The organism is Marinomonas sp. S3726, from assembly GCF_000967665.1.
In the GTDB taxonomy this organism is placed as follows: Bacteria; Pseudomonadota; Gammaproteobacteria; order Pseudomonadales; family Marinomonadaceae; genus Marinomonas.
In genome coordinates this window covers 1-57,671 of the sequence record NZ_JXYC01000011.1, presented here as the reverse complement: position 1 = coordinate 57,671, position 57,671 = coordinate 1, and the positions used below count along the sequence as shown (strand labels likewise).

Below are 57,671 nucleotides of genomic sequence, written 5' to 3'. Positions count from 1 at the left end.
ATCACTAATTGACTGGCATTAAACATGGCATCACCAATGCCGGACTTAGTAAGTAGCTGCCCCATATAAATATAAAGAGGAATGGCAAGTAGGATAAAACTAAAGTAAGTTGCCTCTAAAGTAGTAGGAATGACATTAAAGATGCCTTCTCCCCATGTCATATAGCCTATTCCCATGGCAATACCGCCCAAAGCTAATCCCACAGGCGCACCTAATGCAAAAAACACTAAAATGCATAAAAGCAGAATGCCGGTTAACATCTCAATAGCCATCTGTTTCTGCCTCTTTTAATTCGATTAATATATTTCCAGTAATTAACTCATAAAGATTTAGCAAGATATCTCTTATGAACTGCGCAATAAAAAGACCACAGGCAAGCATGACCATAAGCCAAAAATGATACATAGGCGGAGCCCACTCACTTTGACGACGGTAATCAAATTCAATGGCTTCTAGATATTTTTCATAACCCGTATCTAGCATCACAAGTAAAAAGATAATACCTAGCGAAAATGAGCAAATGTTAAAAATGCATTTTGTTTTTTGTGATACCTGTATGTACAAGATATCGACATTAATATGTGACTTTTGTTGTTGAGCATAGGCTCCACCAAGTGCAGCCATATAACCAAACATAAAAAGAGATAAATCGTAGGCCCAAATAGTAGGCGCCCCAAGGAAGTAACGAGAAAACACTTCAAATGCCACAATGACAGCAATCAAAGGCATTAGAAAAGACGCTGTTTTACCAAATAGCATGACAATAAGATCGATACTAAGACACAGCCTTTTTATTAGAATAATAAACATTGGCATTACCCAAGGATTTTAAGACATAAAAAAAGTCAGAGATGCCTTTAACACCTCTGACTAAATACCCTGTTAAAGATCTTGTTTAAGAATATCGATTAACTGCTTACTATATTTATCTTTCGCAGCATACTCATCCCATAAACCAGAGCCAGCTTGCGCCCACGCTTGTTTATCTTGATCACTAGCAGCAGGGCTCCATTTTAGCCCTTGAGAAATCATCTTCTCTAAGGCTTCTGATTCCCATTGTCTTGATTTTTCTAGTTGTTTTTGTGCATGAATCTCAGTCGCCTCTCTAACCGCAGCTTTTAGATCATCAGGTAACTTTCTCCATGCACCACGATTCACCACAATGGGTAAAACTTGCGCTCCCGCAAGTGGTAGTGGATACATATACTTTGCAACTTCCACATGATTACCATCTCTATGATCAATCAAGTTACTGCCAATCGAGCCATCAATTACCCCTGTTGCCAAACTGGTATAGATCTCGCTCCATGCCAAAGAAACAGGTGAAGCCCCAAGGTTTCTCAAAAATTTACCGTAAGCACCTGGAGCCCTAATCTTCATACCTTTAAAATCTTCTACAGACTGAATTGGTTCTTTCGTAATGATATAAACAGGTGGCTGAATATAAGGCTCTAACCACACCATACCCTGTGATCCATAAGCTTTTTCAAGCACTTCACCCCAACCTTTTTTATGGAATAAAGCATACAGTTCACCAGCATCCTCAGTACCACCAGGCAAACCTATTTCAACAACGCCAGCAGGTAGCTCTCCTGCATGCATAGACTGAAAAGGGGCTCCCATCGTAATTAATCCTGATTTTACTGCCCCCAATAAACCCGAGGTTCCCACGCCTTCACCAGAATAAAGTGTTTGTACCTTAATCTTTCCTTCAGATAAGCGCTCGATATCTTTGCCTAATCCTTCATAAAGCTCACCAAAAGCAGTACCACGGCTATATAAATTACTAAAACGCCAATTATGATCGGCAGCAGCAAGGTCAGTGGCAATAACACTCAATCCCAAAGTAAGGGCTAAAGTAGAAGTAGCTAGTTTTGATTTGATTTTTTTCACATTGTCTAACATTTGTTTTTATCCTCATGTGATGCGTTTGTCATGATCTGTTTCAAGAGGATGATCCCATAAGAAATTTCAAGGATAAATTTGACCAAATGCACGTAAAGGTTTAGTTTTCAATACCTATTAAGGGACATTTTATATAACCTTTTCATCTATTCTAAAACCTTATAATTACTTATATATCAAATCACTTAGACCTTACCTGATAAAAATTTCTCACTTAGGTAGAGATGTAAAAAGGTATATTTATATCGATCAAAGAGAAGAAAATGACTTCAAAGAATGCAACACTAGGGCAAATTAGTGACATTGAGTTAAAGCAGCTACGTGTTTTTAAAGCTGTAGTTGATTGCGGAGGTTTTGCCGCAGCTGAAACAACGTTAAATATTAGCCGTCCAAACATCAGCAATCATATTGCTAACCTTGAAACACGAATAAACTTAGTGCTTTGTAAAAGAGGACGTGCAGGGTTCGCACTAACAGAAGAAGGGGCTGTGGTTTATCAACAAACTAAGAAGTTACTGGAATCATTTGAAGACTTACGCAATACCATTAACAATCTCAGCCACACACCAACAGGACAATTAAACATTGCTCTAAGTGACACCTTAAGCCTTGATAGCCGGTGTAAACTGCCGCAAATCATTGATCAATTTTGCCATGACGCCCCTAGTGTCGAACTGTCTACTTTTGTCGAAAGCATGAACGATATAGAGCGTAAAGTGCTTAATGATGAAATGGACATTGGCTTTATTCCCTACCATAGACACCTTGAAGGTTTGGCATACACTCATCTTTTTACTGATTTCAACTACCTTTATTGTGGCCGATCTCATCCACTCTATTCAATACAGGATGAAGATCTCACTGAGTTAATGATCAATGATGCAAGAGCAATACATGCAGGTCTTAAACCACACCAAGAAGTTTATAAGAACCTTAGTAAAATGAGCTTGGCAGGAACCTCTTACAATTATGAATCACGTATAGCCATGGTGCTATCTGGCCATTACATCTGTTTCTTGCCTGAAGCTGTTGCAGCACCTCACCTAGCAACAGGAGAACTAAGAGCCTTAAGAAAAGATATCAAAAGCTTTCCTCTTGGTGTTGCTGTAATTTGTAAGAAAGAGGTAAATAAAAACCGAGCTAAAGAGCTCTTTTTAAAAGCAATTTCAGAGGTCTTTGAAGACATAGACCTTCAAAAACCATACTAAAAACGTCTAACCAGTCACCTAACTCCCATATTAAGAGAAAAGGTTAATTTTTTAACCTATTGAGACGATGAAACGGACAGGACCAATTTCCCCATGTAGGTTTTATTTAAAAAATCGGTTTGCGCTTCTTTAATCTGCTTTAATTCATACACCTTGGAAACCAGAGGTTTGATCTCACCATCGTTGATATAACGTACCAAGTTTTCAAACACTGAGGCAGGCTGAAAGGTACAGCCGTAATAGGTTAAATCTTTTAAATAGAGTGTCCGTACATCCATCTCGACGATAGGCCCAGCAATGGCACCTGCAACCGCATAACGACCACGCACTTTAAGTACATCAATCAATTCAGACCAGCTATCTCCAGCAACAAGATCTATCACTACATCAACAGATTCCTGGGCTTGGTGTAATAAGATGCTTTCTTCCCTTGCTAGCACTTTATCTGCCCCCACGGCTAAAACGCTTTCTGCTTTAGATTTAGCACAAACGGCAATCACCTTAGCGCCTCGGCGTTTTGCTAATTGAATCGCTGCTGAACCGACACCGCCAGACGCCCCGGTTATTAAGACGGTATCTGTTTCATTTACTTGTACCCTATCTATCATGTTTTCGGCAGTTGAATAAGCACAAGGGAAAGAAGCCAACTCAGTACAACTAAGGCTTGAATTAACTGGGTAACACTCATGTGCTAACGCTTTAGTATATTGAGCAAAGCTACCGTTGCATTCAGAGCCCATGGTAATGCTTTTAAGTTCACCATTCTGATTTAGATTTTGCTGCATAGGTCTAATAAGAATGCGCTCACCAATACGGCTTGTATCAACCCCGGAGCCCACTGCAATAATTTCACCACAGCAATCTGCCCCTTGTATAAGAGGAAATTTTAAAGGCTCTCCAGACCAACTGCCATCATCCGCGTTATCCGTTAAGCCGTCTTCCGCTACCTGATTCGTATCGCCTGTCACCGTTTTTGAATACCAACCAATGCGAGTATTGATGTCTGTATTGTTAATTCCTGCGGCATGCACTTTAACTAAGACTTCATTTTCAGCAGGCACAGGCAAAGGGAGCTTGTCTCTATATTCCAATTTGTCTAAACCGCCGTGGCCTGTCAAAACGACCCCTTCCATAAACCCTTTTGCTAAATCAGACATACATCACCTCAAAATTTAATTGCTTTATTAATAGAGAATATAAAGGCAGAATAATTAAGACAAACTAATATTTTTAATTAACTAGTTCAGAAATATTGAACTAGGTTTATTTTGATAAAACTAGAGAAACCTATGTCCCCTATTTTAGATTTAGACCTACTTAGAACCTTTGTGGCCATAGTCAAAACAGGCCAGTTAAAGTTAGCAGCCGAAACCGTTTCTCGCTCTCAAGGTGCTGTGAGTATGCAGCTTAAACGTTTGGAAGAAGTCACTGGCAAACAATTATTAATTCGTAGCAACCAAGACTTAAAACTCACCCAAGCAGGCATAAAACTATTAAGTTACAGCGAGCAACTGCTTAGCCTTAATCATCAAGCTGTGCAGGCGCTTACCGTAAAAGAGGAAAAAAGCCATCTCACCTTTGGCATCCCAAGTGATTACGCTCAAGACTTTATTCATCATTTCATGCCCCTGCTAAAAAGCGAACTCCCCTTGTTAGATGCCAAGGTAATCTGTGATTCAAGCCGCAATTTGCGTAAACGAATAAAAAATGAAGAAATTGATATTGCGATAGTGACAGGAGAAGGCGCCAAAACAAGCGCAAGCTCCCTTTGGATTGAGCCCTTGATTTGGGCAGCACCCCACGGCTTTGATTTAAAGGCTTATGAAGAGATACCTTTAGCAAGTTTCGAGCAAGACTGCATGATTAAAGACATTGCCAAGCAAAGCATGAAAGAAAGCAAACGAGTCTTTAAAACCAGTTTTGAAAGCCTTGTATTAGAAAACCTCGTGGCTGCGGCTGAAGCAGGATTAGGCATCGCCCTTCTGCCCGCTTCCCTAGTGAATGAAAACCGCCTGCAATCCCTAGAGACTTTATCCCTGACTCAGAAGGTAATCTCGACAGAGATAATCCACTCAACCAACCTCGCCAGTGAATTAGTGCAAAGCATTTCATCTGCATTTAAAAAGGCCGAAAAAAAGCGCACATCAATGCAATAACATTGAGTGCGCTTTGTTCTTTATAACGCCTTTTAAGCCACGGCTTCTTCAGCCTCAGTCACAGGTACCGATGTTCTAATTAAGTGATCAAAAGCCCCTAATGCTGCGGTAGCGCCGGCGCCCATAGCAATAATGATTTGCTTATAAGGTGTGGTTGTCACATCCCCAGCAGCAAAGACACCTGGCATAGACGTCTGGCCTCTCGCATCTATTTCGATCTCACCTCGATCAGATAAATCAACACGGCCTTTTAAGAAGTCAGTATTCGGCAACAAGCCTATCTGAACAAAGATACCCGCAAGCACTACCTTGTGAGAGTCGCCTGTTAGCCTATCTGTGTAAGTTAGGCCATTAACTCTTGCACCATCACCTAGCACCTCAGTTGTTGCTGCATTTTTGATGATGGTCACATTGCTTAAAGAGCGTGCTTTTTGTAACAAGACTTCATCGGCACGCAACACATCAGAGAATTCCAGCACAGTCACGTGGTCTACAATACCTGCAAGGTCAATCGCGGCTTCTATTCCAGAGTTACCGCCACCAATGACAGCCACTTTTTTGCCTTTGAATAATGGCCCATCACAGTGTGGGCAGTAAGCTACGCCTTTCCCCTTGTATTCGGCTTCTCCTGGCACGTTCATTTCACGCCAGCGCGCCCCTGTCGCTAAGATAACTGATCGGCTTTTTAACACAGCCCCACTTTCTAGCGTCACTTCAACTAAACCAGAATCACTCTCTTGAGCACTCACTATATTGGCTGCTCTTTGGGTTTTAAGCAGGTCAACATCGTAATCTAAAACGTGCTGCTCAAGGTTTGCGACAAGCTTAGGGCCGTCGGTTGCTTTCACCGAAATAAAGTTCTCTATTGCCATGGTATCACTGACTTGTCCGCCAAAACGCTCTGCCACCACGCCGGTACGAATCCCTTTACGAGCAGCATAAATAGCTGCTGCAGAACCCGCTGGACCACCACCCACAACAAGCACTTCATAAGCTTCTTTTTTCGATAGTGCCTCTGCTTGTTTCTTCTCTGCTCCTGTGTCTAATTTGTTCACGATTTCTGCCAAGGTCATACGTCCTTGACCGAATAATTCACCGTTAGCGAAGACAGCTGGTACCGCTAAAATGTTGCGCTCTTCCACCTCTTTCGGGAACAAGGCACCATCTATCATGGTGTGGCTAATATTTGGATTTAGCACAGACATCAAGTTAAGCGCTTGAACCACTTCAGGACAGTTCTGGCAAGAGAGAGAAATATAAGTTTCCAGCTTAATCTCACCTTCTAGTAAAAGAATCTGATCTAGAATCGCTTGTTCTTCTTTTGCTGGGTGTCCACCCGCTTGCAACAAGGCCAATACTAAAGAGGTAAACTCATGACCCATTGGAATGCCCGCAAAAGCAACCCTTGCCGCTTCTTCATTGGCAGGTTGAATGGACATTAAAGGCGCGCGCTCTGTGTCTAGTTGCGTTTCATGCAAACTAATCTGGTCAGACATTCCTGCAATTTCTCTCGCTAGCTCAACCAGTTCTGTCGATTTATCAGAGTTATCTAGATTGACACGAATGCTCACCGGGCGAATGATTTTTGTTAAGTAAGCTGATAACTGAGTTTTAATTGATTGATCCAACATGCTTATTTCCTCTTATCTTCTGTTACATAATTTGTTTGTTTCAAAGTGACTCTCTATTAAGTTCGCTCAACAAAGAGATACACTTAAGTCATGCAGTTAGATTAATAAAAGCAATCAAAACAGTGAAATTGATAGATTAAATACCATCAATAGGAAAATGCTATTTGGGAAGATTTAGAGTGATTTTTGACCCTAAATTTAAGCCCCTAAGAAACTAAAAAGCCCCGCTAAATAGCGAGGCCAATTAATAAAAGTAACGCCTATGAAAAGCTTTGATAGGTAATGAGTTTATTGTTTAACGATACACATACCTTCACTTTCTGGTCGGCTCAATTCAAAGCCAAACTTTTTATATAGCTCGGGAACATCTGCCATAAGGGTGATATACGCGCCTTTTGGGGCATCTCTGTCCAAATAGTCCATGATACTTTGCATGATTAGACGACCTAATCCTTTACCCTGAAAATCAGGTTGAACAGCAATATCGACTACCTCAAAGTTAAGTGCTCCATCACCTACAACACGGCCCATACCAACAACCTTGTTATCAATACGTATGTGCACACCAAAAAGGCTATTAGGTAAAGCACGTTTAGCAGCTTCATAAGGTCTAGGAGTTAAACCAGACACTTCTCTTAATCTCAGAAAATCATCAACCGAAACGACTTTTCTACTACTTGATACAAACGCCTCTCTCCATTTAAAGCTTTTTCCAAACTTGCGACTCTACTATAAACATCTTATTAACATGGAAGCTTTTTTTTGATATTAAAAATAAACACCTGCCTTTCCACAGATCTTATTCAGGAAAAGTCATCACAAGTCGAGAAAACAAAAAAGCCCGCCTAGTCTCCTAGGCGGGCTTTTATTTATCAGATACTAGTCTTAGATTTTGCCAACTAGATCCAAAGATGGCGCTAGTGTTTCTTCACCTTCTTTCCATTTCGCTGGGCAAACTTCACCTGGGTGAGCTGCTACGTATTGAGCGGCTTTTACTTTACGAAGTAGATCTTGTGCATCACGACCAATACCTTCTGCGGTAATTTCCATTGATTGGATGATGCCATTTGGATCTACCAAGAAAGTACCACGGTCAGCGAGACCTTGCTCTTCACGCATTACTTGGAAGTTACGAGTGATGGCACCTGTTGGATCGCCAATCATGGTGTATTGAATTTTACCGATAGTATCGGAAGAATCGTGCCAAGCTTTGTGAGTGAAGTGAGTATCAGTCGATACTGAGTAAACCTCTACACCACGCTTTTCAAACTCAGCATAGTTATCAGCAATGTCACCTAGTTCTGTTGGGCAGACAAAAGTGAAGTCAGCTGGGTAGAAGAAGAAAACGGACCATTTACCTTCTAGGTCTTTATCAGATACTTCGATGAAATCACCCGCTTTAAAAGCAGATGCGTTAAAAGGTTTAATTTGTGTATTGATCAAAGATGTTGTCATTTCTTGCTCCAAAAATAATTATCGTTTCTATTCAGTTTTTGTTGATTTCATAACAAGCTAGCTTTAAAAGACGCTTGCGGTATCTGTTTCGATCGCCTTAATTGGCGTTGTGTTTCGACAAGGAATAGATTAATAAATATTATTGAAAATAAGAAATTGATAGTCTAAATCAGGCCAATAAGAAATTCCTATTGGCCTATTTTGCTTCTCTAATAATTAAAATGCATACAGCATAGGGCTAAGGTCTGGTTTTGTATCACTTAACAAGATGGCATTCAGAATACGATTTTCTGCTCGCTTAAAATCATCCTCATTATTGGAATGAACGAAGCATACTGGGGTTTTAGAATCTAGCTTTTGCCCTAGTTGAGCGATTTGATTTAAGCCTACGCTATAATCTAAAACATCACTTGCTCGCTTTCTACCACCACCTAAATCCACAACAGCCATGCCAATTGCTCTGGTATCCATACTTGAGAGATAGCCAGACTCGGGCATAAATACAGGCTTCACAACCTCAGCTTTAGGCAAGTATTTATCTGGTTGCTCTACAATATCAGCTGGCCCACCAAGGAAGGCAACCATCTGCGCGAACTTTTGTGCAGCGGCACCTGAGTCTAAAGCTGCCATACGTTTTTTAGCTGCCTCTTCTTTAGAGCTTGCTAGGCCTGAAATAAGCAGCATTTCATCGGCCAAGGCATAAATCACTTCTGCCAAACGCCCAGCTCTTTTTTCTCCTGTTAAAAAAGCAATGGTCTCAGCTATCTCAAGCGCATTACCTGCACTTGTTGCCAATACTTGGGACATGTCAGTGATCAAGCAGCTGGTTTTAACACCTGCACCATTAGCAACAGCCGAAATACTCTTAGCTAACTCAATCGAGCTTTCAAGGTCCTTCATAACAGCACCACTACCCGTTTTCACATCCATGACAAGGGCATCTAAACCACAGGCTAATTTTTTAGATAGGATGGAAGCCGTTACTAGGTCGAGTGATTCAACCGTTGCCGTAATATCTCGGGTGGCATAAAGACGCTTATCTGCTGGTGCTAAATTGGCAGATTGACCTATGATGGCCAACCCAATTTCCTTAACACCGTCTCGAAATACTTGATTTGAAACCTGAGTTTGATAACCAGGAATAGCATCTAATTTGTCTAGGGTACCACCTGTGTGTCCCAAACCTCGGCCAGATATCATGGGCACATAACCACCGCAAGCCGCAATAATGGGCCCTAGCACAAGAGAAACTAAGTCCCCCACGCCACCCGTGCTGTGCTTATCTAAAATAGGGCCATCCAGAGCAAGATCTTGCCAATTTAGTACATCTCCCGAATCACGCATTGCACAGGTTAAGGCAATGCGCTCTTCTATACTCATTCCTTGAAAGTAAGTTGCCATTGCAAAAGCGGCAACCTGCCCTTCGCTGATAGACTCATTCGCAATTGCATCAACAAAGTAGGCAACTTCAGCTTGGCTTAAAGCCAGACCATCACGCTTTTTACGAATGACTTCTTGAGGTAGAAAATGGACGTTATTATTGTGTTCAATCCCGCTCATGGATACTCCTTATATTGTTATTATTTAATAGGCGCCTTCAGTTAATTCATGCTCAACATCCAATTGACTCAATAGGTTTCCTAACAAGCTGGAAGCACCAAAGCGAAAGCTTGATGCTTGAATCCAGTCTTTACCTAAAATATCTTGGGCTAAACTCAAATAAGCTGCGGCATCTTGCGCTGTTTTAACACCACCAGCCGCTTTAAAACCAACCTGAAGATTCTTCTCTTTAATCACATCAAGCATGGTTTTGGCTGCATCTAACGTGGCATTAACGGCAACTTTACCCGTGCTGGTTTTAATAAAATCAGCACCGGCATCAATTGAAATTTCACTGGCTTTACGGATGAGTTCTGGGCTCTTAAGCTCACCAGATTCAATAATGACTTTTAGTGTTACTTGGTCTGAACAAGCCTCTTTACAGGCTTTGACTAACTCATATCCGATCGATTCATCACCTTGAATCAGAGCGCGATAAGGAAAAACAACATCAACTTCATCTGCACCTAGCTTAATCGCTTGTTGAGTTTGTTTAACGGCTAACGCAACATCCGCTGCCCCCATAGGGAAGTTAGTCACTGTTGCTACCTTGATGTGTGACAAGCCAAGTTCAGCCAAGGTTTTTTTAGCGAGAATAATAAATTGTGGGTAAATACAAATAGCGGCTGTATGGCCAACTGGCGTGTTTGCCTGATGGCACAAATCAATGATGGTTTGATTGTTATCAGAATCATTTAAACTGGTTAAATCCATTAACGTCAGTGAAGTCAGTGCGGCTTGCTTTAATGCAGACATAGTTATTTCCTTCCCATAATAAAAAAAGCCAAGTCATCCATACTAGACAAACCTGACCATTCGTACAAGATTAACAAATTAATTAAAGATAAAAACAATTAATCTTATCTAAACAGAGGCAATTGTCTTTTTATTGATCAAGATCTAATTTTCTGCACTTTGCTTAAACTTAAGTGAGACGCTGAGTTTTCCTATCCACACTATCTGCACAATCATGCTTCTAAAATTCACGAAAACTGCAAATTTTGCGGCCTTATTCACTCAAATGGGTAGTTTGTGTGGAGATTAAAGATTTTCCGATAAGTTTGTTTGAAAAGCCCAAAATCACATGGTTAACTGAAAACACTTAGCAGGAATTAAGACTTTTAAAACCTGTCAGAAAGAAACTTAAATTGTATTTAATATCAACAAGTTAACAGGAATAAAAATTATGTCTGATGATATCGCTTTTAAAATCCAACTGGGAATTATCCTACCTAAATTAAAAGATACTGTAGGTGACAACCTATCTAACATTATCGAAGAGCTTGTCTCAATATTGTCTTACGGCACCCTTGAAGGTGAAGACAAAGTCGAGCTTTCAGCAGTGAAAGAAATCATTATGAAAGATATCGAAATCTTCCTTGATAATGATGTTCTACCCGCACTGGATGCAAAGTTAAACCCACCAGAACCAGAGCCAGAAGCTGAAGTAGATGAAGAAAGCGCTGAAGAGGCAGAAGCCGAAGAAGTCGCAGAGTAACCCTTACCCCTTGAGTAGTTTTTTATTATTGAACATAGTAGCAAGACAGTTTTCTATCTTACTTGCAGCCAGTTAAAGCCCTTTAGCTGGCTTTTTTATGCCTAAGCTCTTCTTAAACTTTAACCTCTAATACACTGTTACCTCTTCATTCCATGCATATGTGTTATCCATGTATTTACCTTAAACTAAACCCATAAAAAGATTATCCTAATCAAAAATAAGCCAACTTGATCAAGGATATGCATATCTCTTCCGTTTCCCTCAACTTTGATAAAAAACCCAGTTTAGCCAGCCCTTTAATCAAGGCATTATGCTTACCTAGAAAAGGCTTTAAACCTGAAATAGGCATTCCTGCTATCAAAGCCAGTTGGCCGCGCATCAAGATAGACACTCAAGCACACAAGGCTTATTGCCAAACCTTAGGTCTAAAAGAAGGGAAACACCTTCCCTTGCTTTATCCTCATGTACTCGCAGGTGGCATGCATATGCACATGCTAACTCACAAAGACTTCCCTATTGGGTTATTAGGGGCGGTGCATTTAAAGAATAAAATCAGACAAATTCGCCCCATTAAAATTAACGAAGTAATCAGAATTGATAGCGAGTTAGGAGAATGGCGCATCACAGAGAAAGGCTTAGAGTTCGACTTCAGCACCTTTGTCTCTGTCAATAATCAGGTGGTTTGGTCTGAAATCAGCACCTACTTTAAGAAAGGAAAATTTCCACCCGCTAACAAAACCACTGAACCAGACTCAAACACAGAATTAAACAACTTTGAGCTAAATACTTTAGAAGACACACACTCTGGTGCTAACTGGCTGATTCCTAAAAATCGCGGTAAAGTCTACGCTAAGATTTCAGGGGACTATAACCCTATTCACATTTCTAAAACCCTTGCAAAACTCTTTGGTTTAAAACGCGATATCGCTCACGGCTTTGGCGTTTTAGCACAAGCATTAGCAAGCAATGGCATTGACGAAATTACCCAAGGTCATACTCAACTTGCTCTAGACACTGTCTTTAAAGGTCCATTATTTTTAGAAGAAACCGCCAGTGTAAAACTCGCTATTTCTGATGATAATGGCCTAGAACAAGGCTTTGATATTTATTGTGGGAAGAACCCCAAGCCTAGCATCTGTGCTCATTTACAAGTGCTTAATTAAAAAAACTGTAATTAAAAATTTCCTTAAATAAAGGCCTTTTGCAATAAAAGGCCTTTTCAATATTTAATCTAACGCTATTTAGGCGCCTCATCTCTTCTATGCAAACCATAATCCCTGACAACATGAGCAACTCGAATACGATAATCATCAAAGACTTTCTCACGCCCTAAACCCTGAGCCTGATTATGCTCTGTATGTTTACGCCAATTTGCAACCGCCGCTTCATCCTGCCAGAAGGATAACGAGAGTACCTTAGCTGGCTTAGGAGGCAGGTCTTTAGAGGCTTGAGATAGAGAGGCTTGAGGCTCAGACAAACTTTGAAAGCGCTCAATAGAAATAAAACCCGGCATCTTAATTAGGCTTGCCTTTAATAAATGAGCTAACTCAAAATAGGTGTCTACTTCATCAGGTTTAAGCTCTACTTCAAACATAACAGCGATCATACTGACTCCTTATTAAAAGCTTTTGCCTTACACCAGTAAGTTGATTCTACTGGGGTTAAAAAGCGACGCATCTCTTGCAAGATAAATTGCTCTTCTTTGGCAAATTCAAAGTTTTCTATTGCCTGAGCATCCTGCTTAAGCCTTATCCGATAGGCTTCATAGCTTGCCAAGCTATCAAAGCTAATAATGCCAAACGCTTGATAATTAGTGCCTTCATGGGGAAGAAAGTAACCCACCAACTCGCCGCCGCAACGGGGAATAATCTGCCCCCAGTTATTAGCATATCGAGTGAATTGAGCCAGCTTAAAAGGGTTAATCTTGTATTCGATAAAACAGCTTACTGTCATTTCCTGCTCCTTAGGGTTTGATTAAATCAAACTGGTTTTGATGATGAGCAGAAGTCTACTTAAGCCAGTTAAAGCATACTTCGATGTGGCTCGAAGCATGTATTCAAGAAAAGCCTATATTGCCAAAGAGTCTGCATACAAACATAAGATGTATGCGAAAATACAAAAGAGACACTTGCTTATTAGGTTTAAGGGAGAACACTGTGGAATTCAATATCGCGCAAGTCGCCGCTTTAATGGGTGATTCAAGTCGTGCACTCATGCTAAATGCGCTTTTAGGTGGCAAGGCATTAACTGCGACAGAGCTTGCCACTTATGCTGATATCAGTGCTCAAACGGCCAGTACTCACTTAAACAAACTTGTGGAGGGACAACTCATCCAAGTGAGAAAACAGGGTCGACATAAGTACTTCCAACTAAAGAGCTATCAGGTGGCAGAAGTACTAGAGGGCATGCTTAACTTAAATGCCCAGCTATCAGCAACCCAGGCAAGCAGCCAAGACATTAACACTGGGCCAAATGATGAACGCTTACGGCATTCACGTATTTGTTACGATCATTTAGCAGGCGAAATTGCGGTAAAGGTTTATGATGCTTTATTAAGAAAAGGATGGCTCGCTGAAGATAATTTACAAGTAAACTTAACTGAGCCAGGCAAACTTGCTTTTGCCTCCTTTGGTTTTAATTTAGCTGAGTTCGAATCCAGTAAACGGCCACTCTGCAAACCTTGTCTCGATTGGAGTGAACGCAGAAGCCACCTTGCAGGTACTCTTGGGAAATGGATTTTAGAAGATGCGCTATCTCGTAAATGGGCAAGCCGAGACTTAGATTCAAGGGCCATTTCTTTTAGCCAATCAGGCCTTAAAAGCCTAAACCAACGCTATGGTTTAGAGATAAATTAGTAGGTTGTTTTCCCTCTAGGCAAACTCAGCCCATATTGATCTAACAAGGTCTTCCAATATTCATCTTTAGGCAGGCTATTTACTATACGAGATAAAGCATTAACCACATTTTCATCATGATTCACCAAGATATGGCGAGTGTAAGTTTTAAGAGGATTAGGCGAATAATAGATTTTATGGCTAAGTTTCATTTCTTTTTCGTAATACTTCATCGTCGACAAAGGAATCAAAAAACTACTGACTCTGTCCTTCAATAACATGCCAATATTTTGCCTAGCCGTTGTCACATCTTTACGTGCTATTTTTCCTGCATCTATTTCTTTCTGAATACCGCCATATAAATGACCTCGAATCCCGCCTAACACAAAGCCTTGCTGCATCAGAGATTCGGGGCCACTATAAATAAAAGGGGTTCTCGCTCTAGACACAAAGGCTTGCTCGTCTTCAAGCACCCTAGGAGTCCAATCGTATTTTTCCCGTTTTATATCCGCAAAAAAGACAGGGTTAACCCAGAGTACAGCCCCCTTAACACCCTCTTTAAGATAAGAGTCCAATCGTTTTCTTGGTACTATTTTCAGCTCATATTGATAGGGATTATCTGTTTCGAATAGGTTTAGCATCTCAACAAAGTCGTAATTTAAGCCCTTTCTATCTGCCTTGCTAATCACAAAGGGAGGGTAATCGTAATAACTCCATAAAGTCACTACTTCTTTACTTTTAAGCCCAGAGCTAAAGATCAAACCAGATAAAATAATGAGAGGAATGAATAGCGTTTTCAGCACAAGAAACTCCTGAACATTGGGAAAAGTAAGCGTTAAATTAAACCCACTCAACCAATAATAGATGATAAAACCCACGCTTGCTGGTCGCTCTAATAGTCCGTCTTTTTACCAAGGGGTGCATCAAGACCATATTGATCTAACAGAGCTAACCAATAATCGTCCTGATCAAGTTGCTTGACCACCTTATCTAAAGCCTGAAACACACTCGAATTATGATTCACTAAAATGTGCCTTGTATAAGAGTTAAGGGGGGTCGGCGAATAATAAACCTTATGAGTTAGCTTCATTTCTTTTTCATAGTACTTCATGGTGGTTAAAGGAATTAAAAAACTATCCACTCTGTTTTTTAAAAGCATGCCGATATTTTGTTTCACATAGCTCACATCACTGCGAATAATCTTACCCGCATCAATTTCCTCTTGTATGCCACCATATAAATGACCACGAATACCACCTAAAACAAAGCCCGGTTTCATTAGAGAGCTCGGACCATCAAAAATAAAAGGGCTTTTACTTTTGGATATAAAACTTTGCTCGTCTTCTAATAAGCGCTCTGTCCAACGATATTTTTGCCTTTGTGTATCAGCGAAGAAGACAGGGTTAACCCACAAAACAGCCCCTTGAAAACCATTATTGAGATAAGAATCGAGCCGTTTTCTGGGTACAACTTCCAGCTCATATTGATAGGACTCATCATTTGAGAAAAGGTTAAGTAGTTCGACAAAGTCGTAACTCAGGCCCTTTTTATCCGACATACTGATGACAAATGGCGGGTAATCATAATAACTCCAGAGAGTCACAACTTTCTTACCTTCTAGGGAAGTGCCATTAGCGAAGGAAGAGCCATTAGTTTTTGAAGTGTCGATCAAAGGAGAGCTAACAAGAGAAGAGCTAAAAAAACAAAAAAACAGGGATAACGCCAAAAAACAATTACGCACAAAACCACCTAGAGACGAATCTCTTTTTGCTTATATTTTAAACAATAAAAATATAAACGATTGGTCAATATTCATGCAATTTTGACGTTTTCACTTTATGAGAAGAAAGACCACCAACATGAACTTATAGTGGCCTTGATATTATGTCATGCGCAGCATTCATGTGGGCTCTGTTATAATAAATTAGCGCCATCGAATTCAGACAAACTCAGTTGCTTTAAATCTAAGTCATCAACACAATTCAGGTTTACACGATAAAAGCCTGGTTTACGCAAAGTTTGGTGAAAAGGGTAAATACCGCACTGATTACAAAAATGATGTTTAGCCACTTCAGTGCCAAAGGTATAAGTTGATAAAGCCCCTTGTTGAATGTCTCTTTGCAACTCAGCTTCACTCACAACAAAAGCACTCATAATAGCGCCTTTCTTAACACACAAAGAGCAATTGCAGGTTAGCCCTTCAGTAATTTGAGGGACATCGAAAGCGAATTTCACACTACCGCAATGACACTGACCAGAATACTGCATATAAAACCTCGACCTTAGCTAATTATTTATGGATAAAAGCATTAAGGAAGCTGCGAACAAACTCTCCCGCCTCAGCGTGTGGATAAAATGCTTGAGATTTAAGACGAGAGCCTGATTAATAGTTATTCTATTAATCAGGCTCTCAACATATTGATAAGACTTTTAGCCCATGCCTTTCAGGTCTTACAGAAGAAGTGTCATCCTAATTTCCCATATCCTTAAAAGAGCAGACTGAGAAGAGGTGGCTTAATCACAGTTTCCTTTAACAAATTCAGGCTAAATAGCGTAAACTCTTGCGGTTAAGAGAAGCAAGCTTCAAAAACCTAAAAAAAGAGTAAGCTTTTAACGATCAAAACCAACTAACAAGCCCAGAGAAAGCATTTGAAACCTTTTAAAGTCACAGACCTACCAAAGCATATAACTTATCAAATGACTGCCATCCCAAGCGATGACGCAAGAGTCTCTGGCACGCCAGATAAAACCCCTTTTAATAAACAAGAAGCCGCCGAAGTACATTACCTTATCACCCGCTTCGCCAGCGCTAAGCGCCTAAAGCTTAAAAAGTCACTAGTCAAAGTGGCAGAAGTGATTCATGCAGAGCTGCCAAAAGAGCAAAAAACTCAAATTGAAGCCATGAAATGGCTACAGGCAAACTGGAATAAGTTCTAATTCCCCATTTCAAACAGACGCAAAAAAGCCGATGGGGTAGCCACCTCATCGGCTTTTTAATCACTAGTACCTAAACGCAAAAGTTACAATCTGGCACTTAGTGGGATTTTGTTTTCAGGCGAGGCATAGAGTACGCAGCGCGGGAGTTTATAAATATAAACGACCAAGCGAGTAGCTTTATAACAAAGTCTGAAAGCAAAAGAGCCTTAGTGCTTAGACAAGACTAAAGCTCAATCCAAAACTATACGGCTTTCTTCTCAATGCGGTATGCATGTAAAAGAGGCTCAGTATAGCCTGAAGGCTGAACTTCACCCTTGAAAACAAGATCACAAGCCGCTTTGAAAGCAATACCATCAAAGTTAGGTGCCATGTTTACATATTCGCTATCGCCAGCATTTTGTCCATCAACAATAGCCGCCATACGCTTCATAGATTCCATAACCTGCTCTTGTGAGCACACGCCGTGTGCTAACCAGTTAGCAAGATGTTGAGATGAGATACGCAAGGTCGCTCTGTCTTCCATTAGGCCAACATTATGAATGTCTGGCACTTTAGAACAGCCAACACCTGCATCAATCCAACGAACAACATAACCTAGGATACCCTGAGCATTGTTGTCGATTTCAAATTGGATCTGCTCAGCAGTCAGTTCACTCGCATCAGCCATTAGCGGGATGCTTAGAATATCATCTAGGCTAGCGCGACCACGGCTTGAAAGTGCTTCTTGGCGTTCAAAAACACTGACTTGATGGTAGTGAGTACTGTGCAAAGTCGCACCGTTTGGCGAAGGAACCCAAGCTGTGTTAGCACCAGATTTAGGGTGACCAATTTTTTGCTCTAGCATGGCAGCCATTTCATCTGGCATAGCCCACATACCTTTACCGATTTGTGATTTACCTGGAAGGCCGCATTCGATACCTACATCAACGTTCCAATCTTCGTAAGCTTGAATCCAAGCTTGTTGCTTCATGGCAGATTTAGGCACAAAAGCACCAGCATGCATAGAGGTATGGATTTCATCACCAGTACGATCAAGGAAACCTGTGTTGATGAAAACAACACGTTCAGAAGCGGCACGAATACATTCTTTTAGGTTAACAGTAGTACGACGCTCTTCGTCCATGATGCCAACTTTTAGCGTATTGCGAGCAAGACCAAGTGCATCTTCAACACGGCCAAATAGCTCAACAGCGAAAGCCACTTCTTCAGGACCATGCATTTTTGGTTTAACAATGTTCACACTACCAGCACGGCTATTCGTTAGCGTATTGGTTTTGTTTACATCATGCATAGCGGCAAGCACAGTCACCATGGCATCCATGATACCTTCTGGCACTTCATTACCGTCTTTATCAAGGATCGCAGGGTTAGTCATTAAATGGCCAACATTACGAACAAACAGCATACTACGGCCGTGAAGTACAAGTTCAGCACCATCAACACCGGTGTAAACACGATCAGGGTTTAACGTACGGGTTACGGTTTTGCCATTTTTTTCAAATGACTCTTCCAAAGTGCCCTTCATTAGGCCTAACCAGTTTGAATAAACTTCAACTTTATCTTCTGCATCTACCGCAGCAACAGAGTCCTCACAGTCCATAATGGTTGTGATTGCTGCTTCTACGATTAGGTCTTGAATGCCAGCGCTATCAGTTTTACCAACTACGCCATTAGCATCAATCAAGATCTCAATATGCAAGGCATTGTTTTTAAGCAAGATTGCACTAGGTGCACTTGCTTCGCCACGGTAACCAACAAATTTTTCTGGCTGAGCCAAGCCCGTTGTTGTGCCATCAGCTAAAGTAACAACTAATTGGCCATTTTCGACAACATAAGCTTGAGTACCAACATGAGAACCATTTAATAAAGGCGCGGCATTGTTTAGGTGATTACGAGCAAAAGCAATGACCTTGTTGCCACGGGCTGGGTTATAACCTTTACCTTTTTCAGCGCCACCTTCATCAGAAATCGCATCGGTACCATAAAGAGCATCATATAAACTGCCCCAACGGCCGTTTGCAGCATTAAGTGCAAAACGTGCATTCTTAACAGGTACGACTAGCTGAGGACCAGCTTGCTCTGCAATCTCAACATCAACATTGGCTGTTGTGATTTTAAAATCAGGACCTTCAGGAAGTAGGTAACCGATTTCTTGTAAAAAGGCTTTATATGCGACTGCGTCATGCGCTTGACCCACACGTTCTTTATGCCAAGCATCAATTTGTGCTTGTAAGCTTTCACGCTTCGCTAACAGATCTTTGTTTTTTGGTGCCAGATCAGTCAGAATGGCTTCGAAGCTAGCCCAAAATTGCTTCGTTTCAATACCTGTTCCAGGTACGATTTTATCGTTCACTAGTTGCCAAAGGTTTTCGGCAATTTGTAAGCCACCTTCTTGAATTCTTGCAGTCATAAACCCCTTCCTAATCTTTAACTTTTAGTCTTACTAGTTTGCTCATTTAGCATGAGTTGATTGTATCAGAATTTCATTTTGTGAAACATATGTTACGAGCTGTTAACACTTATTCCTCACATTCATACAAATAATAAGATCATTCATACAAAAAATGATTATTTCAATTATCACTGACTAACTATATTTGCTTTTTCACTAGGCAAAATTGTAATTTATTTTCACAAATTGCTATCAAGCCAGTAAAAACAACAAAAACTTGTACTAAAGCTACATACAGCGCCGATTAAGCAGGCTTTTCAATAAATATAGCTGTCTATAAATATGACCCCATTTCATTGAAAAAGCACATTCATATTCTAAATGATAGTAATGCATAATATAGATTAGACTAATTCAGGTTAAATTCTCTATGCTGTTTCACATGGTCAAGCAAGCGCTAACGCAAGCAAATGTTAATGACCAGATGCAAAGCTTAGAAAGAAACTGAGTCCTTAATAAGCTTCATCAAAAAAACAAAAATTTAATAAACAGTGCTAACTAAGTAGTGCAACTGTCACCAGTGAGGAAGAAACATGTCAAACTATAAAAACGATATCGACACTACCGCTAGCCTTATCGCATCTCAAGGTGCGCCATGGAATGCAATTAACCCTGAGTTTGCCGCTCGTATGCGTGCTCAAAACCAATTTAAAACTGGCCTAGACATTGCCCGTTATACTGCAAAAATTATGCGTGCAGATATGGAACGTTACGATGCTGACTCTTCACAGTACACTCAGTCTCTAGGTTGCTGGCACGGTTTTATTGGCCAACAAAAAATGATCTCTATTAAAAAGCATTTTAATAGCACAGATCGCCGTTACCTTTACCTTTCAGGCTGGATGGTTGCTGCTCTTCGCTCTGAGTTTGGTCCACTTCCTGACCAATCTATGCACGAGAAAACCTCTGTATCTGGTTTGATCGAAGAGCTATACACCTTCCTACGTCAAGCAGACGCTCGTGAACTAGGTGAATTATTCCGTAGTTTAGATGCGGCTCGTGATGCTGGTGACAATGCTACTGAAGATAAAGTACAAGCAGAAATCGACAATTACCAAACTCATATCGTGCCTATCATTGCCGATATCGATGCAGGTTTTGGTAACGAAGAAGCGACTTACCTACTAGCAAAACAAATGATCGAAGCAGGTGCTTGCTGTATCCAGATCGAAAACCAAGTATCTGACGAAAAACAATGTGGTCACCAAGACGGTAAAGTAACTGTGCCACATGAAGACTTCTTAGCGAAAATCCGTGCGGTTCGTTACGCTTTCCTAGAACTAGGCATTGAAGACGGTGTCATCGTTGCACGTACTGACTCTTTGGGTGCAGGCCTAACTAAGCAGATCGCTGTAACCGCTGCTGAAGGTGACCTAGGTGATCAATACAACAGCTTCCTAGATGTGGAAGAAGTTGATGCAAGCAACATGAAAAATGGTGATGTACTACTTAACCAAAAAGGCAAACTGGTTCGTCCTAAGCGTCTTCCTAGTAACTTGTTCCAGTTCAAGAAAGGTTCTGGTGAAGATCGCGTAGTACTAGACTGCATTACTTCTCTACAAAATGGTGCTGATCTACTTTGGATCGAAACAGAGAAACCACACGTACAGCAGATTGCTGGCATGGTTAACCGTATTCGTGAAGTGGTACCAAATGCGAAGCTTGTTTACAACAACTCTCCATCTTTCAACTGGACACTAAACTTCCGTCAGCAAACATTTGATGCTTGGACTGAAGCAGGTAAAGACGTATCAGCTTATGATCGTAACAACCTAATGTCTGTTGAATACGATGAGACAGATCTAGCAGCAGAAGCAGACGAGCGTATCCGTACTTTCCAAGCTGATGCAGCACGTGAAGCAGGAATCTTCCACCACCTAATTACATTGCCAACTTACCACACAGCAGCATTGTCTACTGACAATCTTGCGAAAGAGTACTTCGGTGAGCAAGGCATGCTAGGTTATGTGAAAGGTGTTCAACGTCAAGAAATCCGCCAAGGTATCGCTTGTGTGAAACACCAAGCAATGGCTGGCTCTAACATGGGTGATGATCACAAAGAGTACTTCTCTGGTGATGCCGCGCTGAAAGCGTCTGGTAAAGACAACACCATGAACCAATTTGGTTAATTCTCTGCCTCCCCGCATTAGAGCTGATTGACATAGGCTCGAAAAAGAGAGTTACCAAAACCCAGAAAAGAGGCTGGCTACCATAAGTCCAGCCTCTTTTTTTTGGCTTTTAATCTCTAATAAAAAGACAAATCTCCATCTGAGAAACCTATCCTAGATAAACCCAATAAGGTTATTAGCTACTCGCTAAAGCATCCCACCAGTCGTAAACATACAAAGCAAGATAGATAGGCAAAAGCGCCCAAATAAGAGGATCGTCCCAGAAGGAAAAAGTGGTTCCAATTGCGGCTATGGCAAGCACCATAAGTTCGGTGACACCGACAAATAAAAGAAACTTAGTGATATGAACAAAATAACGCTGAACGGTATGAGCTAACTTAGTCTTTTGGTAGGTTGCTTCAAATACACCAATGATACCTGCGGCCATTAACAAACCTATCACAGTCAAGATAGATGACTGATTCGATTTATCCATTTCAGCCATACTCTCAAAGGTATTCAAAAACAAAACAGGCGCTACCAGCCCCAACAAAATACCTTGTTTAATCGCTACTTCTAAATAGAACTTAGGTTTTTCCATTTATAGCCAATCTCCTGGGCCTTTTAACTTTCTTTCAATTTTCTTTTTCGCTTTCGCTGAAGAGAAAGGCTGCACTCAATTTATGCAAAACTGAATACAGCCTTAAACTATTAACTCTCAGAATCAAAGACAACTTTGCCTTGCAACATTGTCATGAGAATTTCAGTGTCAGCAATCTTATTTACACGCATTTGCCTTATGTCTTTTTCTAAAATGGCAAAGTCAGCGGATTTCCCTACTTCAATAGAGCCTGTCACCGTTTCCAAGCCTAAGCTATGGGCCGCGTTAATAGTATAAGCCTCTATCGCGCTTTCAATATCAGGCAAACCTGTTTTCCCCATAATGACACTATTAGCAATACCAACTAATGGATTGATATCATGCACATTCCAATCACTGCTTAGCGTGACATTTGCCTTGGTGTCATAAATTGCTCTTAAATTCATCAAGGCTTTGGTGCGTTTTGCCCCTAAGAAAGCTTCTGCCCATTGATGCTCATGATAAGCCACATAATCAGAACCCACCTGAAAATCCGCACTGATATCTAAGGCTTCAAAACGAGGCACGTCTTTTTTATTCACTAACTCAATATGGGTTAAGGTATAAGGTTTGGTAGAGCCAAGATCTCGCATAGCTTCGATTGCATTCAATGACTCTCGCACAGCACCATCTCCTATGGCATGAATATGAGCACTAAAGCCAATTTTATCTAGCTCACTTAACCAAGCTTTCATTTTTTGAGGCGGTATATAGTTAATACCACGGGGCTCATCAGGAATATAAGTGTCGAAATAGGGTGTTAGCATTTTCGCTGTACCATTGATAAAAATACCATCACTGTACATCTTCACCTGATCGACCAATAGCAGATCCTTCTCTTGTCGAGATTGAATAGTCGATAGATAGGTTAACTGCTCTGTCATAGGATCGGTTGGATAAATCCAAGGCCTTAAAGACACACGCGCGGTGAGATCGCCGGACTTCTTCGCTTCTTGCCACACCTCATACCAGCCCCGTTTCCAATATAAACGACCATCACCTATGGTTGTTATCCCATGGGCTGCTGCTTGCTCAAGACCTGCCATTAAACCGTCATAACTTTGATCAAATTGATTACTTAGACTATTCCAAGCCATCTCCATCACAATATCACCGGCGTTATCCATCAGGATGCCATTCAGCTCGCCTGTTTCTTCATCCTTTAGAATCTTCCCGCCTTGGGGCTCTGGGGAGTATTTAGTAATGCCAGCTTGTTTTAATGCGACAGAGTTAACCCACATAGAATGAGACGTTTGCTCCATCAAGACCACAGGCTGATCAGGGAAAATTTTATCTATGACTTCTAACGGTGTATAAGGCCCTCTTTCTAATAACAAAGCATCAATGGAAAACCCATAGCCAGTTAACCATTCATTTGGATTCGCATTTCGACGACAAGCTTTTAAATAACGAATCTGCTCTTTCAGGTTTCCATCCATGCTTAATTCACAGCTACCACCGGCTTCAGATGCGGCTTCAAACACGTGGTTGTGGTTATCAATAAAACCAGGCATCACAAATGCATCTTGCAAATCTACAAGCTCAGTTGCTGATGACTGATAACCTAAGGCATCTGACTGATTACCTATATAAAGGATTTCACCATTTGCCACGACAATCGCATCCGCATTATCGTGGCCATATATAACTCCGTTAGTCAGAATCATATCCGCTTGCCCAAACGCAAAAGTGCTTGCACTTATCGCCAAGCCCGTTACTAAAGCGGGAGAAAAAATTGGTTTCATCGCATCTTCCTTCGTATTTCTTATGATGAATATCAAAACTCATTAAGTGTTTGCTTAAGTATATCTCAGCAAAATTAAGTGATAAAAATACTCAGCATTCTATTTTTTGAAAGCGTAGCTAAAGGCTAGAAAAGCTACGCTCTTTTTATAAATTAACCGTTCAAGCTACTTATGTCCCAACCGCTGACAATCGGTTGATAGAGGCATATTGGCTTGGACGTCTATCTCTAAAGATCCCCCAAGTACGTCGGTACTCTTGGGCTTCATCTAGATCAAAGCTAGCACAGATAACTGCTTCGGATTTTTGATCAGCTTCTTCTATCTTTTTCCCCGTATAGTCAGCAATAAAGGAAGATCCATAAAAGGTCATACTTGAATCAGAGGTCGTTTCTTCCCCGATTCGGTTAGAAGCAATCACAGGTACCATGTTTGCAGCGGCGTGTCCTTGCATTACTTGTTGCCAATGTTCTCGACTATCAAGGCTTGCATCACTTGGCTCGCTTCCTATCGCCGTTGGATAGAAGAGCATTTCTGCCCCTTTTAATACCATAGAACGAGCAGATTCAGGGAACCATTGATCCCAACAAATCGCCACACCGATATCGGCATAACGTGTTTTTGCGACCTGAAAACCTGTATCACCTGGGCTAAAGTAGTACTTTTCGTAATAACCCACAGCATCAGGAATATGTACTTTGCGGTAATGACTTACAATGGCGCCATCAGCATCTAGCACCACAATAGAGTTAAAATAATTATTACCATCAATTTCAAAAAACGAGATAGGTAGAACCACTTCAAGCTCTCTTGCTAAACCTTGAAAATGCTCAATAAAACCATTGCCAGCCACAGGTTTAGCTAGCTTAAAGTGCTTAGGGTCCACCTCTTGGCAAAAATAAGGGGTTTCAAATAATTCCTGCAATAAAATGATTTGAGCCCCTTGCTGGTGAGCTTTTCTTACTTGCTCTTCTGCTCGTTGAATATTGCTAGCTGTATCCCATGTACAGGCCATTTGTGTGGCAGCAACTTTAATGTTTCTCATATTCTTTCCTTAATAAATTAGTTTTTAAGACACACTAACCCCTTTGCACTTATCAAGAGCGCAAACGATCAGGGTGTGAATAAAGTGGTGTAATTAAATTGATTACTTACCTGCTTTGATGCGATTCCACATACGACGCAGTTTTTTCTCGAATGAAGGGGTAAAGTTTGGCAAAGGAACCAATCGGTTTTTGATTGACTCTGGAGGATAAATCCCAGGATTCTCAACCAATGAAGACTCTAGATATGGCACTGAGGCAGAGTAACCATTAGCAAATCTCACTAGATTGCTAATACCTGCCATAATTTCACCATCCATTAAATGATCTAACAATAAATGCGCATGGTCTGGATTAGGTGCATCAACAGGAATCCCCATAGCGTCGAACCATAAAGTCGCGCCCTCTTTTGGTATGACATAATTTAGTTTAATGCCATTACCCGCTTGATCCGCTGTATCTTGAGCCATGAAAATACTGCCGTTGTAACCTACAGCGAGACATGACTCACCACTTGCCAAGTTTGTCATATACATGGAATTACTGAAGGAGCGAATATAGGGTCTGATTTTTTTGAGATGGCTTTCGACAAGCTTCAAATTAGCCGAACTCGCTTCGTTTATATCCTTACCTAAGTAAAGCAAGGTAGCCACATAAAGCTCTTCTACATCATCCAATAGCATGACGCCGCAATCTGCTAGCTTGGAAACATTGTCTGGATCTAACAATAAGCTCCAACCGTCTTTATCAGCATTAGGTAAGCGTTGATTTACCTCTGCCACATTGTAGCCAAGCCCTGTGGTTCCCCACATGTAAGGCAAGGCATATAGGTTGTCATTGTCAAAATTTTCAATCCAGCCCAGTACTTGTGGATCAATATTTTGATAGTTAGCTAACTTTGATTTATCTAATTTCTGAAAAGCACCCGCTTTAATCTGACGTTTTAAACGCCTTGAAGCATCGGACATCACCAGATCATAACCACTGGCACCTGTTAACAACTTGGTTTCAACCGTATCGACAGAGTCAAACAGATCATATTGAATTTTCACTCCCGTTTTTTGAGTAAAACTCTCTAATGCTTCTTCCGTGATATAGTCATTCCAGTTATAAAAATTCACACTTTTATTTGTCTCATCCTGACCATAACTGGCAGTTGAAAAGCACATAAAAGGAATGAATGAGGCAATTAATAATTGGTTAATTTTCATGGTATTTACCTAATATTGTTATTTTTAAAGGCGTAGGTATGACTAAGCTTTTGGCTGCTGCTGAGTAATACAATGAATTCCACCACCACCAACGGCAATATGAGAAATATCCAGCTGAACAATGTCACGTTCTGGAAAGAGCCTCTGATAAACCTTTTTCGCCCTTTCATCCGCTGCAATACCATATTTAGGCATGATCACAGCCCCATTCGCGAAGTAGCTATTAATATAAGAAGTGCAATAATTGTCATTTAAAGGAATAGCATCAAACCCATCTTCAATCAGGCAAATTTCTATTTTTCGCCCTTTCGCATCCGTTTGCCCTTCAAGTGCTGCAAGGTTATCTTTCATGATCTGATACCAAGGATGCTCTGTGTTAAAAGAGGTTTCCATCAACACCACCCCAGGCTTAATAAACTGGGCAATACCGTCAACATGTCCATCAGTTTCATTTTCATCACAGTTCCCCGGCAACCAGATAACCTTGCTTGCCCCTAAAGTACGGCATAACTCATTTTCGACATCTTGCTTAGTCCAGCCAGGATTCCGGTTTGTATTAAGCAAACATGATTCAGTGGTAATAAGTGTGCCTTCTCCATCGGTTGTGACAGCACCACCTTCTGCCACCAATTCTGATACAAAGCTTTGAACTTGAGCGATTTTCAAAACCTTTTCCCCCACCTCATCATCTAGCTGATAAGGATGATACTTTTCCCCCCAAGCATTAAAGCGCCAAACACTTCCAGCAAGTGCTCCCTGATCATTAATTAAAAAGTTAGGGCAAGCATCTCGCGCCCAGGAATCATTCAATTCGGCTTCAATCAGGTTAACCCTTTCATCCAACAAATGACGGGCTTGGCCTATATCTTTGCGATTAACCAATAAATTAACCCTTTCAAATTGGCTAATAGTGTTAGCAACATCGGCATAATGCTGTTTGGTTTTTGCTATATCTGGCCAAACTTCATTACGGCTTGGCCACATCATCCAACAAGCATCATGCTCTTCCCATTCTGCCGGCATGCGAAAGCCTAGTTCAGCTAGATCTGTTTTGATTTCATTCTTGGTTGTCATTGCGATTTACCTAAATCCATCATGTTTTAAGAGTTAAGAAGGTAACGCTAGTTTTGATTCCTCATTAAAAACACATGAAAATTTTAAATAACATACTGTATTTAATTGCGTATTATGTGTTGAAAATCTGACTCTTTAGCGTCTTAATCAGTATATCTAGCGGAGTATTTTTCATTCAAACGCTATATTTTTATCAATAGGATTAAAATTTTTCATGAATAGACGATTTGGAAGACTGCCACCATTAAGCGCATTAGAAGGGTTTGAAGCAGCAGCTCGACTTAAAAGTTTTTCGCTTGCCGCCGAAGAATTAAACTTAAGCCAATCTGCCGTTTCCCATCAGATCAAGCTGTTAGAGTCCTTTTTCGGTATGGACTTATTCAATCGCGTTGGCCGCTCTATTGAGTTAACTGTTGCTGGCATTGATTTTTTAGATACCACCACTCAGGTACTTAATGAACTGGCAAGAGGCAAGCGCAGGATGGATTTTTACTTTCGCCCAGGCTCTGTCGTTTGGGGAGCAAATACTGGTTTCTCGAGTAAATGGCTACTTCCTCGCTACAGCAAACTTCTTAATGCTCACCCAGAAATAGAGCCTTGGTTATATTCTGACGATGACTTTTTTGACCTTGAGACCCAAGAGGTGGATCTTGCTATTTGGTATGGGGATGGCAGCTGGGAAGGCGTTAAAAGCCACAAACTTTTCCATGACTACCTCACCCCTCTTTATGCCGAGCAAAGCTTTAAAGAAGACATGAAGATCAAACACTTTGATGACTTAAGCAAACACAGGTTGCTACATGACGAACGCTCTGAAGACTGGATGAGCTGGTTTAATCTGGTAGAGCAGCAAAACTTAATCAGCTCACATGGCTGTAACTTTAGTGATTCAGGATTAATGTTAGAAAGTGCAGCAAGAGGCCAAGGCGTTACCTTAGGGAGTTTGGTTTTAGCGGATGAATTGATCCAAGAATCAAAATTAACTCAGCCTTTCAAAACAGTATTAACCACCCAAGAGGCCTATTATTTAGTCGAGCCAGCCCATACAAGAATAAGACCAGCTGTTGCAAAAGCAAAAGACTGGTTATTAGAAGAAGCAAAACGTTTTAGTGAAGCATTGAAGCAACAAACAAGTGCAAAGTAATTAATAGAACATTATCGGTCACTGGCTAAATTCAGTAATGAGCCAGTGACGAAAGGCAGTCACCTTTTTACTTGGCGTAGAAGGATCATTTACCAGAATATAATAACTTAAGCCTTCTAGACTTGAGCCTTGGGGATGCCTTTTTAACCAAGCTTGTTGCAATGGGGTTTGGATCAGTAAATTACTCACAAAAGCAATACCTTGCCCAGCAAGTGCGGCCTGAATCGTATGCTGTTCTTGATCATAGGAACGAATCATTAACTTGCTACTCACTTCATTTTCCGACTCAAGAACGCGCTGCCAAGTCATAGGCTTTAAGCGAGCGTTTTTCCATTTTGTCTCTATTAGCTGCGCCTTTCTAAAATCAGGAAATGCCTGAATATAAGCCTCTGTGGCATACATGCCAAACTCTTCAGTCACAAGTTTAGTGGCAGCCTTATCTTGAGGGTCAAACTCGCCATAACGAATTGCTAAATCTATACGCCTATCTTTGGCGAGATCCTCTAATGCGTCTTCGGTTTTTATCACTACTTCAATGTCAGGATGAGACTGATAAAAACGCTCTAGGTTTGGCACTAACCACTGGGAAGCAAAAGAGCTGGTCGTGCTCACACAAAGGCGTGTCTTTTGGTCCGAAATTTCCTCAAGCACGGCTGAAATTTGTGCAAGAGATTGATGAGCCACCTGGGCTAGCTTCTCGCCATCTTGAGTCAGAAGAATATGGCGAGTTTTTCGCTCGAACAATAAAGTGCCCAGCCTTTCTTCTAGCGCTCTTATTTGATGGGAAACCGCCGTTGGCGTCACATTCAACTCAAGGGCGGCCTCTTTAAAGCTTTTTAGCCTTGCTGCCGAGTCAAACACACGAATACTGTTAAGTTGAGGTAAATGAGAAAACATAAAATACTTATATGGATGAGTTAATCTCATCTATAAGAAAAAATTCATCTTTTGTCAAAGCAAAGCCGTCATTCCATGATAAGTACAAATCAATCAGGCCTATAAAAGCCAGATGACACTCTAAACAGAGAAAAGCAAAAAGGAGACAAAAGCATGCAAACAGGTAGCCCTAAGATACTTCATATAGATACCAGTGCGAGACAATTCGATGAATCCAGAGAGAAACATAATTCACTTTCAAGGAAGCTTGCTAACCGTTTTAAAAAACAATGGTTAGCCTTGCAACCAGAAACAGAATTCATCTATCGTGACTTAGCAATAAGCCCACCAGACTTTATTGATCAAGCTTGGATAGAAGCCGTCTTCACCCCAGAAGCACAAAGAACAGAAGCACAAAATGCGAAAGTAGCCCTATCAAACACCTTGATAGACGAGTTAATTGCGGCAGATATCATTTTGCTTTCAACGCCCATGTATAACTACGGCATGCCAGCGGTATTAAAAGCCTGGTTCGATCAGGTAATTCGAGTAAACAAAACCTTCTCATTCGATCTTAAGCGAGGTGACTATCCGTTAGAGCCCTGCTTATCAGGAAAAACCATGGTGCTTCTCACCTCTTCTGGCGAGTTTGGTTTTGAAGCAGGTGGCATAAGAGAAAGCATGAACCACCTAGGCCCTCATATCAAAACCTTGAGTCATTATTTAGGTGTCGAACGCTTCTATGAAATTGGTTCAGAGTATCAGGAGTTCGGAGATGAGAGACATACTGAATCAGTTAACAAGGCAGAAGAAGAGGCGACAAAACTAGCCACTAATTTGGTGAAGCAGTATCAGTAAAACAACATTGGTAAAAATAATGTTCGGCTAAATAGCGTTACAGAGGATAAAACAAAAAAGCCAAGCTAATCAGATAAAAATAATCTAATTAGCTTGGCTTTAATGTATTAAAACGGCTCTCAGTTTTTTACTTGTAAAAGCGCTACACCAAAACCAATAAAAATGCCGCCCGTCACACGGTGGAAAATTTTAACTAGACTCACATTTTTAAACCAATGACGAACGGATTTCGCTAGGTAACCAAAGCTTGCTAGGCTGATAAAAGACAGCGCCATAAAGGTAAGTGTCATTATCATAAACTGTGGGAATGCCGCTAAGCTGGTATCCAAAAACATAGGGAAGAAAGCAACAAAAAAGAGGATAGCTTTTGGATTAGTCATGGCGATCATGAAGGCTTCTTTGAACTTGGCAAAGTAGTTGATCTTAACGCTAGCTATCTGCTCATCTTCAGCTTCAACAAAGAAGGTATCCTTACTTCTAAACTTTTTAATCCCAAGGTAGACAAGGTAACAGGCGCCTAAAACCTTAAGAATCGTAAAAAGTAGCGCTGAGGTTTTTAGCACTAAGCCCAAACCCAACATTGAGATAGAAGAGAGTATAAATATCCCCATGATATTGCCCAACGCGGCCGCTAGGACAGATTTATAACCCCAAGACACTCCGTTCGAAATTGCCAGTATGATGGCAGGTCCAGGACTCACTACATTTAAAAATGCTGCTGCGGTGAACATTAACCAAACTTCAAATGCCATACTTATCCCTCTTTGTTGACTAAGGTTTAATCCCATTCAATAGCCCAAAGATTCTACGCTTTTTGTATAAGAAGGATACAAGTGAGCGAAAAAACACTTTTTATTTTCATTATTTTTTATCAATAACCGAATGCTTGAAGCAACTATTTCAAGTCACTCACTCGATTTCATCATTGTGTACTCAAGGTGACCTGTAAACGCGTCTTTTTGCTCACTTTTAATACTAAAGCCTTGCCCTAAATAAAATAGAATACTTGCCTGATTCTCTTGATACACAGACAAACTCAAGCTATCTCTTTGCTTAAATGCATGGACCATAAGCTGCTTCCCGATACCTTTACCTTGAGACCCTATTACAACAAAAATTGCAGCCAGCTGATCATCATTGAGAGAGTAAAAAGCAACTACTTTAGCATCCTCCTCATAAACATAAGTCTCTGAGTTAGGAAGATAAATATCTCGCATCGCCTCGACTTGAGACTGCCATACTTGCTCGTCAACAAAGCTATGAGCCTTAATAGAAGCTGCAAGCCATATATCAACTAGTTCTGGGATATCATTTGAAGTTGCAGGTCTAATCATTTTATTCACTATTTTCTTCACCAGTTTTCGTTAAAGCCATTTGAGTCAGGCCATAGTGACAAGATTAAGCGAGATATGATTGAAGATTTGCGGCAGTTTTAACTTAAAGTGAAGAAGGAGTTTTGATTATCAAGGCGGGCTACAACCACCTTAATAATCAAATTTATATATTCTTATGATTGCTATAAACACACTGTTAAATAGCTAGCTAAATCTCTTTTAAACATACTAAGGGAACTGAGTAATTTTTAGCCGTTTTAGCAATTTCTGAAGGTGAGATGTGCTTTTTTTCATCTGCTAATGTGTACTCTATGTTTAGTTCATTTAGAAAAATTGAAAGCATCGATGACTTTACTACATCTTTATCTAAGGAGGTCACTAAACCAACCACACCACCACTTTCGGCAATAACTGGACCGCCAATATTCCCAGAATTAATTTCATTGGTAATTTTCATCACTCTAATATCGTTCAATTCACCGGAAGCAGAGCTAATGATTCCGTCCGTAATTTTACCTTGGTATGTTGGGACTTTAGAGTTAATCAAATCAGATTGATCGTAGCCATAAGCATAAACCCTTTCACCTTGAGACGTTTGTTTTCGTTCTGAAATTCTTGCCCAACTTTTACTTGCGTAAGATGATTTAAGGGCAACCAAGTTATTCGTTTTATCTATTCGAACAACGGTTGTATCAACAAGAGACCCAGAATGCTCAAAGCTAATTTTTGAGCAATAATCCACCATTTCGTTAGTTGTAATAATATAATTCTTATTAACAAAAGTACCTGTGGACTCTATGCTAAGGTTTGGCTTGTATGCGACTCCTTTTGACACGATATTATAATTATTTACTGTCTCACTTTTATTTTGAACTGGTTTAAGGTTAGAAACAGGGGATCCGTTTACTTCTGTAACACTACAATTTAAACCACCCGAATTCAGGCAAGTCTTTTGCGCAAGATCAATTGCTTCTGACGTCGATGATGCCCCCCAAGAAGCACCAGCGACACCATTTGTACCAATAGAAAATGCCTTTATATTAGGCTTGGCTCTATATTTACTATAAAGATCATCTGCAGGAGTTGTTGAATTTGTTACTGTTTGACAACCAGATAACACTAACATTAATAGTAAGCTACTAATTTTAAAGACTTGGACTTTCACGGATTAATCACCAAATAAAGGTATAAATTTAAACAGTATTAAGATGTGCATTAACCTGAATAGCTTCATTAAAACACCACTCTTAATCCTCAGATTATCCTCAACCTAGACCGCTTCAAAAAGTAAAGATTCACGATCCATGTGAGAAGTATAAGATGTTGATATTACTATTATTTTCAAAACTTTAAAGCACTAAAGCTATCCCCTACATACATAAGAAAAAACGCATATAAATATCAATAAAAAACCCCAGACAAGCTGAGGTTCTATTAAACTTTATACAGGCTCAAAATGAACCCAGAGAGTTTGTTTTAAGCGGCACTTACATCAACATTGATGTTACCGCGAGTGGCGTTTGAGTAAGGGCAAACCACGTGGGCTTTTTCCACTAGGCTAGTCGCTGTTTCTTTATCAAGGCCTGGGATAGAAACACTGATTGCCGCTTCAATACCAAACCCTGTTGGGATAGGGCCAATCCCCACACTTGCAGAAACTTTGGTGTCATCAGGAATCGCGACTTTTTCTAGGCCTGCAACATACTTAAGCGCACCTAGGAAACATGCAGAATAACCTGCTGCAAACATTTGCTCTGGGTTAGTCCCTTCGCCACCAGCACCACCGAGCTCTTTTGGAGTAGATAGCACGACATCCAGTTTGCCGTCATCAGATTGAGCCTGACCTTCACGGCCACCTGTTGCACTTGCGTATGCTGTATAAACTGCTTTTTCTAATTTCATGGTTTTATCCTCTATTTTGAGTAATTATCTTCATTTATATTTTAAAGTAGCTAACTATTAAATAGCGCACTACTTTTATGCTTTTAAAAAAAGAAGTTTTCACTTCTTCCTTAGCCTTCATTCAAAAAGTATCACATGTTCTTCAATAAGTTATCTCTTAACTTCTCTAACTTATCTTTGGTTTCTTTAAACTCTGTCATATCCATATTAGCGGCACACTTGGCCTTTTCCATAATACTAGCTACCTTGGCTTCCATCTCTTTTGCATTTTGCGTTAGAGAAACAATGACACTTCGCTCATCTTGCAAGGCACGCTTTCTTGTTACTAAATCACTGGCTTCCATTCGCTTTAATAAGGGAGTCAGTGTGGCAGAATCTAAATACAAGCGCTCGCCAATGGCATTTACCGCCTGCTCATCTTGCTCCCATAAGGTCACTAGGACCAAATACTGAGAGTAAGTTATGTCTAATGGCTTAAGCAGCTTTCGGTATAACTTGTTCATTGCTAATGAGGTTGAATAAAGTGAGAAGCACAATAAATCATCAAGCTCAGGGGCGGACGTTTTTATTGAAGTTTTATCTGACACTTAAGCTCTCTCATTAACTTTAAATTATTTTCTAAAATCAGCTTATTTATCAAGCTTGTTATGCAATATACATAGCGCACTACTTAAAATCAAGCTTTGCGTTACACCTTTTTAATAAAGTGCCTCAAGTAGGCTGAATGACGAAGACCTCTCGCTTATCATGATGAGCCTCTGATTGCTCCCATAATACGGGGCCACTGGCTTCTTCTCCCAGTTTGTCATCTGGGTTACGCAATTTACACTGTGTCATAGAAAGGCAACCACAACCAATACAGGTATCTAGCTCATTCCTTAAGGCTTGTAACTTAGCAATCTTAGTATCTAGCGCTTCTTGCCAAGCATTTGCCATTTCCTGCCATTCGGCTTTACTTGGGGCATGATCAGAAGGTAAATGATCCATGGCTTCTTTAATTTCAGATAAGCTCATACCCAGCATTTGCGCGGTTTTAATCACAGCAATGCGGCGTAAAACATTTCTATCATAGCGCCTTTGATTACCCGCATTACGCCAGCTTTGAATCAGGCCTTTCTCTTCATAAAAGTGCAAGGTCGATACTTTTACATCAGCACGTTTTGCCACTTCTCCGACACTTAATGCCATAAAGTTTCCTTTTTATGTTTACTTAAAAAGCAAAGCACCTGCCCAGGATAGGAAACAGGTGCCTGCTTTAACCTTTAATCAGCTTTATTAAGTAAATACTCTAAAAGCGATCATTTAAGCAGATTTTACCAGATTTTCATCTGTATCTTGCGCTTCACCTTTGTGACTTAACAAAGCTTTAATCAAGGAGATTGTCATTAATACCATGATCACAGAAAAAGGTAGAGCACCGATAATCATGGCAGTTTTGATCACTCCTAGACCACCTGCAATTAACAGAGCGCCAATCAGAGCCGTTAAGAAAACACCCCAAACGATAATATGAGAACGTGGTGTTTGTGCTGTGCTACCACCCGCATTAATGGTGTTTACCACCAAAATAGCTGAGTCAGCCGACGTCACCAAGAAAGTCATTAGCAATACTACGATTACTGCTGACATCAATTTCGCCCCTGTATCAGACATCAAGACATTCAAAGTCTCATAGATTTGCGCTGAGATGTTCGCCCCTAGAATCTTACCTTCGGCAAGGCCTGAAAGCTCAAGATCTAAAGCGGTACCACCAACAAAGGTAAACCAGATAAAGCAAACAAATGAAGGTATCAAAGTGGCACTTAAGACAAACTCTCTGATGCTACGACCTTTAGAAATACGAGCAAAGAAGATCCCTACAGCAGGTGCATAGGCAATCCACCAAGCCCAATAGAAGATAGTCCAACCTGACTGCCAATCGCCTAAAGCTGTGCCTTTTTCTTCAACGTTAACCGCCATAGAAACAAAGTTAATTAGATAATCAAATGTGCCTGTTGCGAGTAATTCGATAGCTAAAAAGGTTGAGCCAAAAATTAAGAAAAAGACTAATAGAACACCAGATAAAGACATGTTGACATTACTTAGCCATTTTACGCCTTTACCTACACCACTTACGGCAGACAAGGTTGAAAGCGCCATCACAAAGACTAGCGCCACTATCATGGCAGTCATGGTGGGAGCGCCATCCACCATAATCCAATCAGCACCTGTAATATTGTAAACACCTGAAGCAAATTGGCTCACACCATAACCTATGGTTACGGCGATCCCTAAAATGGTGGCTAAGACCGCGGTAATATCGACTAGATGCCCAAATGTGCCATTTAGCTTATTACCAAATAAAGGCGTTAATACAGAACGAATGGTAAGCGGTAAGCCCTTATTAAAGCCAAAATAGGCTAACGCTAGGCCCACTAGTGCGTATATTCCCCAAGCGGAAAAGCCCCAGTGTAAAAAGCTGTAGCGATAAACAGATTCTAGGGTTTCACTTTGTTTGGCGGGTACCAAACCTTGAATGATATCTGGGTTATTGGCGAAGTGATAAATTGGTTCGCCGGTTGAATAGGTCAACATGCCCACACCAATACTGGCACCAAACATCATAGAGACCCAAGAGAAGCGGGAGAACTCTGGCTTTGACTCAGCGCCACCTAGAACGATATTCCCCACTTTAGGGATCATAGCCAAAGCAATGGCGGTCAAGGCAAAAAATGCCATGACATAAATATAATAGGTACCGAAGTTCCCTAAAACCAAAGCATTCACTTTTGACAGTACCGCTTTTGCTTGATCAGGAAAGACCAAGGCCCAAAGCACTAGCACCATGATTAACATCTTAGACGAAAGGGTAACCGCATGGTTAAACCCTTTATAAAAGCCATCTTGGGCTGTGTCTATGACAACCTCGTTTGATTGATTTTTCATACAGATACCTTGTTTTTATTATGTTAGTGGTAAGCAGTGCACTCTCCTTAGTGCAATAAAAATCCGCTTTAAACTGCTCGTTTAATCACTCACATCAGAGGTTTCTGGCAAGAGTTGATCCGCCTGAAAACCTAGGGTGATCAGTGATAACTTATTAAATTGATTAATGAATGACGTGAGTTTTAAGCGGCGCTAAGCTCAGCACCTGTGTCTTTAGCAATAACAAGAGCGTCTACAGCAATGCTGCCCTTGTCATTGACTATGATGGGGTTAACGTCGATTTCGTTAATCACATCAGCCAAATCAGCCGCTAAATGAGAGAAGTTAGCCAGTTGCTGGGCAAGTTGATTAAGGTCTGCTGCTTTCGCGCCTCGAACACCAGCTAACAAAGGACGAGTTCTTAAGCTGTCTATCATTGTCATGGCTTCTACTTCATCAAATGGTGCTAAAGAGAAAACCCTATCTTTCAAGACTTCGATATAAATGCCGCCACTACCGACCATTACCATAGGGCCAAACTGTGGGTCGTTTACCATACCAAAGGCAAGCTCTGTACCTTGACCCACCATAGGTTCAATCGTCACTCGGTAACCCAAACGATTCGCAAGATCATCATAGGCTTCACTCACTTCAGTCACAGAATTCAGGTTAAGCTTTACCCCACCTACATCTGACTTATGGTGAATATGTGGCTCGGCGGTTTTAAGCACCACAGGGAAAGTCATCTTTTCAACGGCTTTTAGAGTGTCTTCTTGGGTGTGCGCTTCTTGTGGATTCGCAATACCAATACCGTAATCCGCTAATAGGTTTAAGCTGTCGGTCTCACTCATAGGTAAGCCATTTGCTAATCGGGTATGCCATTTATCTTTGCGAGCTGGGTTGCTGATGTTCTCGACAGTGGCATGTGTTTTGGCTTGTTGGTCACGATTCGCGAATAGGTTTGCAATCGCCTTAACCGCATTCTCGACACCATTTACTAATGGAATATCATGATCCATCAGGTCTTCAGCAATGCCAGCATTTAGCGCTAATGAGAAGGTATTCAATACAATGAAGGGTTTGTTTGAATACTGTTTTACTTCTTTTGCGATTTCGATAAATTCTGGCATATAGATGAATTCATCACGGGCTTCAAATTCAAAAACACCCACAGCCACATTTGGATCTTCCATAATGTAACGCACACTATCACGGAAAACTTCCGCATAATCTGGTGTGAAAGGCCCTGCTGCATCCAATGGATTAACCGCCTCTAAACCTAGAGGCAACCTTTGTTTGAGCTTATTCATGGTATCGTCAGTCAAGTTGGCAAAGGTCAAATTATGCTCTTCTGCTGTATCAACAAATAACTCACGCAAACCGCCTGAATCCCCAATATAGCCAAGATCACCAACCCCTAAATTGCCTCCTTGAGAAAGAATCTGAGCACAGGTCATAAGGTCATCAAGTGAGTCCGTGGCTATGACACCGTATTTCTTAAACAAGGCATCATAGGCGGTATTATTGCCAGCAATGGCACCTGAGTGAGTCGCCGCTAGTTGCGCACTAACTTCAGTACGGCCAACTTTCGTTACCACAACAGGAATGCCTTTACGTTTGGCTTTCTCTAATACTTTGACGAAGTTTTCAGGGTTACGAATGGCTTCCATAAAGATGGCAAGAACACGGGTACTTTCTTGCTCTAGGGCGAAGTCCATATATTCATCAAGAGAGGTCGCAATTTCTTGCCCTGCAGATACCACAAGGTTAAAGCGGAAACGCCTATCGTTTGATGTTGGTAAAACAAAAATAGAACCCGAATGTGCAATCAAAGATATGTGGCCCGCTTTTCGCTCACCTGGTGATTGAAAGCTAATATAGGCTTCGTTATCAAAATTGTAATACCCCATGCAGTTACCACCGCAAATCGGCATATTGGCTTGTTTAGCTTTATAAGAAAGTCGTTCCAATAGGGTTGGGCTGGCTTCTTCTTCAAGTTTGCAATAATCGAAGATTGTCACCCCGCCGATATTCAAACTGATGGCTTCATCAAAAAGCGGTTCCATTCTATGACTCGCCACACTTAACACAGCCATATCAATCGCTACTGGGATATCAGATAAGCTTGCGAAACATTTGTGCCCTTCTATCTCATCGTATCTTGGGTTAACAAGAAAAACCTGCCCTTTATAACCGCCACTTAGCAGTACCTTTAACATGTCATGGCCTACCGTACCTTCCCTTGGAGAAACACCAACAAGGGCAATGGTTTGAGGCTTTAGTAGTCGATCTAGGTAATGTGTATTTGAAAGTGTCATAAGTTAGCGTCCTTTATATTCAGGTGGGCGTTTTTCTGAGAAAGCACGGGAGCCTTCGAGGTAGTCTTCTGAGTGCAGCATTTTTTCGAAAAGAGGCAGATCACTTTCCTTTTTCCATGCTTTTCGTGTCTGCACAAAGGTTTCTTCAACAGAAAGAGATACAGATAAGGCCATAATTTCTTTCATGGCTTGTAACGGTAGTGGTGCGGCTTCGGCGATTTGTGCCGCCATTTCATGCGCTTTTGCAAGCACTTGATCCGCCTCTAACACTTGGGAAACTAGACCATGATGTTTCGCTTCTTCCATGCCCAGTTTGCGGCCTGTTAGAATTAATTCAGAAGCAAGGTTGTAAGGTAGGCGCTTAGGTAATTGCTGAATACCACCGCCATCAGGTAAGAAGCCTAATTTGGCCTCTGGCAACCAAAACTCAACCTCTTTTGCGGCGATAATGACATCAGCACTCAGTAGCATTTCAAAGCCACCGCCTATAGCACTGCCTGTGACTGCCGCGATGACAGGCTTCTTTAGCCCCCAGAATTCACTCATACCACCTAATCCACCTGGGCCTAAATCGTAATCTGCCGATTCCATTAACTCATCGCCTTTATCGGCGAATTCCTTTAAGTCCCAACCGGCACTGAAGTAGCGACAATCGGCATTGGTGATAATGCCGACATATAAATCATCATCTTCTTGTAGGCGTTTAAATGCCTGATAAAGGTCTGTGCTTGTAGCAAGATTGATGGCATTTACCGGAGGGCGGTTGAGGGTTATTTCTAACACTCTTCCAATTTTTTGACAGCTCACTGATTGGGACATAGTGATTTCCTAAGCTGGTTAACTTTACGCATTTGCTCAAGATGATTTGAGTATGCTTCTTTTTATGCCCCGATTCTGCGCTCATGCTTGAGCCAGTGTAAATTGATTAAAATATGAAAAAAGGTTAAAAAAACTAACCATTAAAAAGAAATATAAAGATATCTAAAACACCTCTTTTCAGAAAATAAAGGCGCTAAAACAAGGGTTAAAGAAGAGCAAAGAGTGAGATAAAAGACAGGTAAAAAGGTATGGAAGTGATGATAAATAAGAGGCTAAATTCTGATTTTAGCCTCTTAATTTTTTATTTTTTGACAATGAAACTTGAGTCTTCACGTATTTTTTGAGCTAACCAATCGTTAAAAAGCTGTATTTCAGGCTTAGGGTTTTGCTGCTTAGGATGCACGCTATACCAGCTCCCAACCTCCATAACAGAGAAATCAAAAGGCCTAATAATTCGTCCTGTTTCTAAATCTCGCTTGGCAAAAGACTCCCTCGCCATGACCACAGACTTACCTTCATAAATCATTTCTAAGGCTTGCAAATAGTTATCAACCACAGGCCCTGAGTCGATAATATGAGGATCAACACCCGCTTTATCTAACCAGGTTGGCCAATCATCTGGTGCTAGCTCAACGGTAATTAAATCTAACTTAGCAAGGTCTTCTGGTTTTTTTAATTTTCCTTCGGCGACGAGTTTAGGAGAACAAACAGGGAAGATCTCCATATCAAACAAATAGGTGTAATCTAGATGGGACCATGATTTATCACCCATTATGATGCCTACATCGACATCATCTTTATCAAAGTCCACATCCACAAATGAGATGGATATCCGCACTCTGATATCAGGATACTTCGCTTGGAAGTCATTGAGCTTAGGGATAAGCCACACAGTGCCAAAAGTGACATAGGTCTGAATGGTGAGGGTTTTTGTCTTGTTAGCGGACTTAAGACTGGCAACAGCCTCTGCAATATTATCAAAGCTATCGTTAATCACTGGGTATAAAAACTCACCCTGTTTAGTCAGGCTAATAGTGCGTCCATTTCGTTGGAATAAGAAGACATCCAACTCCTGCTCTAGTTGCTTAATTTGATGGCTGACAGCAGAGTGTGTCACACAAAGTTCATCCGCTGCTTTACGAAAGCTTTTGTTTCGAGCCACGGACTCGAAAACACGTAGGGATTTAAGTGAAGGTAATTTTCTATTCATACTTAATTCACATGCCTAAAAAGATTTTAAATTAAGCTAAAACTAGACGAATTAAAGAAAAAAATAAACTGGTTAGTTTTTTAGACCATTCAGAAAATTATTTTCAATTTACTCCCACCCTGAAGATGACCACACTCAGCAAAAATAATTAGAAAATAATTTTTATCTATTGGAGGTATAAATGCAGATCATAGAGGTTGGCGTCATAGGTGCAGGACAAATGGGTAATGGCATTGCCCAAGTGATTGCTCAAGCTGGCTACAAGGTTAAACTATGTGACTTAAATGCAGCAGCATTAGAAACCGCCCTTTTCACTATCAACAAGAACCTAGATTTTCTGGTGAATAAAGAGAAAATATCTCAAGATCAAAAAGACGAAACCCTAACACGTATCGAGTGTCATCAAGATTTATCAGCCCTTGCAAATTCAGATCTAGTAATAGAAGCCATTATTGAGAATGAAAAGATCAAATCTGATTTATTAAAACAACTTGATGGAATCTGTAAAGATACCTGTATTCTTGCCTCAAATACCTCTTCAATCTCCATTAGCAAGTTAGCCAGTGCGACCCATAGGCCAGAGCGTGTTATTGGTTTGCACTTTATGAACCCTGTACCTCAGATGAAACTCGTTGAGGTGATTCCAGCATTGCAAACTCAGCCTGATATTTTCAATCTTTGTTTTGCCCTAATGGAAAAGTTAGAGAAAACCCCAGTAAGAGTTGAAGATATTCCAGGTTTCGCTGCTAACCGTATTTTGATCCCCATGATAAATGAAGCCATCTTTTGTCTTTATGAAGGGGTCGCCAGCGCCAATGAAATAGACACCATTAGCCAGCTTGGCATGAGCCATAAAATGGGCCCTTTAGCACTGGCTGACCTTATCGGTTTAGACACTTGTTTGAGCATTATGGAAGTCTTGTACGACGGCTTTAAAGACAGCAAATATCGCCCTTGTCCACTGCTTGTGAAGATGGTGAATGCAGGTCAACTTGGCCGTAAATCAGGCCAAGGTTTTTACTCTTACCTAGATAAAAAAGTGCAGGCCTAACCTATGCAAACACCTCTAGCTAATAAAGAGTTTGATCACACTAACACTATAAATGCCTTGGCTGACACGTTTGAAAATATTCGCCTAGCATGCCTTGAAACTGGCGTTTATCAGATCTGTATTAATAGACCTAAGGTTTTAAATGCACTCAACCTGCAATGTCTTGAAGAATTAAATGCTTGCTTAGATCTAATAGAAAGAAACTCTGATGTACGTGTACTTCTTGTCACTGGAGCGGGTGAAAAAGCCTTTGTTGCCGGGGCAGATATTGCTTATATGAAGCAATTAAGCGCCCAGGAAGCAGAAGATTTTTCTGCCTATGGTAATCAAACCTTTAGTCGTTTTAGTCAACTTAAAGTACCTGTTATTGCCTTGGTAAAGGGTTATGCCTTAGGAGGTGGTTGTGAACTCGCCCTCAGCTGCGACTTCATTTTAGCGTCAGACAAAGCCTGTTTCGCTCAGCCTGAAGTTAACCTTGCTATCTTGCCTGGTTTTGGTGGCAGCCAGAGACTAACCAGAAGGCTTGGTCTAAGCCTCGCCTTAGAACTGGTAATGACAGGTCGCAACATCAAGAGTGATGAGGCATTAAAACTAGGCCTTGTGAACCATGTTTATCCTGCTGATAGCTTAAACGAGGCAGGACTTGAACTCGCTAAAGGTTTAACTCATAAAAGCCCTTATGCTTTGGCAGCAATAAAGCAACTTATGCATCAAGGGGAAAACATCCCCCTTGATCAGGCACTGAAATTAGAGAGTCAGTCCTTCGCTCTTACCTTTGCAGGTAATGACAGAGAGGTGGCTATGCAAGCCTTTCTTGATAAAAGCCAAGCTAGCTTTCGTTCCCTCCAGAAAACGAGCTAATTAGCTTTCAAAATCCTGTAAAAGAGAGTGACTTTGGAGTATCAAGCCCAGCTTGATACTCATTTTTTTGCCTTGCTTTGATTCAAGTACAAGCACTAATCTAATAACGTTTCCTACCTTATTAAAGCTAGCTATCAAGCTAATAGAAAAACTTAATCAAAAATTTGGCCCTCACCTCTTTACCTCAAGTTAACTTGAGCTTTTATGCTTGGCACACTTTTATCAATTCGAGGGACGCCCTATGCCATTCAAGTATGTTAGCTTTTTATCAGGACGATTTTTTGATGGTATTTCTTCTGGCATGTTTATGCTGGCTTTACCTTGGATCATGCTAGAAGAAACACAAAGTGGCAGTATAGTGGCGCTGAGCACCTTAGCCTGTACCTTAGCCTCGTTTAGCTTAAGCCCTCTCTTATCCACTTTAATCGATAGACACTCTCGCAAGGCCATTCTATTTATCACGCAAGTTATTCAGGCTCTGACCGCATTTATTGTTTTGGCTGCTTTCTTTTATCAAGTCGGTAACCTCACCACTCTGATCTTTGCTCAGCTGGTTTTTTGGTGTTCAAGTGATTTAGCTTGGAAAACAAATAACGCCTTTGTACAAGAAAATTTTTCAGCCGATGAGTACCCAAAAATTACCAGTTACCAAGAAATTATCATGCAGATAACCACCCTTGGTGCGGGTGCTACTGGCATAGTATTACTAGCACAATGGGGTATGCAGGAGTTTGCAGCCATTGCTTTTATCGCTTCTTTTATTGGCGCTATTAGCTATGGCGTTATACCCTATCAAAGAAAATTACGTCTTCAACATGAAGCTAGCTTTTTAAAGCAGGTCATTGAAATAAAGGAGATTTTTTTAAAACAAAAGCAACTAATGGTTTTTCTAGCCCTTTCATGTCTCTCTTATCCCGTACTCACATTTTTAGTGAAGCTGGTTCCTATTTATTTTTACGAGCAAGGTTATAGCGCCAATTGGTTTGCCGCATGGAAGCTAAGCTTTGGTATAGGAGCACTTATCTCAGGGCTAATTATTCGCCAACTACTCATCAAGCATTTACCTGAGAAGCTAATGATAGCCTGTGTCTCTCTCATTGCTTTAGCCCTCTTTGCCTCATCCTTATTTAGTGCAAGCTGGATTATTGTTGGCTTTGCACTTTTATTTGGCCTATTTAATTCGGTAAATCGCATTAGCCGTATGAATAAAATGCATCACGAAATCGACCTAAACGAGAGAGGCCGCATTGAAGGTGGATTGCATATGTTTAGTACCTTTATTCAAAGTATGAGTTATATGCTGATTGCCCTTCTCAGCCATTATGATGCCACCCAACTTGGCTTTAGTATCATGAGTCTAGTCATGCTACTCGCCGCTGTTTTTATGCTAAATCTTTATCAAGGAACACAAAAATTAATCGATGTGAGCGAAAAGCTTTAAGCAAAACTAATTATTGAAAACGCCTCACTTTTTGAAATTAGGGATTATACTTTTCTATGCGATCAAAAAACGACCCGTTAATTTTTAGGTCGAACGGTCTCTGAAAAAAGGATAGTCCCTTGAAAAACAGCGTCACAAAAGCACTCTTTATTTTGATTAGTTTCACTTTGATAAATATACCAAGTGCTTTTGCTTTAGAGAAAGTGACCCTACAGCTTAAATGGAAACACGCATTTCAATTTGCAGGTTATTATGCAGCCAAGGAAAAAGGCTTTTATGAAGAAAAAGGCTTAGACGTCAATATTATTCCTGCTGTACCTGGACAGGATATCATTTCACCTGTCGTAAATGGTTTCGCCCAGTTTGGAGTAAGTAGTAACTCACTTCTTCAAGCCCGCGATTCGGGCAAACCTGTGGTCATGCTGGCTATAGTTTATCAGCACTCCTCTGTCGTGCTACTCACCCTAGAAAAGGATATGACTAAAGGCATCCATAGTATTCAAGACCAAACAGCCATGCTGGAAACTAAAACAGCTGAGATCGCCGCCTTTTTAAAGCAGGCCAATATTGATATTAATAAAATGACCTTGCTTAAACACAGCTACGACCCGCAAGACTTAGTAAATGGCAAGGTAGATGTGATTTCAGGTTACAGCATTGATGAACCTTTCTTTTTGGAAAAACAAAACCTCTACTACAAAACCTTTAACCCCAGATCGCTTGGTATCGACTTTTATGGAGATAATCTATTTACCTCAGAAAAAGAAATAAGGGATCACCCTGAAAGAGTAAAAGCCTTTAGAGAGGCGAGCCTTAAGGGTTGGCAATATGCCATGGATAATAAGGAAGAGATTATTCAGACCATCTTAAGAGATTACCCCACCAGCTATACCTATGAGTTTTTAAGTTATCAAGCTGAAACAATGGAAGACCTTGTGCAGCCAACCTTGGTTGAGATGGGCTATTTTAGTCACGACAGATGGCAGCACATTGTTAACATTTATCAGAATTTAGGCATGCTAAGTAAAGGCTTTGATCTAGATAAATTTTTATACGATCCAGCTCCCAGTGTTGGGCTCGCCTTCTTCTATCAGGCACTTGCTATAGCGGCAGGTATACTTGTCTTGATAGCGGCTGGCCTGATTTATGTACTCAGTATTAACCGTCGCCTCGATCATGCGTTACTAGAGAGCCAAGAAGCGAAGGAAATCATCTGGAAACAAGCTTATTTAGACCCTTTAACCAACCTTTCGAACCGTCGTAACTTTAAAGGCAGGATACAAAAGGCCTTGGAGAAAGCAGAAGCTAAACACACAAGAGTCGCTCTCTTATATTTAGATCTGGATGACTTTAAAGCCATAAATGATTTTCATGGCCATGATGTAGGAGATAATCTACTGATTGAGGTGGCCAATAGGCTCTCTCAAGTGATTAGTAAAAAGCGTAATATTTACCGTTTAGGCGGGGATGAATTTACCATCATTATTGATCAATTTGAGGATAAAGCCTATTTGGAGTCGCTTTCTCAAACTATTTTAGACAAGCTTAGCGCGCCCTATTGTTTTGATAAAGACAAGCTCTATATCTCGGCCAGTATAGGAATAAGCCTTTATCCAAAACACGCAAAAAACAGTGACTCTCTTTTAAGGTACGCTGATGAAGCCATGTTTTCTGCCAAGGACCATGGGCGTAATCAATACCAGTTTTTCACTCAAAAATTACACCAAGATATTCTTTACCGCATGCAGGTAATCAGTGATTTGAGGTCCTCTTTAGAAGAGCAACAATTCGAACTTCACTACCAACCCATCGTGGTACTTAATACTGGAGAAATTAAAAAAGCTGAAGCTTTGATTCGCTGGAACCATCCCGTGCATGGGCTCACTATGCCTTTAGAGTTCATCAAGATCGCAGAGGAAACCAGCCATATTATCGACATTGGTGACTGGGTATTTAAAACAGCCAGTAAGCAATTAAAGCAATGGCGTAGTGAGATAAACCCAGACCTGATCATGAGTGTGAATACTTCTCCTGCTCAGTATCAATATAAAACCAGCACGATGGATTCTTGGTTTGACCATCTTCAATCACTCGAGCTAGACCCTCATGCCATCATCATAGAAATTACTGAAAGCATGATAATGAAAGAAAATAGTCATATCGAAGAGAAGCTAATGCAGTTTGGTCATCATGGAATTCAGGTGGCTTTGGATGATTTTGGTACGGGCTACTCATCTTTATCCCACCTCAATAAGTTTGATATTGATTTTATTAAGATAGATCAAACCTTCATCAGCCATCTAAGTATGCACTCGCAACAACTGGAGCTGTGTGAAGCGATTATCATCATGGCCCATAAACTTGGCTTATCTGTGATTGCAGAAGGCATAGAAACGGAAGAGCAAAGACGCTTATTAATGAAAATTGGTTGTGATTATGGCCAAGGTTATTTGTTCGCCACTCCTATGCCAAAAGATGATTTTGAAGATTTGTTAAGATCAAGTAGCTCCTCTCAAGCTCAGTTTCGCATTATGTCGTCCAAAGATAAGAACAAACAATGAATTTGCTTTAACCTCTTTTAGTAAAATAACTTTAACCTCTTTTAGTAAAATAAAGTGAGAGCAAATGATTGTAGAACAGTCAGTTACCTTAAACCCTAAAATAAAAACGAAAACATTCGCCCTAAGCCCTACTTATGGACTATTTTGTTAATCATATGAACTGGCTAACATAAGCTTGTCTGCTTACTTTTTGAACAACACTGGATAAGGTAAAAACAATAACCACTGCCTTACTCTTTAATCTATCAATAGGAGAAATCATTTGGATATTAATAATAAAGTGATTGTTATTACTGGTGCTGCCCGAGGTTTGGGCTTGGCTATGGCTGAATACCTAGCTGATAAAGGCGCCAAGATTGCCCTTGTCGATATGGATTTCGAATCAGTAAATCATGCCTCTTCCACCATTACAGATTCAAAAGGATATGTCTGTAATGTGGCGAATGAATCAGAAGTAGAACAGGTTTTTGAGCAAATAAAAAATGACTTTTCACGCATTGATGGTCTGGTCAATAATGCGGGGATTCTCAAGGATGGATTGTTAATCAAATACAAAGACGGCGAAATGAATAAGATGTCACTTGATCAATTCCAGTCTGTGATAGATGTGAACTTAAGTGGTGTCTTTTTATGTGGACGAGAAGCCGCCTCTCATATGGTCAAATCAGGACAAGGCGGCGTTATCGTTAATATTTCTAGTATTAGTCGCGCGGGTAACTTTGGGCAAACCAATTACAGTGCGGCCAAAGCAGGTGTTGTTGCTATGACAACCGCCTGGGCACAAGAGTTAGCCAAGTTTGATATTCGCACTGGCGCTATTGCACCTGGCTTTATCGAAACAGAAATGACAGCGCAAATGCCACAAAAAGCCTATGATATGGCCGCGCAAATGTCTCCGCTTAAGCGTATGGGTACGCCGCAAGAGATTGCTCAAGCTGTATCCTTTATTTTTGAAAACGACTTTATCAGTGGCCGAGTTATTGAAGTGGATGGCGGTACTCGTATCTAATCTCATACCAAAGTTGTTATCAGAGTTAATTTAAAAGCGAATAAAGACAAAGGCCGTTACTCATATAAGTAACGGCCTTTTTTATCTCTCGACTTAGCTAAACCGAATCAGCTTTAACGATAAACCGTGGCTGGAAACCAGTTAACTAAAGCTGGGAACAAGAGAATGATAGCCAGACCTATCAACTGCAACACAATAAAAGGAAAGACCCCTTTATAGATGGTTGAAAGTTTAATATCGGCTGGGCAAACCCCTTTCAAATAAAATAAAGCAAACCCAACAGGTGGTGTTAAAAAGGAGGTCTGTAAGGTCACAGCCACCAGCATAACAAACCAAACAAGTTCTGGATTATCCAATACACCATAACCCTCAATGGCAATATCTAACGCACTGATCACTGGCGCAATCAAAGGTAGTACGATCAGGGTAATTTCGATCCAATCAAGAATGAAACCAAGTAGAAATATGATTGCCAAAATAAATAGGACGATGCCGTAAGGACCAAAAGGTAAAGAAGTTAGAAAGGACTCAATAAATTCATCCCCACCAAGCTCTCTTAATACCAAGGCAAATAAGGATGCCCCAATGAAAATAGCAAAAATATAACCACTGACATTAAAGGTGTTATGTAGACATTCTTTAAACACAGACCAAGACAAACGCTTATTAATAAAAGCCAGTAAGGTCGCTGCTGCGGCACCGACACCAGATGCTTCTGTCGGTGTGGCAAAGCCTGCAAATATGCTACCTAAGACTAGTAACACCAGCATCATGGTAGGCAAGGTTGCTTTAATCACCTTAATCCAAATGGCTAAGGTAACAGGCTCGGTCTCTTTCGGTAATGGAAATGCTTTAGGGTTAAAGTATCCACTTATCAGAATATAGCTTATGTATAGCGCTCCAAGTAAAAGACCCGGAAAAACAGCCCCCATAAATAGATCACCTACCGAAAGCCCGATTTGATCCGCCATAATCACTAACATGATACTGGGAGGTATCAAAATACCTAAAGTACCTGAACTGGCGATAGTGCCTAGAGCAACTTGATCTGAATAGCCTTGTTTGCGCATAGCAGGCAAAGAGATAACCGCCAACAATACAACCGACGCGCCGATAATACCTGTCGATGCCGCCAAGATAATGCCTATTAAGATGACGGTAATGGCAAGACCACCTCGTACTCGGCCAAATAACTCTTGAAAAGATTTCATCAAGTTTTCAGCGGCGCCCGATTTATCCAGCATATTGCCCATAAAAATAAACATGGGTAAGGCCACCAAAATCCAGTTATCCATGATTTTGAAAATCCGGTTTACGACTAGGCCTAAGGTTAAAAAATCAATGCCGGTAAAGGTGTCTAGATATAGATCTGAGTAGTAACCTGCAACAGCAAATAGCACCCCCACACCACCTAGAACCCATGCAACAGGGAAACCTGTCATTAACAGAGCAATGAAGCTTGCAAACATTAATAAGATTAAAATTTCATTAACTGGCATCTGCTTACTCCCCTCTTATTAATAAAATGAGTTCACGATAAAAGCGGTTAACAACAGCGATAACCAGTAAACCAATACTCAGGGGAATAACGGCTTTTATGACCCAACGGTAAGGTAAACCTGCCGGTGCGGCTGAACTTTCCATAGTTCGATAAGAGTCGTAAACAAAATCTAAACTGTGATAAAAAATGAGACTTAAGAAGGGAAGCAAGAGGATTAAGATACCAGTCATCTCAATCAAGTGGCGCGTTCTCGCACCAAAGTTATTATAAAAAAGGTCAACACGAACATGAGAGTCTTTTGCTTGGGCATATGACATACCAAACATAACCCCAGTACCATATAGATACCATTGCAACTCTTCTAAAGAAATCAGACCAGCATGAAAGCCTTTTCTAAGAACGACTTGAAGGATAATGGTTAGGATTAAAACCGCGTAACAAGTTGAGATCCACTTGCCTAACGTTAATATCCAATTATCAATATGATCAGCAACAACAAGGGCTTTAACATTTTGATTCATTAAAAACGCTCCTTATGCAGATAAAAAAAAGCCACTTTAACTTCTATGCGACCAGCATAAAGAAGGAGAAAGTGGCGCAAATGGAGAGGTTACTTAATCACAGGCTCCCTAATTTCTAGGGATAAATGCCCTTTGTGCCCATACCGCATAGTTCTCGCGGAATTGAGAAAGGTCTTTGTAGACAGTATCAAAGGTGGCATCTTGAGATTGCTCGACAACCACTTCATCCCAAGCCTGATTAAAGCTCTTTAACATGTCATCAGACCAAGTGTGTATTTCGACACCACGCTCATTTTGGTTTTTGATCATGGCTTCAAACTGAATAAATTCAGACTCAGCAATAGAGTTAGTGATGGAGGCTTTACAAGTAGCTGACACCTGAGCTTGCTGACTTTCAGTCATCTTATTCCAAGTTTTATTATTGATGAGTAGCTCAAATAAAGTGGCTTGTTGATGCCAACCTGGGAAGTAGTTATGTTTTGCAATTTTATAGAAACCAAGGAGTTGGTCGATGGCAGGTTGAGAAAACTCAGTGGCATCAATGGCGCCTTTTTCTAAAGCACCAAAGATTTCACCGCCGGCAATTAACGAGGTAGATACACCCAGTTTTTGCATCACTTCACCACCCAATCCAAAGAAGCGCATATTCAGCCCTTGAAGATCAGATACATCATTAATTTCTTCTTTAAACCAGCCAGAGGTTTCTGGTGAAATAAGGGCACAAGGCTCAACATGGACGTTGTAACCTGCGTCATCATACATTTTTTGATAAAGATTTAGACCGTTTCCATAGTAGAGCCAAGCCATAAATTCTGGCGCTTCTGGCCCAAATGGAATCGCAGAGAAGAGACTCGCTGCTGGCATTTTACCAGCCCAATAACCAGCGGTTGCATAACCTGAATTGATTTTGCCACTAGAGACTGCATCTAAAATTTCCAGTGGCGCAACAAGTTTACCAGGCTCATAAATTTTCATTCGTACACTGCCAGCTGAGATGAGAGGCAATTGCTCTTCTACCCATTTAATCGGTGTCCCTAGTGCTGGTAAGTGTGACCCAAACGCTATCGGCGTTTTCAATAAAACAGGTCTCACCTTATCGGCTGCATATACACTTGCTGAGGTGGCGGCTAAGGTAAATCCTGTGGCAAGCGCCATGGTACGAATATACTTCTTCATAGTATTTAGCTCCGGTATTTTTATTCTTGTTTTATGCCTCAAGCACAAGTTAATCATGTGCTAACTAGGCTATTTTGTACCCAGCCACTATGATTCCAACGCTAAAAGAAAACTATCCATCATTAGTAGGAGAAAAGGTGGCGGTGCTTATCATTCATCGCTCCACCTAAAGTAGGATATTGAGGAAAGAGAGAAACAGGTTAACTTGTTGGCAAGATCACAAACAATAAATATAAGAGAGTGAATAGATTATGCCTGACCATCAAAGCGCTATGATGCCCACCCCATTACTCACCAGCGATATCATTGAGAATGCTATTTTGCGCTATCCCGAGCAAAGGATAGTGAGTCTGATGCCAGATGGTCATAAGCACGAATATTCTTATATTGAAGCCCATGCTCGTATTAAAAAACTTGCTAATGCCCTGAGCAAACTTGGTTTTAATAAGGGTGATAGAATAGGCACTTTAGCCAATAACCATTATCGACATTTTGAACTTTATTACGCTATTGGTGGCTCTGGCGCTGTGATCCACACACTTAATCCTAGACTCTTTGAAGAGCAGCTTGAGTACATAATTAAGCATGCAGAAGATGAGTATATCTTTGTCGATCCTTGCTTTATTCCTCTTTTAGAAAATATTCAATCTCGTATTCCCAAGGTCAAAGCCTTTATTATTAATTGCTTTGAATCAGACATGCCAAGCACTCAGCTAGCACCAGTTTACTGCTATGAAGCCTTATTAGATAAAGAAACGAGTGACTTTGATTGGCCTAAGCTCAAGGGCACTGATAACTGTGGTTTATGCTATACCTCAGGAACAACAGGTAATCCTAAAGGTGTCATTTACGACCATCAATCCAGTATTTTGCATGCCATGATGAGCGGCTCTAGCCAATTTCTAAGCTTTAATGAGTGGGACATTATTATGCCAGCTGTGCCCATGTATCATGTGGTGGCATGGGGCATACCCTACTCTGCACCTCTCTTTGGCAGCAAGTTAGTTTTTTGTGGCGATAAATTAGATGGTGAGTCCCTTTATCATTTAATAGATTCAGAACAGGTTAACAAAGGTTTCGGCGTTCCCACTATCTGGCTGGGGTTACATAACTATTTAGATAGCCTTAAGCAGGATACTGACCTTGAGCCCATCAGTCCTATACCTAGTTTAAAAATGGTGGGAGTAGGTGGTGCGGCCTCACCAACAAATTTAGTAAAAGCCTATGCCGAGAAATATGATGTTTATTGGATGGGGTTATGGGGCATGACAGAAACTAGCCCTTTGATGAGTGCTTCAGTTAACTCCCCCAGTATTCAAAAACTAGACCCTGAGAGCCGTTACCACTTACAATCTTCCGCTGGCAAAGCCATGTTTGGTACGCAAATTGAAATTTTCGACCAAGATAATCAAACTCTCGCTCACGATGGAATACAGCAAGGTATTTTAAAAGTAAAAGGACCTTGGGTACTAAAAGAGTACTTTAAGGGTGAGGGCCAAGAGAACTTTGAAGATGGCTGGTTTAATACAGGCGATATTGCAGTTATCAATCCTGAAGGTTATTTACGCATAGTCGATAGAGCGAAAGATGTCATAAAGTCTGGTGGAGAATGGATAAGCTCAGTTCAACTGGAAGATGCCGCATTAGAGTACGCAAGTATTAATGAAGCGTGTGTAATAGGCGTGACTCATCCTAAATGGGACGAAAGGCCAATCCTCTTGGTAACAATAAAACCAGGCAAGGTATTTGAGCAAGAAGCCTTGATTGCCACATTAAAACAAAAGGTGGCTAAATGGTGGTTACCCGATGCCATTTTGCAGCTTGAGTCATTACCCCACACAGGGACAGGTAAGTTAAAGAAAATAGACTTACGTAATGAATATAAAGACTATTTAATCGACAAAATACAATAACAATAGAGAGGTAAAATACATTGCCTCTAGCACAAAAGTTTGAACATGAGGTTCAAGGAAAGCGAGTTAACAAACAAGTTAATTTGCTTTCAGCTTTTCTGCCAAATGCTAATAAAGCTGAAAGGAAGCAGTTATGTGTTTAATGAAAACGGCCTTAGGGACGTTTCTATCTGTTCATCAAAAAACTCGTCAAAAGGCGAGCAGACATTTCATTGTTAGCAGGTTTGATTCATGATCAATGCTTGGTGGATTTCTATTTGTTCAATTCTCTACATAGGTTTGCTATTTTTAATTGCGCTTAAGGGCGACAAAAACCAATCAAACCGCTTACAACCTTATGTTTATAGCCTGACTTTAGCCATATTTTGTACCTCTTGGGCCTTTTATGGCACTGTGCAGCAATCTATCAACCATGGCTGGTTAATGGCACCGACTTACTTTGGCGCCATTATTCTTATGCTGCTAGGCTGGCGCCTAATGGCTCGCATTATCTTAATTGCCAAAAAAGAAAACACTCACACAATAGCCGACTTTATCGCCACCCGTTATGGCCACTCTCGTACCATTGCTGTCATGGTTTCCGTTTTTAGTTTAATTGGCATAGTGCCTTATATTGCACTGCAACTTAAGGGGGTGTCTGAATCCTTCCAATTGATATCAGGCTCTAGCCATAAGGCGCTTCATTGGTATACAGACCCAACCATATGCATTGCACTCTTAATGGCGATCTTTAGTATTTTGTTCGGTACCCGAAACCTAGATGCGAGTGAACACCATAAAGGTCTTATGCTAGCGGTTAGCTTTGAATCTTTAGTTAAGCTTTTTGCTTTCATGTGTATTGGAATTTACGCCATCTTTTTTATCCGTGATGGGATATTTGATGTTTATTATGCTGCCATGTCTGATGAGCAACTCAATGCTAATCTCACTCAATATCATCAACCTATGACATACTTGGTACATGCTCTGATTGGCGCAATTGCTATCTTTGCTTTACCTCGTCAATTCCACGCTGCAGTTGTTGAATATACAGGCCCAAAAGACTTAACAACCGCCCGCTGGCTATTCCCCTTTTATCTATTTTTAACCAACCTATTTATCTTACCCATTGGCCTAGTCGGCTTTTTAAACTTTGATACCACAGGTTTTCAACAGCAATACCTGACACTCTGGATTCCTATGGCAAGTGATGCCAAAGGCCTAGCCTTACTTGCTTATATTGGTGGTTTATCCGCTGGTACCAGTATGGTGATCGTCGCTTCTATCGCCTTATCTACCATGCTTTCTAACGAAATTTTATTACCTTTAATTATTCGTTCAAAAGTCATTGCCTTAGAACAAATTCAGGACCTTGGACAGTTTGTTATTCGACTAAGACGCTTCTCTATTGGTGCAGTGCTCTTATTCGCATTTTTCTATTATCGACTACTGACTGAGTTCAATGTTTTATCCGAAATAGGCCTCCTCTCATTTGTTGCGGTAGCTCAATTTGCACCACCACTTTTGCTTGGTTTGATTTGGCGAGGAGGTAATAAACAAGGTGCTATTTTAGGTATGCTAGCTGGCTTCAGTATTTGGTTCTATTGCCTTGTCATCCCTCTGTTAGTACAAGCTTATTGGCTAGATAAAACTTGGATGCATGGGCCATTTGAACTCAGTTTTTTACAGCCACATGCTTTACTGGGTATTGCAGGCCTAGATCCTATCGTACACGGCACCATATGGAGTTTATTTCTTAATTCTTTGGTTTATGTCATCTCTTCTCTTTATTACAAAGAAAGCTTTGCTGATATTAGCCAAGCGAGAAAGTTTGTACATGAAGCAAGTTTAGACAACCTAATACAAGACAAAAGCAAGAAGATAGCCCCATCAGAACAAGGTAAAGAGGTGTCTTTAGGAGATGTAAAATCTCTATTGTTAAGGTTCATTAATAAAGACAAAATCAATACATTACTCGAAAGCCATACAAACCCTATTACTGGCCGCCTTATTGATTCTTCTCCCGCGACTTCCGACGTTCTCATTGCATCGGAACGCTTATTAAGCTCTGTATTGGGTGCTCCCGCTGCCACCTTATTAATTGAACGTTTGCAACAAGGCCAAGCAGATAGCTACCAAAGCTTTAACGTCATGCTAGATGAAGCTTATGAAGTACTTCATCATAATCGTTCTGTACTAAGTTCTGCGTTACAAAGTATTAGCCAAGGAGTGTGTATTCTCGACAAAGAGCATATGGTGATTGCTTGGAATGATAAATTCAAAAAGCTCTATCAATTTCCAGATACTTGTCTGTACATGGGTGCAGCGGCGCAGCAAATCATTAGCCATATTGCAAAACAAGGGGGATATGGCTGTGGTGTAGTGGATGCCTTAGTAACTGAGAAATTAGCGTTATATAAGCAAGCTAAACATCATATTTCTGTTCATGAAAACCAAGAGAATCGATTTATTGAAATAGAAACAAACCCTATGCCAGCTGGACAAATCATTACCACTTATACCGATGTCACTTACCAAAGACACCATGAGACAATGTTAAGACAAAGTAATGAGAAGTTAGAGCAAAGGGTATTGGAAAGAACCAATAAACTCTCTCAGTTAAACCAAGAGTTAAAGCGTGCGAATAACAGCAAAACCCACTTTTTAGCGGCTGCGGGCCATGACCTAGTACAACCTCTTAATTCGGCCAGCTTATTTGCCTCTTCTCTTATTCATAGGTTGTCAAAACAACAAGAAACGCAAACAAACCATGAAACGGGTGAACTCATTATCCTAGCTTCTAGTCTTGAGCGATCCCTTGATAATGCCGAGCTTTTACTCAGTGAACTGCTCGAAATATCAAAGTTAGATGCAGACATAGTAAAACCAGATATTTGTGATTTTGAACTAGAGCAAATTATGGCTCCTCTAGTATCTGAGTTTTTCTTAATTGCCAAAGAAAAAGGGTTAAAGCTGCATTGGATCACAAGTAAATTAAGTATTCATAGTGATCCCAGACTCTTACGCCGTATCTTACAAAACTTGCTGAGCAACGCGATTCGTTACACCCCAAATGGTAAAGTTTTATTAGGTATAAAACGCTACCAAGGCAATATAAGAATACAAGTTTGGGATACAGGCATAGGAATAGATGCCCTGCAATTAGACAATATTTTTGATGAGTTTCATCGTCTTGATAATAAAGACAGTTCCTTTGAGAAGGGCCTAGGGCTGGGGCTCTCAATTGTACAAAGACTGTGTCGCCTATTAAACCACCCTATCAAGGTAGAATCCGTTCCTGGAAAAGGCAGTGTCTTTTCAATTGATATCCCATTGGCGAAAAAACAGGTCATGAAGCTCAATGTCACAACCCCTAGCCTAACGTCAGAGCAAGAGACAGCAAGTTTAATTGCTTGTATCGATAATGAAGTACAAATTATGCAAGGTATGCAGTCTTTAATCAGTGATTGGGGTTATCAGGTTGTAACTGCTCAGAGCGCTGAATCGTTAATTCTTAAGCTTAATGGAAAGGTGCCAGACGTATTGATTATTGATTATCACCTTGATCACAATAAAACAGGGTTAGCCGCTTATCAGGAGCTCTCCAAACTCTGGCAAATTCGCATTCCCTGTATGGTGATTACTGCGGACTATACCCAAGAAGTAGAAGAAAGAATTGCACACGCGGGATTAATCTTGTTGAAAAAGCCAGTTAAAGCCATGGCCTTAAGATCTCAACTTAATCACCTAATCACACTCAGCCCTCATCAAGAAAAGCAGCACGAATAAGGCTGCTTATTTTAGATTTCATTATTTAACTCTAAAGGTTGGATAAAAAGCGCGGCTTGTGTGCGATTAATAATGCCAAGTTTTTTAAATATCTCTGAAATATGCGTTTTAATCGTGCTCTCTTTGACATTCAATTGATAAGCAATTTGTTTGTTTAAATCCCCTTTAGCTATCATGGTTAAAACTCTTAGCTGTTGAGGGGTTAATTGCGCTATTTTTTCACTCACAGTTTGGGCATCTGTAAGACCTGTCATATCAGGAAAATGGCTATGACCATTTAATACGGAAGAAATGATGGTTTGAATCTTTTCAAATGGCGTATTTTTAATAATATAAGCTAATGCTCCTGCCGCTTTTACTTCATTAATAATATGCAGGTCTTCATTGGCGCTAATAACCACGATAGCCAATTGAGGAAAACGTGCTCGCAATTTAATCAGGCCTAATAAGCCTTCACTGTCAGGCATTTTTAAATCTAACAAAAGGAGGTCAACGTCACTAGACGCCAGCTGCTGCTGGGTTTCAGCAAAATCACAGGTCTCAGACAAAGCTATATCCTCAGCAATGCCGTTTAAAGTGACCCTTAATGCAGAGCGAAACAAAGGATGATCATCTGCAATTAATACCTTATACATATGGATACTTCCCTAACCTAAATAATGAATAAGTATGCTGATACTAAAGAGCAAACTCCTCTAAAGCAAACTATTGAACCAATTACAAAATTAGCTAAAACTAATTTAAATGGATAAATTTAGTTTATTTCAGGCATTTTTCTAGTGTTTAAGAACCTCTTTGAAGTTAATAAGAAAAGGCGACTATATAAGGTTTAAAGACTACAAAACTACACTCAGAAACGCTGTTATCAGACTATACTTATCTTACTTAAGGAACCTGCGAGTAAGTCCTCCCGCCTCAGTGTGAGGATAAAAACCATTAGATTTATGGCGAGGAGCGCAACTTAATAGTTATTCTATTGATAAGGTTCTCAACATAAAGATAGGGCTTTTA

51 protein-coding genes (1 of these 51 running past the window's edge) are annotated in these 57,671 nt (G+C 40.6%); 16 read left to right on the top strand and 35 right to left on the bottom strand.

All coding sequences use genetic code 11. The annotated features are described in order from the left end of the window. The 3 genes from TW85_RS09650 to TW85_RS09640 form a co-directional block, all read right to left on the bottom strand. On the bottom strand, positions 1-272 hold the start of the coding sequence (locus TW85_RS09650) for a TRAP transporter large permease subunit (RefSeq protein WP_046016920.1). The gene continues 1,051 nt to the left of window position 1, outside the view; only the first 272 of its 1,323 coding nucleotides appear in the window; it begins with the start codon at positions 270-272; its stop codon lies off the left edge, out of view. Further along, positions 262-810: a TRAP transporter small permease gene (locus TW85_RS09645; RefSeq protein ID WP_046016919.1), complete on the bottom strand. Its 549-nt coding sequence runs from the start codon at positions 808-810 to the stop codon at positions 262-264. The genes TW85_RS09650 and TW85_RS09645 overlap by 11 nt, the downstream gene beginning before the upstream one ends. Positions 811-882: 72 nt before the next feature. Then, positions 883-1,905, bottom strand: a complete 1,023-nt coding sequence (locus TW85_RS09640) for a TRAP transporter substrate-binding protein (RefSeq protein WP_046016918.1) — start codon at positions 1,903-1,905, stop codon at positions 883-885. Between the two features lie 263 nt (positions 1,906-2,168). On the opposite strand from TW85_RS09640, the gene TW85_RS09635 reads away from it, so the two are divergent. Then, entirely contained in the window at positions 2,169-3,113 is a 945-nt protein-coding gene (locus TW85_RS09635) for a LysR family transcriptional regulator (protein WP_046016917.1), read from the top strand. Positions 3,114-3,169: 56 nt separating this feature from the next. Here TW85_RS09635 and TW85_RS09630 read toward each other — a convergent pair whose 3' ends face one another. Beyond that, positions 3,170-4,270, bottom strand: coding sequence for an alcohol dehydrogenase family protein (locus TW85_RS09630; protein WP_071210281.1), 1,101 nt, complete (start codon positions 4,268-4,270; stop codon positions 3,170-3,172). A 132-nt stretch (positions 4,271-4,402) separates the two neighbouring features. Here TW85_RS09630 and TW85_RS09625 point away from each other — a divergent pair, with 132 nt between their 5' ends. Continuing rightward, the gene (locus TW85_RS09625) at positions 4,403-5,269 is read left to right on the top strand and encodes a LysR family transcriptional regulator (protein ID WP_046016916.1); all 867 of its coding nucleotides are present in this window, start codon (positions 4,403-4,405) and stop codon (positions 5,267-5,269) included. Positions 5,270-5,301: 32 nt separating this feature from the next. Here TW85_RS09625 and ahpF read toward each other — a convergent pair whose 3' ends face one another. From ahpF to deoC, 5 genes are all read right to left on the bottom strand, one after another. Further along, the gene (gene ahpF, locus TW85_RS09620) at positions 5,302-6,900 is read right to left on the bottom strand and encodes an alkyl hydroperoxide reductase subunit F (protein ID WP_046016915.1); all 1,599 of its coding nucleotides are present in this window, start codon (positions 6,898-6,900) and stop codon (positions 5,302-5,304) included. A 288-nt stretch (positions 6,901-7,188) separates the two neighbouring features. After that, positions 7,189-7,530, bottom strand: a complete 342-nt coding sequence (locus tag TW85_RS09615; RefSeq protein ID WP_238326194.1) for a GNAT family N-acetyltransferase — start codon at positions 7,528-7,530, stop codon at positions 7,189-7,191. Between the two features lie 255 nt (positions 7,531-7,785). Continuing rightward, on the bottom strand, positions 7,786-8,343 hold the full coding sequence (gene ahpC / locus TW85_RS09610) for an alkyl hydroperoxide reductase subunit C (RefSeq protein WP_343251975.1): 558 nt from the start codon (positions 8,341-8,343) through the stop codon (positions 7,786-7,788). Positions 8,344-8,571: 228 nt separating this feature from the next. Continuing rightward, entirely contained in the window at positions 8,572-9,915 is a 1,344-nt protein-coding gene (gene deoA / locus TW85_RS09605; RefSeq protein WP_046016913.1) for a thymidine phosphorylase, read from the bottom strand. A gap of 24 nt (positions 9,916-9,939) precedes the next feature. Continuing rightward, positions 9,940-10,710 (bottom strand): deoxyribose-phosphate aldolase, encoded by a 771-nt coding sequence (gene deoC, locus TW85_RS09600; protein ID WP_046016912.1) that lies wholly within the window; start codon positions 10,708-10,710, stop codon positions 9,940-9,942. A 430-nt stretch (positions 10,711-11,140) separates the two neighbouring features. Here deoC and TW85_RS09595 point away from each other — a divergent pair, with 430 nt between their 5' ends. Continuing rightward, entirely contained in the window at positions 11,141-11,452 is a 312-nt protein-coding gene (locus TW85_RS09595; RefSeq protein ID WP_046016911.1) for a hypothetical protein, read from the top strand. Positions 11,453-11,691: 239 nt separating this feature from the next. Next, positions 11,692-12,615 carry a MaoC/PaaZ C-terminal domain-containing protein gene (locus TW85_RS09590; protein ID WP_046016910.1) on the top strand — a complete coding sequence of 308 codons (924 nt, stop codon included), beginning with the start codon at positions 11,692-11,694 and terminating at the stop codon, positions 12,613-12,615. Between the two features lie 74 nt (positions 12,616-12,689). Here the strand turns inward: TW85_RS09590 and TW85_RS09585 are convergent, their stop codons facing one another. Together TW85_RS09585 and TW85_RS09580 are read right to left on the bottom strand one after the other, a co-directional pair. Beyond that, the gene (locus tag TW85_RS09585) at positions 12,690-13,058 is read right to left on the bottom strand and encodes an antibiotic biosynthesis monooxygenase (protein ID WP_046016909.1); all 369 of its coding nucleotides are present in this window, start codon (positions 13,056-13,058) and stop codon (positions 12,690-12,692) included. Continuing rightward, complete coding sequence (locus tag TW85_RS09580; RefSeq protein WP_046016908.1) at positions 13,055-13,405, bottom strand: NIPSNAP family protein; 351 nt, start codon at positions 13,403-13,405, stop codon at positions 13,055-13,057. Before TW85_RS09580 ends, TW85_RS09585 begins: the two co-directional genes overlap by 4 nt. A gap of 203 nt (positions 13,406-13,608) precedes the next feature. On the opposite strand from TW85_RS09580, the gene TW85_RS09575 reads away from it, so the two are divergent. Then, entirely contained in the window at positions 13,609-14,307 is a 699-nt protein-coding gene (locus tag TW85_RS09575) for a winged helix-turn-helix domain-containing protein (RefSeq protein ID WP_238326193.1), read from the top strand. Here TW85_RS09575 and TW85_RS09570 read toward each other — a convergent pair. The 3 genes from TW85_RS09570 to TW85_RS09560 form a co-directional block, all read right to left on the bottom strand. Then, positions 14,304-15,089, bottom strand: a complete 786-nt coding sequence (locus TW85_RS09570) for a transporter substrate-binding domain-containing protein (RefSeq protein ID WP_046016906.1) — start codon at positions 15,087-15,089, stop codon at positions 14,304-14,306. The two genes, TW85_RS09575 and TW85_RS09570, sit on opposite strands and share 4 nt — an antisense overlap. An 89-nt stretch (positions 15,090-15,178) precedes the next feature. Continuing rightward, positions 15,179-16,027, bottom strand: a complete 849-nt coding sequence (locus TW85_RS25430) for a transporter substrate-binding domain-containing protein (protein WP_052702060.1) — start codon at positions 16,025-16,027, stop codon at positions 15,179-15,181. A 173-nt stretch (positions 16,028-16,200) separates the two neighbouring features. Continuing rightward, on the bottom strand, positions 16,201-16,554 hold the full coding sequence (locus TW85_RS09560; RefSeq protein ID WP_046016905.1) for a GFA family protein: 354 nt from the start codon (positions 16,552-16,554) through the stop codon (positions 16,201-16,203). 381 nt (positions 16,555-16,935) lie between these two features. Between TW85_RS09560 and TW85_RS09555 the strand changes: the two genes are divergently transcribed. After that, entirely contained in the window at positions 16,936-17,223 is a 288-nt protein-coding gene (locus TW85_RS09555; RefSeq protein WP_052702058.1) for a hypothetical protein, read from the top strand. Positions 17,224-17,464: 241 nt separating this feature from the next. On the opposite strand, the gene TW85_RS09550 is transcribed toward TW85_RS09555, so the two are convergent. Further along, positions 17,465-19,633, bottom strand: coding sequence for a malate synthase G (locus TW85_RS09550; RefSeq protein ID WP_046016904.1), 2,169 nt, complete (start codon positions 19,631-19,633; stop codon positions 17,465-17,467). A gap of 575 nt (positions 19,634-20,208) precedes the next feature. Here TW85_RS09550 and TW85_RS09545 point away from each other — a divergent pair. Continuing rightward, a complete protein-coding gene (locus tag TW85_RS09545; protein ID WP_046016903.1) occupies positions 20,209-21,804 on the top strand; it encodes an isocitrate lyase in 1,596 nt (531 codons plus the stop codon). Between the two features lie 175 nt (positions 21,805-21,979). Here TW85_RS09545 and TW85_RS09540 read toward each other — a convergent pair whose 3' ends face one another. From TW85_RS09540 to TW85_RS09520, 5 genes are all read right to left on the bottom strand, one after another. Continuing rightward, positions 21,980-22,384: a hypothetical protein gene (locus TW85_RS09540; RefSeq protein ID WP_046016902.1), complete on the bottom strand. Its 405-nt coding sequence runs from the start codon at positions 22,382-22,384 to the stop codon at positions 21,980-21,982. 110 nt (positions 22,385-22,494) lie between these two features. Continuing rightward, entirely contained in the window at positions 22,495-24,168 is a 1,674-nt protein-coding gene (locus TW85_RS09535; RefSeq protein WP_046016901.1) for an amidohydrolase, read from the bottom strand. A gap of 169 nt (positions 24,169-24,337) precedes the next feature. Beyond that, positions 24,338-25,210 carry an N-carbamoylputrescine amidase gene (aguB, locus tag TW85_RS09530; protein WP_046016900.1) on the bottom strand — a complete coding sequence of 291 codons (873 nt, stop codon included), beginning with the start codon at positions 25,208-25,210 and terminating at the stop codon, positions 24,338-24,340. A gap of 102 nt (positions 25,211-25,312) precedes the next feature. Then, the gene (locus TW85_RS09525) at positions 25,313-26,419 is read right to left on the bottom strand and encodes an extracellular solute-binding protein (protein WP_052702056.1); all 1,107 of its coding nucleotides are present in this window, start codon (positions 26,417-26,419) and stop codon (positions 25,313-25,315) included. 42 nt (positions 26,420-26,461) lie between these two features. Beyond that, positions 26,462-27,493 carry an agmatine deiminase family protein gene (locus TW85_RS09520; RefSeq protein WP_046016899.1) on the bottom strand — a complete coding sequence of 344 codons (1,032 nt, stop codon included), beginning with the start codon at positions 27,491-27,493 and terminating at the stop codon, positions 26,462-26,464. A 214-nt stretch (positions 27,494-27,707) separates the two neighbouring features. Here TW85_RS09520 and TW85_RS09515 point away from each other — a divergent pair, with 214 nt between their 5' ends. Continuing rightward, the gene (locus TW85_RS09515) at positions 27,708-28,637 is read left to right on the top strand and encodes a LysR substrate-binding domain-containing protein (protein ID WP_046016898.1); all 930 of its coding nucleotides are present in this window, start codon (positions 27,708-27,710) and stop codon (positions 28,635-28,637) included. A gap of 18 nt (positions 28,638-28,655) precedes the next feature. Here the strand turns inward: TW85_RS09515 and TW85_RS09510 are convergent, their stop codons facing one another. After that, complete coding sequence (locus tag TW85_RS09510) at positions 28,656-29,534, bottom strand: LysR substrate-binding domain-containing protein (RefSeq protein WP_046016897.1); 879 nt, start codon at positions 29,532-29,534, stop codon at positions 28,656-28,658. Positions 29,535-29,687: 153 nt separating this feature from the next. Here TW85_RS09510 and TW85_RS09505 point away from each other — a divergent pair, with 153 nt between their 5' ends. Beyond that, complete coding sequence (locus TW85_RS09505; RefSeq protein WP_046016896.1) at positions 29,688-30,371, top strand: NAD(P)H-dependent oxidoreductase; 684 nt, start codon at positions 29,688-29,690, stop codon at positions 30,369-30,371. A gap of 119 nt (positions 30,372-30,490) precedes the next feature. Here TW85_RS09505 and TW85_RS09500 read toward each other — a convergent pair whose 3' ends face one another. The 10 genes from TW85_RS09500 to gcvA all read right to left on the bottom strand — a co-directional run bounded on the left by TW85_RS09500 (position 30,491) and on the right by gcvA (position 40,858). Next, positions 30,491-31,123, bottom strand: a complete 633-nt coding sequence (locus tag TW85_RS09500; RefSeq protein WP_046016895.1) for a LysE family translocator — start codon at positions 31,121-31,123, stop codon at positions 30,491-30,493. A gap of 153 nt (positions 31,124-31,276) precedes the next feature. Then, the gene (locus TW85_RS09495; protein WP_046016894.1) at positions 31,277-31,705 is read right to left on the bottom strand and encodes a GNAT family N-acetyltransferase; all 429 of its coding nucleotides are present in this window, start codon (positions 31,703-31,705) and stop codon (positions 31,277-31,279) included. Between the two features lie 208 nt (positions 31,706-31,913). Next, positions 31,914-32,870, bottom strand: a complete 957-nt coding sequence (locus TW85_RS25425; RefSeq protein WP_052702054.1) for a serine protease — start codon at positions 32,868-32,870, stop codon at positions 31,914-31,916. Between the two features lie 311 nt (positions 32,871-33,181). Continuing rightward, entirely contained in the window at positions 33,182-33,607 is a 426-nt protein-coding gene (locus tag TW85_RS09485; RefSeq protein ID WP_046016893.1) for an organic hydroperoxide resistance protein, read from the bottom strand. Positions 33,608-33,738: 131 nt separating this feature from the next. After that, entirely contained in the window at positions 33,739-34,194 is a 456-nt protein-coding gene (locus TW85_RS09480) for a MarR family transcriptional regulator (RefSeq protein ID WP_046016892.1), read from the bottom strand. Between the two features lie 124 nt (positions 34,195-34,318). After that, positions 34,319-34,795 carry a redox-sensitive transcriptional activator SoxR gene (soxR, locus tag TW85_RS09475; protein WP_046016891.1) on the bottom strand — a complete coding sequence of 159 codons (477 nt, stop codon included), beginning with the start codon at positions 34,793-34,795 and terminating at the stop codon, positions 34,319-34,321. Positions 34,796-34,909: 114 nt separating this feature from the next. Then, positions 34,910-36,532, bottom strand: coding sequence for a BCCT family transporter (locus tag TW85_RS09470; RefSeq protein ID WP_046016890.1), 1,623 nt, complete (start codon positions 36,530-36,532; stop codon positions 34,910-34,912). 182 nt (positions 36,533-36,714) lie between these two features. Beyond that, a complete protein-coding gene (locus TW85_RS09465; protein ID WP_046016889.1) occupies positions 36,715-38,829 on the bottom strand; it encodes an acetate--CoA ligase family protein in 2,115 nt (704 codons plus the stop codon). 3 nt (positions 38,830-38,832) lie between these two features. After that, complete coding sequence (locus tag TW85_RS09460) at positions 38,833-39,648, bottom strand: enoyl-CoA hydratase-related protein (RefSeq protein WP_046016888.1); 816 nt, start codon at positions 39,646-39,648, stop codon at positions 38,833-38,835. Between the two features lie 301 nt (positions 39,649-39,949). Continuing rightward, a complete protein-coding gene (gene gcvA / locus TW85_RS09455; RefSeq protein ID WP_046016887.1) occupies positions 39,950-40,858 on the bottom strand; it encodes a transcriptional regulator GcvA in 909 nt (302 codons plus the stop codon). 181 nt (positions 40,859-41,039) lie between these two features. On the opposite strand from gcvA, the gene TW85_RS09450 reads away from it, so the two are divergent. The 5 genes from TW85_RS09450 to TW85_RS09430 all read left to right on the top strand — a co-directional run bounded on the left by TW85_RS09450 (position 41,040) and on the right by TW85_RS09430 (position 47,781). Next, complete coding sequence (locus TW85_RS09450; RefSeq protein WP_046016886.1) at positions 41,040-41,909, top strand: 3-hydroxybutyryl-CoA dehydrogenase; 870 nt, start codon at positions 41,040-41,042, stop codon at positions 41,907-41,909. Between the two features lie 3 nt (positions 41,910-41,912). Then, complete coding sequence (locus TW85_RS09445; RefSeq protein ID WP_084616217.1) at positions 41,913-42,770, top strand: enoyl-CoA hydratase-related protein; 858 nt, start codon at positions 41,913-41,915, stop codon at positions 42,768-42,770. 241 nt (positions 42,771-43,011) lie between these two features. Then, positions 43,012-44,211, top strand: coding sequence for an MFS transporter (locus tag TW85_RS09440; protein WP_046016885.1), 1,200 nt, complete (start codon positions 43,012-43,014; stop codon positions 44,209-44,211). Positions 44,212-44,330: 119 nt separating this feature from the next. Continuing rightward, positions 44,331-46,772 carry an EAL domain-containing protein gene (locus tag TW85_RS09435; RefSeq protein ID WP_046016884.1) on the top strand — a complete coding sequence of 814 codons (2,442 nt, stop codon included), beginning with the start codon at positions 44,331-44,333 and terminating at the stop codon, positions 46,770-46,772. Positions 46,773-47,034: 262 nt separating this feature from the next. Beyond that, complete coding sequence (locus tag TW85_RS09430) at positions 47,035-47,781, top strand: SDR family oxidoreductase (protein ID WP_046016883.1); 747 nt, start codon at positions 47,035-47,037, stop codon at positions 47,779-47,781. A 113-nt stretch (positions 47,782-47,894) separates the two neighbouring features. Here TW85_RS09430 and TW85_RS09425 read toward each other — a convergent pair whose 3' ends face one another. From TW85_RS09425 to TW85_RS09415, 3 genes are all read right to left on the bottom strand, one after another. Next, positions 47,895-49,280: a TRAP transporter large permease subunit gene (locus TW85_RS09425; RefSeq protein WP_046016882.1), complete on the bottom strand. Its 1,386-nt coding sequence runs from the start codon at positions 49,278-49,280 to the stop codon at positions 47,895-47,897. Between the two features lie 4 nt (positions 49,281-49,284). After that, a complete protein-coding gene (locus TW85_RS09420; protein WP_046016881.1) occupies positions 49,285-49,803 on the bottom strand; it encodes a TRAP transporter small permease subunit in 519 nt (172 codons plus the stop codon). Between the two features lie 108 nt (positions 49,804-49,911). Further along, a complete protein-coding gene (locus TW85_RS09415) occupies positions 49,912-50,979 on the bottom strand; it encodes a TRAP transporter substrate-binding protein (RefSeq protein ID WP_046016880.1) in 1,068 nt (355 codons plus the stop codon). Between the two features lie 251 nt (positions 50,980-51,230). Between TW85_RS09415 and TW85_RS09410 the strand changes: the two genes are divergently transcribed. After that, on the top strand, positions 51,231-52,892 hold the full coding sequence (locus TW85_RS09410) for a long-chain fatty acid--CoA ligase (RefSeq protein ID WP_046016879.1): 1,662 nt from the start codon (positions 51,231-51,233) through the stop codon (positions 52,890-52,892). A gap of 231 nt (positions 52,893-53,123) precedes the next feature. Beyond that, on the top strand, positions 53,124-56,660 hold the full coding sequence (locus tag TW85_RS09405) for a PAS domain-containing hybrid sensor histidine kinase/response regulator (RefSeq protein WP_046016878.1): 3,537 nt from the start codon (positions 53,124-53,126) through the stop codon (positions 56,658-56,660). A gap of 11 nt (positions 56,661-56,671) precedes the next feature. Here TW85_RS09405 and TW85_RS09400 read toward each other — a convergent pair whose 3' ends face one another. Further along, the gene (locus TW85_RS09400; RefSeq protein WP_046016877.1) at positions 56,672-57,295 is read right to left on the bottom strand and encodes a response regulator transcription factor; all 624 of its coding nucleotides are present in this window, start codon (positions 57,293-57,295) and stop codon (positions 56,672-56,674) included. Between the last annotated feature and the right edge of the window lie 376 nt (positions 57,296-57,671).

Bases quoted from the DNA above. Each gene is read 5' to 3' on its own strand.
- TW85_RS09400 (WP_046016877.1), bottom strand. From the start codon at position 57,295: ATGTATAAGGTATTAATTGCAGATGATCATCCTTTGTTTCGCTCTGCA.
- aguB (WP_046016900.1), bottom strand. From the start codon at position 25,210: ATGAGAAACATTAAAGTTGCTGCCACACAAATGGCCTGTACATGGGAT.
- TW85_RS09460 (WP_046016888.1), bottom strand. From the start codon at position 39,648: ATGTCCCAATCAGTGAGCTGTCAAAAAATTGGAAGAGTGTTAGAAATA.
- TW85_RS09465 (WP_046016889.1), bottom strand. From the start codon at position 38,829: ATGACACTTTCAAATACACATTACCTAGATCGACTACTAAAGCCTCAA.
- deoA (WP_046016913.1), bottom strand. From the start codon at position 9,915: ATGAGCGGGATTGAACACAATAATAACGTCCATTTTCTACCTCAAGAA.
- TW85_RS09560 (WP_046016905.1), bottom strand. From the start codon at position 16,554: ATGCAGTATTCTGGTCAGTGTCATTGCGGTAGTGTGAAATTCGCTTTC.
- TW85_RS09410 (WP_046016879.1), top strand. From the start codon at position 51,231: ATGCCTGACCATCAAAGCGCTATGATGCCCACCCCATTACTCACCAGC.
- TW85_RS09470 (WP_046016890.1), bottom strand. From the start codon at position 36,532: ATGAAAAATCAATCAAACGAGGTTGTCATAGACACAGCCCAAGATGGC.
- ahpF (WP_046016915.1), bottom strand. From the start codon at position 6,900: ATGTTGGATCAATCAATTAAAACTCAGTTATCAGCTTACTTAACAAAA.
- TW85_RS09515 (WP_046016898.1), top strand. From the start codon at position 27,708: ATGAATAGACGATTTGGAAGACTGCCACCATTAAGCGCATTAGAAGGG.
- TW85_RS09645 (WP_046016919.1), bottom strand. From the start codon at position 810: ATGTTTATTATTCTAATAAAAAGGCTGTGTCTTAGTATCGATCTTATT.
- TW85_RS09635 (WP_046016917.1), top strand. From the start codon at position 2,169: ATGACTTCAAAGAATGCAACACTAGGGCAAATTAGTGACATTGAGTTA.
- TW85_RS09630 (WP_071210281.1), bottom strand. From the start codon at position 4,270: ATGTCTGATTTAGCAAAAGGGTTTATGGAAGGGGTCGTTTTGACAGGC.
- TW85_RS09425 (WP_046016882.1), bottom strand. From the start codon at position 49,280: ATGCCAGTTAATGAAATTTTAATCTTATTAATGTTTGCAAGCTTCATT.
- TW85_RS09595 (WP_046016911.1), top strand. From the start codon at position 11,141: ATGTCTGATGATATCGCTTTTAAAATCCAACTGGGAATTATCCTACCT.
- TW85_RS09420 (WP_046016881.1), bottom strand. From the start codon at position 49,803: ATGAATCAAAATGTTAAAGCCCTTGTTGTTGCTGATCATATTGATAAT.
- TW85_RS09510 (WP_046016897.1), bottom strand. From the start codon at position 29,534: ATGTTTTCTCATTTACCTCAACTTAACAGTATTCGTGTGTTTGACTCG.
- gcvA (WP_046016887.1), bottom strand. From the start codon at position 40,858: ATGAATAGAAAATTACCTTCACTTAAATCCCTACGTGTTTTCGAGTCC.
- deoC (WP_046016912.1), bottom strand. From the start codon at position 10,710: ATGTCTGCATTAAAGCAAGCCGCACTGACTTCACTGACGTTAATGGAT.
- TW85_RS09450 (WP_046016886.1), top strand. From the start codon at position 41,040: ATGCAGATCATAGAGGTTGGCGTCATAGGTGCAGGACAAATGGGTAAT.
- TW85_RS09590 (WP_046016910.1), top strand. From the start codon at position 11,692: ATGCATATCTCTTCCGTTTCCCTCAACTTTGATAAAAAACCCAGTTTA.
- TW85_RS09640 (WP_046016918.1), bottom strand. From the start codon at position 1,905: ATGTTAGACAATGTGAAAAAAATCAAATCAAAACTAGCTACTTCTACT.
- TW85_RS09485 (WP_046016893.1), bottom strand. From the start codon at position 33,607: ATGAAATTAGAAAAAGCAGTTTATACAGCATACGCAAGTGCAACAGGT.
- TW85_RS09495 (WP_046016894.1), bottom strand. From the start codon at position 31,705: ATGATTAGACCTGCAACTTCAAATGATATCCCAGAACTAGTTGATATA.
- TW85_RS09585 (WP_046016909.1), bottom strand. From the start codon at position 13,058: ATGATCGCTGTTATGTTTGAAGTAGAGCTTAAACCTGATGAAGTAGAC.
- TW85_RS09545 (WP_046016903.1), top strand. From the start codon at position 20,209: ATGTCAAACTATAAAAACGATATCGACACTACCGCTAGCCTTATCGCA.
- soxR (WP_046016891.1), bottom strand. From the start codon at position 34,795: ATGGCATTAAGTGTCGGAGAAGTGGCAAAACGTGCTGATGTAAAAGTA.
- TW85_RS09500 (WP_046016895.1), bottom strand. From the start codon at position 31,123: ATGGCATTTGAAGTTTGGTTAATGTTCACCGCAGCAGCATTTTTAAAT.
- TW85_RS09415 (WP_046016880.1), bottom strand. From the start codon at position 50,979: ATGAAGAAGTATATTCGTACCATGGCGCTTGCCACAGGATTTACCTTA.
- TW85_RS09440 (WP_046016885.1), top strand. From the start codon at position 43,012: ATGCCATTCAAGTATGTTAGCTTTTTATCAGGACGATTTTTTGATGGT.
- TW85_RS09405 (WP_046016878.1), top strand. From the start codon at position 53,124: ATGATCAATGCTTGGTGGATTTCTATTTGTTCAATTCTCTACATAGGT.
- TW85_RS09445 (WP_084616217.1), top strand. From the start codon at position 41,913: ATGCAAACACCTCTAGCTAATAAAGAGTTTGATCACACTAACACTATA.
- TW85_RS09520 (WP_046016899.1), bottom strand. From the start codon at position 27,493: ATGACAACCAAGAATGAAATCAAAACAGATCTAGCTGAACTAGGCTTT.
- TW85_RS09550 (WP_046016904.1), bottom strand. From the start codon at position 19,633: ATGACTGCAAGAATTCAAGAAGGTGGCTTACAAATTGCCGAAAACCTT.
- TW85_RS09580 (WP_046016908.1), bottom strand. From the start codon at position 13,405: ATGACAGTAAGCTGTTTTATCGAATACAAGATTAACCCTTTTAAGCTG.
- TW85_RS09540 (WP_046016902.1), bottom strand. From the start codon at position 22,384: ATGGAAAAACCTAAGTTCTATTTAGAAGTAGCGATTAAACAAGGTATT.
- TW85_RS09505 (WP_046016896.1), top strand. From the start codon at position 29,688: ATGCAAACAGGTAGCCCTAAGATACTTCATATAGATACCAGTGCGAGA.
- TW85_RS09525 (WP_052702056.1), bottom strand. From the start codon at position 26,419: ATGAAAATTAACCAATTATTAATTGCCTCATTCATTCCTTTTATGTGC.
- TW85_RS09625 (WP_046016916.1), top strand. From the start codon at position 4,403: ATGTCCCCTATTTTAGATTTAGACCTACTTAGAACCTTTGTGGCCATA.
- TW85_RS09535 (WP_046016901.1), bottom strand. From the start codon at position 24,168: ATGAAACCAATTTTTTCTCCCGCTTTAGTAACGGGCTTGGCGATAAGT.